The sequence below is a fragment of the Rhizobium sp. CF080 genome (assembly GCF_000282095.2).
Lineage (GTDB): Bacteria > Pseudomonadota > Alphaproteobacteria > Rhizobiales > Rhizobiaceae > Neorhizobium.
Genome location: NZ_AKKC02000008.1, coordinates 629036 through 671395, shown reverse-complemented (window position 1 = coordinate 671395; position 42360 = coordinate 629036). Strand labels below are relative to the sequence as shown.

The 42360-nt window shown below is 62.4% G+C and carries 38 protein-coding genes (1 of these 38 running past the window's edge); 12 read left to right on the top strand and 26 right to left on the bottom strand.

Annotated features, from left to right (window positions below; genetic code table 11):
* Both PMI07_RS20240 and PMI07_RS20235 read right to left on the bottom strand, forming a co-directional pair.
* The coding region (locus PMI07_RS20240; RefSeq protein WP_024163972.1) for a carboxylesterase family protein at positions 1-351 on the bottom strand (351 nt) is incomplete at its 3' end.
* Positions 352-862: 511 nt separating this feature from the next.
* A complete protein-coding gene (locus tag PMI07_RS20235) occupies positions 863-2035 on the bottom strand; it encodes a Gfo/Idh/MocA family oxidoreductase (RefSeq protein ID WP_007767789.1) in 1173 nt (390 codons plus the stop codon).
* 198 nt (positions 2036-2233) lie between these two features.
* On the opposite strand from PMI07_RS20235, the gene PMI07_RS20230 reads away from it, so the two are divergent.
* Positions 2234-2866 (top strand): CatB-related O-acetyltransferase, encoded by a 633-nt coding sequence (locus tag PMI07_RS20230; protein ID WP_007767781.1) that lies wholly within the window; start codon positions 2234-2236, stop codon positions 2864-2866.
* Positions 2867-2877: 11 nt separating this feature from the next.
* Here the strand turns inward: PMI07_RS20230 and PMI07_RS20225 are convergent, their stop codons facing one another.
* The 11 genes from PMI07_RS20225 to PMI07_RS20175 all read right to left on the bottom strand — a co-directional run bounded on the left by PMI07_RS20225 (position 2878) and on the right by PMI07_RS20175 (position 15899).
* Entirely contained in the window at positions 2878-3291 is a 414-nt protein-coding gene (locus PMI07_RS20225) for a DUF2442 domain-containing protein (RefSeq protein ID WP_007767779.1), read from the bottom strand.
* Positions 3284-3511, bottom strand: coding sequence for a DUF4160 domain-containing protein (locus PMI07_RS20220; protein WP_007767777.1), 228 nt, complete (start codon positions 3509-3511; stop codon positions 3284-3286). Before PMI07_RS20220 ends, PMI07_RS20225 begins: the two co-directional genes overlap by 8 nt.
* 190 nt (positions 3512-3701) lie before the next feature.
* Entirely contained in the window at positions 3702-4754 is a 1053-nt protein-coding gene (locus PMI07_RS20215) for a sugar phosphate isomerase/epimerase (protein ID WP_007767775.1), read from the bottom strand.
* Positions 4755-4971: 217 nt separating this feature from the next.
* A complete protein-coding gene (locus PMI07_RS20210) occupies positions 4972-5922 on the bottom strand; it encodes a substrate-binding domain-containing protein (RefSeq protein ID WP_007770330.1) in 951 nt (316 codons plus the stop codon).
* A gap of 100 nt (positions 5923-6022) precedes the next feature.
* The gene (locus PMI07_RS20205) at positions 6023-7024 is read right to left on the bottom strand and encodes an ABC transporter permease (protein WP_007770329.1); all 1002 of its coding nucleotides are present in this window, start codon (positions 7022-7024) and stop codon (positions 6023-6025) included.
* A complete protein-coding gene (locus PMI07_RS20200; RefSeq protein ID WP_007770328.1) occupies positions 7024-8547 on the bottom strand; it encodes a sugar ABC transporter ATP-binding protein in 1524 nt (507 codons plus the stop codon). The genes PMI07_RS20205 and PMI07_RS20200 overlap by 1 nt, the downstream gene beginning before the upstream one ends.
* A 389-nt stretch (positions 8548-8936) precedes the next feature.
* Positions 8937-10247, bottom strand: coding sequence for a xylose isomerase (xylA, locus tag PMI07_RS20195; protein ID WP_024163971.1), 1311 nt, complete (start codon positions 10245-10247; stop codon positions 8937-8939).
* A 161-nt stretch (positions 10248-10408) separates the two neighbouring features.
* Positions 10409-11863, bottom strand: a complete 1455-nt coding sequence (xylB, locus tag PMI07_RS20190; RefSeq protein WP_007768356.1) for a xylulokinase — start codon at positions 11861-11863, stop codon at positions 10409-10411.
* Between the two features lie 22 nt (positions 11864-11885).
* Positions 11886-12926 carry a LacI family DNA-binding transcriptional regulator gene (locus tag PMI07_RS20185; RefSeq protein WP_024163970.1) on the bottom strand — a complete coding sequence of 347 codons (1041 nt, stop codon included), beginning with the start codon at positions 12924-12926 and terminating at the stop codon, positions 11886-11888.
* 144 nt (positions 12927-13070) lie between these two features.
* A complete protein-coding gene (locus PMI07_RS20180) occupies positions 13071-14663 on the bottom strand; it encodes a DHA2 family efflux MFS transporter permease subunit (RefSeq protein ID WP_024163969.1) in 1593 nt (530 codons plus the stop codon).
* Positions 14664-14684: 21 nt separating this feature from the next.
* Positions 14685-15899: an HlyD family secretion protein gene (locus tag PMI07_RS20175; protein ID WP_024163968.1), complete on the bottom strand. Its 1215-nt coding sequence runs from the start codon at positions 15897-15899 to the stop codon at positions 14685-14687.
* Positions 15900-16033: 134 nt separating this feature from the next.
* On the opposite strand from PMI07_RS20175, the gene PMI07_RS20170 reads away from it, so the two are divergent.
* Both PMI07_RS20170 and PMI07_RS20165 read left to right on the top strand, forming a co-directional pair.
* The gene (locus PMI07_RS20170) at positions 16034-16735 is read left to right on the top strand and encodes a TetR/AcrR family transcriptional regulator (RefSeq protein ID WP_007773715.1); all 702 of its coding nucleotides are present in this window, start codon (positions 16034-16036) and stop codon (positions 16733-16735) included.
* A gap of 98 nt (positions 16736-16833) precedes the next feature.
* Positions 16834-17601, top strand: a complete 768-nt coding sequence (locus tag PMI07_RS20165; RefSeq protein ID WP_007773713.1) for a TerC family protein — start codon at positions 16834-16836, stop codon at positions 17599-17601.
* A 12-nt stretch (positions 17602-17613) separates the two neighbouring features.
* Here PMI07_RS20165 and PMI07_RS20160 read toward each other — a convergent pair whose 3' ends face one another.
* The 3 genes from PMI07_RS20160 to PMI07_RS20150 are packed head-to-tail and all read right to left on the bottom strand — an operon-like array spanning position 17614 to position 19051.
* Complete coding sequence (locus PMI07_RS20160) at positions 17614-17976, bottom strand: VOC family protein (protein ID WP_007773711.1); 363 nt, start codon at positions 17974-17976, stop codon at positions 17614-17616.
* A 2-nt stretch (positions 17977-17978) separates the two neighbouring features.
* The gene (locus PMI07_RS20155) at positions 17979-18467 is read right to left on the bottom strand and encodes a GNAT family N-acetyltransferase (protein ID WP_037087575.1); all 489 of its coding nucleotides are present in this window, start codon (positions 18465-18467) and stop codon (positions 17979-17981) included.
* Positions 18468-18505: 38 nt separating this feature from the next.
* On the bottom strand, positions 18506-19051 hold the full coding sequence (locus tag PMI07_RS20150) for a glutathione peroxidase (RefSeq protein ID WP_007773707.1): 546 nt from the start codon (positions 19049-19051) through the stop codon (positions 18506-18508).
* 209 nt (positions 19052-19260) lie between these two features.
* On the opposite strand from PMI07_RS20150, the gene PMI07_RS20145 reads away from it, so the two are divergent.
* The 3 genes from PMI07_RS20145 (at position 19261) to lysS (ending at position 24358) form a co-directional block, all read left to right on the top strand.
* A complete protein-coding gene (locus PMI07_RS20145) occupies positions 19261-21033 on the top strand; it encodes an SLC13 family permease (protein ID WP_007773705.1) in 1773 nt (590 codons plus the stop codon).
* Positions 21034-21148: 115 nt separating this feature from the next.
* A complete protein-coding gene (gene gltX / locus PMI07_RS20140; protein ID WP_007773704.1) occupies positions 21149-22606 on the top strand; it encodes a glutamate--tRNA ligase in 1458 nt (485 codons plus the stop codon).
* A 255-nt stretch (positions 22607-22861) separates the two neighbouring features.
* Positions 22862-24358, top strand: a complete 1497-nt coding sequence (gene lysS / locus PMI07_RS20135; RefSeq protein ID WP_007773703.1) for a lysine--tRNA ligase — start codon at positions 22862-22864, stop codon at positions 24356-24358.
* A 125-nt stretch (positions 24359-24483) separates the two neighbouring features.
* On the opposite strand, the gene PMI07_RS20130 is transcribed toward lysS, so the two are convergent.
* Together PMI07_RS20130 and PMI07_RS35385 are read right to left on the bottom strand one after the other, a co-directional pair.
* Complete coding sequence (locus tag PMI07_RS20130; protein ID WP_007773702.1) at positions 24484-24801, bottom strand: antibiotic biosynthesis monooxygenase family protein; 318 nt, start codon at positions 24799-24801, stop codon at positions 24484-24486.
* A 245-nt stretch (positions 24802-25046) separates the two neighbouring features.
* Entirely contained in the window at positions 25047-26414 is a 1368-nt protein-coding gene (locus tag PMI07_RS35385; protein ID WP_024163967.1) for a hypothetical protein, read from the bottom strand.
* Between the two features lie 218 nt (positions 26415-26632).
* Between PMI07_RS35385 and PMI07_RS20120 the strand changes: the two genes are divergently transcribed.
* The 3 genes from PMI07_RS20120 (at position 26633) to PMI07_RS20110 (ending at position 29368) form a co-directional block, all read left to right on the top strand.
* On the top strand, positions 26633-27034 hold the full coding sequence (locus PMI07_RS20120; RefSeq protein ID WP_007767562.1) for a MarR family transcriptional regulator: 402 nt from the start codon (positions 26633-26635) through the stop codon (positions 27032-27034).
* A gap of 76 nt (positions 27035-27110) precedes the next feature.
* Positions 27111-28406 (top strand): MFS transporter, encoded by a 1296-nt coding sequence (locus PMI07_RS20115; RefSeq protein WP_024163966.1) that lies wholly within the window; start codon positions 27111-27113, stop codon positions 28404-28406.
* Between the two features lie 137 nt (positions 28407-28543).
* The gene (locus PMI07_RS20110) at positions 28544-29368 is read left to right on the top strand and encodes a class I SAM-dependent methyltransferase (RefSeq protein ID WP_007755772.1); all 825 of its coding nucleotides are present in this window, start codon (positions 28544-28546) and stop codon (positions 29366-29368) included.
* A 69-nt stretch (positions 29369-29437) separates the two neighbouring features.
* On the opposite strand, the gene PMI07_RS20105 is transcribed toward PMI07_RS20110, so the two are convergent.
* Both PMI07_RS20105 and tal read right to left on the bottom strand, forming a co-directional pair.
* A complete protein-coding gene (locus PMI07_RS20105) occupies positions 29438-31147 on the bottom strand; it encodes a PAS domain-containing methyl-accepting chemotaxis protein (RefSeq protein WP_007755770.1) in 1710 nt (569 codons plus the stop codon).
* 233 nt (positions 31148-31380) lie between these two features.
* Entirely contained in the window at positions 31381-32346 is a 966-nt protein-coding gene (gene tal, locus PMI07_RS20100; RefSeq protein ID WP_007755760.1) for a transaldolase, read from the bottom strand.
* A gap of 182 nt (positions 32347-32528) precedes the next feature.
* Here tal and PMI07_RS20095 point away from each other — a divergent pair, with 182 nt between their 5' ends.
* The gene (locus PMI07_RS20095; protein ID WP_007755757.1) at positions 32529-33512 is read left to right on the top strand and encodes a sugar-binding transcriptional regulator; all 984 of its coding nucleotides are present in this window, start codon (positions 32529-32531) and stop codon (positions 33510-33512) included.
* 35 nt (positions 33513-33547) lie between these two features.
* Here PMI07_RS20095 and PMI07_RS20090 read toward each other — a convergent pair whose 3' ends face one another.
* The gene (locus PMI07_RS20090; RefSeq protein WP_007755754.1) at positions 33548-34429 is read right to left on the bottom strand and encodes a bifunctional helix-turn-helix domain-containing protein/methylated-DNA--[protein]-cysteine S-methyltransferase; all 882 of its coding nucleotides are present in this window, start codon (positions 34427-34429) and stop codon (positions 33548-33550) included.
* A 147-nt stretch (positions 34430-34576) separates the two neighbouring features.
* Positions 34577-35059: a DUF2244 domain-containing protein gene (locus PMI07_RS20085; protein ID WP_007755752.1), complete on the bottom strand. Its 483-nt coding sequence runs from the start codon at positions 35057-35059 to the stop codon at positions 34577-34579.
* 36 nt (positions 35060-35095) lie between these two features.
* Between PMI07_RS20085 and nth the strand changes: the two genes are divergently transcribed.
* On the top strand, positions 35096-35899 hold the full coding sequence (gene nth / locus PMI07_RS20080; RefSeq protein ID WP_007755750.1) for an endonuclease III: 804 nt from the start codon (positions 35096-35098) through the stop codon (positions 35897-35899).
* A 17-nt stretch (positions 35900-35916) separates the two neighbouring features.
* Here nth and PMI07_RS20075 read toward each other — a convergent pair whose 3' ends face one another.
* Complete coding sequence (locus PMI07_RS20075; protein ID WP_007755749.1) at positions 35917-36630, bottom strand: sulfate transporter family protein; 714 nt, start codon at positions 36628-36630, stop codon at positions 35917-35919.
* 321 nt (positions 36631-36951) lie between these two features.
* On the opposite strand from PMI07_RS20075, the gene PMI07_RS20070 reads away from it, so the two are divergent.
* Positions 36952-38706, top strand: a complete 1755-nt coding sequence (locus PMI07_RS20070; protein ID WP_024163965.1) for a penicillin-binding protein 2 — start codon at positions 36952-36954, stop codon at positions 38704-38706.
* Positions 38707-38735: 29 nt separating this feature from the next.
* On the opposite strand, the gene PMI07_RS20065 is transcribed toward PMI07_RS20070, so the two are convergent.
* The 3 genes in view from PMI07_RS20065 to PMI07_RS20055 are tightly spaced (at most 52 nt apart) and all read right to left on the bottom strand, a layout consistent with a single transcriptional unit that may run on beyond the window.
* On the bottom strand, positions 38736-40328 hold the full coding sequence (locus PMI07_RS20065; protein ID WP_007760456.1) for an FGGY-family carbohydrate kinase: 1593 nt from the start codon (positions 40326-40328) through the stop codon (positions 38736-38738).
* A gap of 52 nt (positions 40329-40380) precedes the next feature.
* Positions 40381-41091: an HAD family hydrolase gene (locus PMI07_RS20060; RefSeq protein WP_037087683.1), complete on the bottom strand. Its 711-nt coding sequence runs from the start codon at positions 41089-41091 to the stop codon at positions 40381-40383.
* 12 nt (positions 41092-41103) lie between these two features.
* Positions 41104-42360, bottom strand: the 3' portion of a protein-coding gene (locus tag PMI07_RS20055; protein WP_007760459.1) for a mannitol dehydrogenase family protein. The gene runs 225 nt beyond the window's last position; only the last 1257 of its 1482 coding nucleotides appear in the window; the start codon falls outside the window, past its right edge — the gene reads right to left on this strand; the stop codon is at positions 41104-41106.

Sequence of the window (42360 nt, the reverse complement as noted above, 5' to 3'; positions counted from 1 at the left end):
TTCGTCGCCCGCCACCGTCTTCATGTCCGGGATGAAGCAATTCTCTCCATAGGTAACCGCAGGCTTGGTGCCTTCCCACGGCTCCACCGGCTTCGGCGGCATGAAACGTTCAGCCGTTGCATAACGCACGCCGAGATAGCTGAACACGCCATCATGCTGCGCGCCGACGATCTCGCCGGCTTTTGTATCGACCACGGCCGCGTCGGCGCCTGATACGTAGCTGTCGGCCCGGGCGATCGAGGCCGCACCGACGCTTGCCAGCAGGACCGCGGATGCCAGGGCAAGCCGGCGGACGAGCTTGCCCCGGTCGGAATGGGAGATTTCGGGTGTGAATGACGGTTGGTAGCGCATCTGGTTCTCCTCCAGTCCATGATGACGTTCGGGCGTGATGGAGATCGTCTTTGAAAACGAAACGCTCACACAACCGCAAGCAGCCTCCTCCCAGCGCCGCCCGAAGCCTTCCGAAACCTCCCGGAAGGCGGGCGTAAACTCGTAATGGGGATGATGAAAGTCAAGGTTGCAAAATCGGCATAACTGATAGGCCGAAATGAGAAACTTGACGCCGAGACTTACCCTGCTACCTCATTCGATCGTGCGCGCTATGCAACTATAGAGCGCATAAGCATATCCGCGCCCACTGCACCCGCCGCTATTTTCGGCAAGCGATCGCCTCCGACAGCCTCGGAATTCAATCGATTTAGACGAAGACTCCCTGGTGCAGTTCCATTTGCCTGCGACCATGAATTGATACGCCGCCCGAACGGAGGGTTCGAGCGGCGCAAATGGAAGCAGACGTCGTTCTGGTCGAAAGGCGGTTGGCCATCACGCGATAGTGAACTGCAACCGCGGATCACTCAAGGGCTTACAGTTTCACCCACGCCCCGTTCTTCTTCGAGGACGCAACGCAGGCTTCCACGAACGCCACCCCCTTCACGCCGTCGTCGACGGTCGGATAGATCACCGCCTTGTCGACCGCGACGCCTTGTTTGGCGGCGTTGATGGCGCGGGCGGCTTCCGTATAGATGGTTGCAAACGCTTCGAGATAACCTTCCGGGTGACCGGACGGGATGCGGGAAACGCGGGCGGCGGACGGGCCGGAACCGGCGCCGTTGCGGGTGATCAGGCGCTTCGGCTCGCCGAACGGCGTGAACCACAGATAGTTCGGATCGGCCTGCACCCATTCGATGCCGCCCTTGGTGCCGTAGACGCGGAGCTTCAGGCCGTTCTCATGGCCGGGCGCCACCTGGCTGCACCAGAGCATGCCCTTGGCGCCGCCTTCGTAGCGCAGCATCACATGCGCGTTGTCGTCGAGGCGGCGACCTTCGACAAAACTGTCGAGATCGGCGGCGAGGCTTTCGAGCGTCAGGCCGGTGACGAAGGCGGCGAGGTTATAGGCATGCGTGCCGATATCGCCGGTCGAACCGCCGGCACCCGACTGGGCCGGATCGGTGCGCCAGACGGCCTGCTTGGCGCCGGTCTGCTCGACGGCCTCGGTCAGCCAGTCCTGCGGATACTCCACCTGCACGACGCGGATTTTCCCGAGATCGCCATTGGCGACCATTTCGCGCGCCTGCCGCACCATCGGATAACCGGTGTAATTGTGGGTGAGGATAAAAAGCGCGCCGCTCTCGTCGGCCGCCTTCTTCATCTTCTTGGCGTCCGCAAGGTTGGAGGTCAGCGGCTTGTCGCAGATCACATGGATGCCGCGCTTCAGGAATTCCTTGGCGGCATCGTAATGCACGTGGTTCGGCGTGACGATCGACACCGCCTCGATGCCATCCTTCAGCCGCGCCTCGCGGATCGCCATCTCCTTGTAGCTGCCATAGGTGCGCGACGGATCGAGACCGAGATCGCGGCCCGAGGCGATCGCCTTTTCCGGCGCCGACGACAGCGCGCCGGCGACCAGGTCGAACTGATCGTCCAGCCTTGCCGCCATGCGATGCACCGCCCCGATGAACGCCCCCGCCCCACCGCCGACCATGCCGAGCCGGATGCGCGGCTCCCGCGCCTGTTCGTCCTTGCCTTCAATTGCCATGATGATTCTCCTTATTCGATTTCTTAAAACCCTGTGGTGGATTTCGTCCCGCGATCAGGCTATTTTTTCTGCTGCGAGACAAAAGGGCACTCTGACCGTGAACACCAAGCTCCGCCTCCGCTAAGGCTCCACGTATTTCAAACAGCCGCCCGTCGAACAACAGGGCGCCTCTTGCAAATCCATGGAAAAGGTCCGGTCATGCCCCTTCTCGACGCGAGAGCCACGCATCCCATTACCCTTCCCGACGGCAGGCTTTACCGCGATACGGTTTACCTGAAGAACGTCATCGATCATCCGCGCATGGAGATCGGCGACTTCAGCTACTACACCCATTCCGGAGAACCCGGGGACACCGCCGGCATCCTGGCGCCCTACCTCTTTCGCGGCAGCCGGGAGCGGCTGGTGATCGGCAAGTTCGTGCAGATCGCCAGGGGCAGCTATTTCATCACCAGTTCCGCCAACCATCCGATGACGGGTTTTACCGCTTATCCGTTCCGTATCTTCAAGCCCGAGACATTCGGCTACAAGGATCTGCCAGTCCGGGACACGATCGTCGGACACGACGTCTGGATCGGCCACAACGCCGCGATCATGCCCGGTGTCACGATCGGCGACGGCGCGATCGTCGCCGCAGCCTCGGTGGTCGCGCGAGACGTACCGCCCTATGCGGTTGTCGGCGGAAATCCGGCAGGTCTCATCCGCATGCGGTATCCCGACGAGATCATCGCCGAACTTCTCGAGCTTGCCTGGTGGGATTGGCCGATCGACAAGATAGAGGCAAATCTGCCCGCCTTCGAAAGCGGCGATCTCGCGGCCCTCAAAAGGGCTTGAACCGTTCATGGTCAAGAGCCTTTCGCCGCCTTGCGCGGCCGGCCACCCTTGGTGCCGTTGGCGCGGCTGGCGGCGATCTTCGCCGGTGACTTCGATTGCCCGCCGCGGCGTTGGGCTTCCATGAAGGTCCGGCTGCCGAAGACGCCACTCATGAGACCTGAAATCGAATAGTCCACATCGAGGCTTTCCCAATGCAGGCCGGTTTCCCCGAGCAACTCGACTTCGGCCAGTTGTTCATCCGCGGCCTCCGTCAGGCCTTCGAGCGAACGGGCGGGGACCATGAAAGCGGCCCCATTGGCGAATTCAACGACGATACGGCCGGAGGAATGGTCGAAACGGGCGGAGACCGGCACGGGCCTTTGCGCCCGCTCCGTCTCCCACCGTCGTTTTGCCCGGGTGAGTTCGGCATCCGTGATCTCAACCATGGTACTTTCTCCACGTCTCCCGAAATAACTGCCGGTTGGCCTCGATCACCTCGGCAGCTCGGCGAACGTCTCGGTCGGACATCCCGCCCTGGGTCAGGACCTTTAGTGTCTCGATATCGATCCGCGCTTCCCCGTCGCCATAGACATGCACATGAGGGGGCTCATGGTCCGCAGTATAGATGACGAACCGCAGGCCGTGCTGCCGCAGGACGGTGACCATATATCAATAACCCAACTTGTTAGGTATCTCAAGTTCGTCTCCCGAGAAGACCCTCTCTGGCCTGCCGTCCATCTCCCCCACAGGGGGGGGAATACTCGCGGCTGTCACCAGACCAAAATCGGGCGTCAGCAGTGCGGCAGGCTAAGCCCCTCCCCCTTGTGGGGAGGGGTTGGGGAGGGGAACTGTTTCCTTAAAGCCCCAGCATCCGTCGGTTCGCAGCCTCGTCTGTTCCGCCACTCGCAAAGTCGTCGAACGCCTTTTCGGTGACACGGATGATGTGGGCTTTCACGAATTCGGCGCCTTCGCGGGCTCCGTCCTCGGAGTTCTTCAGCGCGCATTCCCATTCGACCACGGCCCAGCCGTCGAAATCATTGGCGGTCATCTTGGAGAAGACCGAGCCGAAATCGACCTGGCCGTCGCCGAGCGAGCGGAAGCGGCCGGCGCGGCCGACCCAGCCCTGGTAACCGCCATAGACGCCCTGCCGGCCGGTCGGATTGAATTCCGCGTCCTTGACGTGGAACATCTTGATCCGGTCCTTGTAGATGTCGATGTTGTCGAGATAGTCGAGGCACTGCAGCACGTAATGCGACGGATCGTAGAGCATGTTGGCGCGCGGGTGGTTCTTCACCCGCTCCAGGAACATCTCGAAGGTGACGCCGTCATGCAGGTCCTCGCCGGGATGGATTTCGTAACATACGTCGACGCCGCAGAAATCGGCATGGTCGAGGATCGGCGTCCAGCGCTTGGCGAGTTCGTCGAAGGCGGCTTCGACCAGACCGGCCGGGCGCTGCGGCCAGGGGTAGATGAACGGCCAGGCAAGCGCGCCGGAAAAGGTCGCATGCGCCTTGATGCCGAGGTGCTTCGAAGCGGTGATCGCCATCTTGACCTGCTCGACCGCCCAGGCCTGGCGCGCCTTCGGATTGCCGCGCACTTCGGGTGCCGCAAAACCGTCGAAGGCTTCGTCATAGGCCGGGTGCACGGCAACCAGCTGGCCCTGCAGATGGGTCGAAAGCTCGGTCACCTCGACGCCGTTCGCCCGCGCCACGCCGGCGAATTCGTCGCAATAATCCTTGGAGTTGGCGGCCTTCTTCAAATCGATGAGCTGGCCGGCCCAGGTCGGCACCTGCACGCCGACATACCCCTTGTCGGCCGCCCATTTGGTGATCCCGTCCCAGGTGTCGAACGGTGCCGCATCGCCCGCGAACTGGCCGAGAAAGATGGCCGGGCCCTTGATCGTCTTCATGATGTTTCCTCTTCAGAAATTGGCATGCCTGGACTGCTTCTCCTCCCTCATTCCTGTGCTTGCCACAGGAATCCAGTGCGTCCAAGTCCTTGGGCGCGAAAGAGCCTCTTCACGGCGCAGACGCGCCGTGGCTGGATTCCTGTGACAAGCACGGAAATGAGGGTGAGGTTGTGGCCGTGCCCGCCAAAAATAAAGGCGGGCACGGCCGTGTTAGCTATCAGAACGGAGAATCCGGGAAGTAGAAATTCTTGGCGTTGTCCTTCGTTACCAGCGTGGCGTCGAGGATGTAGGTGCCGCTGACCGGTACCTTGTCGTAGAAGTTACCGGCGGTGAGTTCCATGGCAGTCGCCACCATTGCCGGCGGATAGAGAACGTCGACCGGGATCATCTTGTCGCCGTCCATGACCTTCTTCACCATGTCCTTGGAGCCCGCGCCGCCGACCACATACTTGATGTCGGTGCGCTTGGCCTGGGAGATGGCTTCGAGAACGCCGACGGCCATGTCGTCGTCCTGGCACCAGACGACGTCGATCTTCGGGTACTTGGTCAGATAGTCCTGCATGACCTTGAACGCGTCGTCCCGGCTCCAGTTGCCGAACTGGCGATCGAGAACCTTGACCTTGGAGCCGGCAATGCCCTTGTCGAAACCGTCCTGGCGCTGCTGGTCGATCGGGATCGGCAGGCCGCGAATGACGACGACCTGTGCCTCCGGCGTGGTCTTCTTGATATATTCGCCGGCGACCTGGCCGAGCGCCGGATTGTTGCCGGCGACATAGAGGTCACGGATGGTGCTGTCGTTGACGGAGGGCGCGCGGTCGACGAGCGCCACGAACGTACCCTTGTCCTTGACCTGCTGGATGGCGTTGACGAGCGGATCCGGATCGGACGGCAGGATGACCAGCGCGTCGAGCCCCTGGACCGCAAGGTCCTGCACGGCGTTCGCCTGGCTTGCCGCATCCGGCGAGGTCTTGACGATGACGTTGAGGCCCGGATGTTCCTTCATCAAGAGCTTGGCGACGCGTTCGGCATGGAACACGACGCCGGCGGTCCAGCCGTGGTCGGCAGCCGGAATGGAAACGCCGATCGTCACCTTCTTGTCCTGGGCGAAGGCGGTGCCGGCCAAAAGTGCCAGCGACGCCACGGCCAGTCCCAAAATCTGTTTGCGCATTGTTTCTCTCTCCCACGATATCAGGGTCTTTAATATTTCAGGACCGGGCGCGACCCATCAGCCCGGTCAATCCTCCGTGGCTTATATCCGCGTCAGCGGCCTACTTCCGCATCAACGACCTTTGAACCAGCATGGCGATGATGATGATCGCTCCCTGGATGGCGCCGATCAGGTATTCGCTGACGAAGTTGGACAACAGCATGATGTTGCCGACGATTTCCAGAATGAAGGCGCCGCAGATCGTGCCCCAGATACGGCCGACCCCACCCCGGAGCGCGGTGCCGCCGACGACGACGGCGGTGATCGCCTGCAGTTCCCAGAAGCTGCCGGTTGTGGCCGACGTCGAGCCGAGGCGCGGTACGTAGAGCAGCACCGCGACCGCGACACAGAGCCCCTGGATGACATAGGTGACGGTGCGCACCCGGTTGATCGAAATGCCGGAATAGCGCGCCACGTCCTCGTTCGAACCGACCGCGGTGACATGCCGGCCGTAACGGGTGCGGTACAGCACGAAGGCGGCGATGGCGGCGGTGATGAAGATGACGATGATCGGGATCGGCACGCCGATGACCGAGCCGGAATAGACCGGCCGGTAAAGCGCCAGAATATCGCGGTCGCGCACGGTGATCGCCCCGCCCTGGCTGAGCCAGGTGGTGAGGCCGCGATAGATGCCCATCGTGCCGAGAGTGGCGATGAAGGGTTCGATCCGGCCGATCGTGGTGATCAGGCCATTGGCGAGCCCGCAGGCGGCGCCGATCGCAATCGCCAGCGCCATGCCGGCGGTGAGCGCCAGCGCCGGATCGGCAATCGTTCCCGAGTTCAGGAACAGGATCATCAGGCTGGCGACGAAGGCGAGCATCGCGCCGACCGAAAGGTCGAGCCCGCCCGAAGTGATCACATAGGTGGCGCCGAGCGCGATGACGGCGATGAAGGAACTGCGCGTCACGACGTTCAGAAGATTGGCGGACGTCATGAAGTTCGGGTTGGCGAAATAGCCGAGCACCAGAAGCAGGGCGAGTGCGATGAACGGCGCGATCGCCGCCATGTCCCAGTCCTTGGAGGTCTTCGGCGCCTTGGCCGTTTCGGTCGCGACATTCGCCATCACGCGGCCTCCCCTTTAGTGACGCCCGTGGCGAGCACGACGATCTCGTTTTCGTTCATATGGTCCCCCGTCACTTCGCCGACGATCCGGCCGGAGCGCATGACGAGGATGCGGTCGCAGATGCCGATCAGCTCCGGCATTTCGGAGGAAACGACGATGATCGAACGCCCCTCCTCGGCCAGGTTGGCGATGAATTTGTAGATCTGTTCCTTGTTGCCGATATCGATGCCGCGCGTCGGCTCGTCGATGATGACGATAGACGGATCGAGCAGCATCATCTTGGCGAGCAGCAGTTTCTGCTGGTTGCCGCCCGAAAGCTGGCCCGCGAGGATATCCTTTCGGCCGGTGCGAATATCGAAATCGCGGATCGCCTTGTCGAGTGCTGCACTCTCCCGCTTGCGGTCGATCTGCAGGGCGCCCGCGAACTTGCCGAGCGAGGCGAGCGTCAGGTTGACGATCAGGTCCTTGGTAAGCAGCAGGCCCTTGCCCTTGCGGTCTTCGGAGAGGTAGACGATGCCGGCCTTGAGGCTTGCATGCACGTCCCTGAAATTGACGGGCTTGCCGAGATGGCGGACCGTGCCGCGGCTCGGGCGAAGACCAACCATGCCCTCCATCAGCTCGGTGCGCCCAGCCCCGACGAGGCCGGCAAAACCGAGGATCTCGCCCTTTTTAAGCTGGAACGAAGCGTCCTGCGCATAGCCTGGGACGTTGAGGTGCTCGACTTCGAGCACCGTCTCGCGCGCCTGCGCCGCATGACGGTCCGGATAGAGCTTCGCGACGTCGCGACCGACCATCAGCCGCGCCATGTCGGCGGGCTGGAGTTCGCTCGTATTATGAGAGGCGACAAGCCTTCCGTCGCGCAGCACCGTCACCCGGTCGGCGATCTCCTTCACCTCCGGCAGGCGGTGGGAAATGTAGAGCACGCCGACGCCCTTGGCGCGGATCTGCCGGATGACCTTGAGCAGCGCCTCGGTCTCGTGCGGCGTCAGCGACGCGGTCGGCTCGTCGAAGATGACGATGCGGTGCGGCACCAGCAGCACACGGGCGATCTGCACCAGCTGGCGCTGGGCGATCGACAGGCGGCTGACGATGGTGTTCGGGTCGATGTCGCTGCCGAGGCCGCGGACCGCCTTGGCGGAGCCCTCGTTCATGGCGCGGTCGTCGATGAAGACGCCCTTGTGCAGCTCGCGTCCGAGATAGATGTTCTGGGCGACGGTCAGATCCGGCGCCAGCAGGATTTCCTGGTGCACCAGCACGATGCCGCGATGTTCCGCATCGACCGGGCCGGAAAAGGTGACCACTTCGCCGTCGATCTTCATCTCGCCGCGGGTCGGCGGCTGATTGCCGGCGATGATCTTCATCAGCGTCGACTTGCCGGCGCCGTTTTCGCCTATGATGGCGTGAACCTCGCCGGCGCGGAGGTTGATATTGATGTCCTTCAGCACCTCGACGATGCCGAATGTCTTGGAAAGGCCGGCCGCTTCGAAGAGCGGCGCGACGGGGGTCGTCTCCGCAGAGCTCATCGCGCAGCACCCATGACCATTGGGCAATGCACGGCCGGACAGCGGACCGCTGCGTTACCGACAGCACGCCTGTAGATGATAATCTGCACCCAAGCTCCTCCCTATCAGAACGCTAGCCCAGATTCTGAGGTACGTAAAGCAGATTTGCCAAGCTCACACGCGAACGTGGGGACACTTTGCGCAAACCTCCTGCTGGTTGTCGTTTGTCGCGCTGTCGCCTTCTCCGACGGCAGCGTCCGCCCCTCATCCGGCTGCGTCCTGCGGACCCTTCTCCCCGCCTGCGGGGAGAAGGGATATGCCGCGCCCGTCTCCCTCAACCGTAGCGTTGCGTGTGGCAAGTCCCCTCTCCCCGTTTTACGGGGAGAGGGCTAGGGTGAGGGGCAATGCGCTCAAACGTAGCGATTGACGACGTTTTCCAGGTATTCCTGGCGGCCGGACTTCGGTTCCGGGTTGATGTTCTGTTTTTCGACCCAGGAGGCGATGTCGTCGAGCTTGTATTCGCCGCGCAGCATTTTCTGGTATTCGGGGCTGTCCCACTTCTCGTAGCGGGCATCGAGCGGGGCCTTCAGCGCGCCGTCGTCGAGCATTTTCGCGGCCGCCTTGATGCCGCGGGCGCAGCAATCCATGCCGCCGATATGGCCGATCAGCAGATCCTCGGGATCGAGCGACTGGCGGCGCAGTTTCGCGTCGAAATTGGTGCCGCCGTTCTGGAAGCCGCCGCCGGCCAGGACATGGTAATAGGCGAGCGCCATTTCCGGCACGTTGTTCGGGAACTGGTCGGTATCCCAGCCGGACTGCATGTCGTTGCGGTTCATGTCGATCGAGCCGAAAATGCCGAAGGCGTTGGCCATGGCGATTTCATGTTCGAAGGAATGGCCGGCGAGGATCGCATGGCCCTGCTCGATATTGACCTTCACTTCCTTCTCCAACCCGTTCTTCTGCAGGAAGGCATAGACGGTCGAGACGTCGTAGTCGTACTGATGCTTGGTCGGCTCCTGCGGCTTCGGCTCGATCAGGATCGTGCCCTCAAAGCCAATCTTGTACTTGTATTCGACCACCAGATTGAGAAAACGGCCCATCTGGTCGAGCTCGCGCGAGAAGTCGGTGTTGAGCAGCGTCTCGTAACCTTCGCGGCCGCCCCACAGCACGTAGTTGGACCCGCCAAGTTTTTTGGTGGCGTCGAGGCAGGTCTTCACCGTTGCCGCGGCGAAGGCGAAGACGTCCGGATCCGGATTGGTGGCGGCACCCGACATATAGCGGCGGTTGGAGAAGAGGTTCGCCGTGCCCCAGAGAAGCTTGACGCCGGTCTCGGCTTGCTTCTTCTCGAAATAGTCGACGATCTCGTTGAGGTTCTTCGTGTTCTCGGCGAAATTATTGCCTTCCGGGCGCACGTCGGCATCGTGGAAGCAATAGAAGGGTGCACCGAGCAGCTGGAAGAATTCGAAGGCGACATCCGCCTTCATCTTGGCCGCTTCCATCGTGTCGGAGAACCACGGGCGCTGGAAAGTCTGGCCCCCGAAGGGATCGCCGCCCGGCCAGGTGAAGGTATGCCAATAGGCGACGGCGAACCGGAGGTGATCCTCCATGCGCTTGCCGGCGACGATCTCATCGGGGTTGTAGTGCCGGAAGGCGAGCGGATTGGTGCTATCCGGGCCTTCGTATTTGATCTTCTGGATGTCTCCGAAAAAGCCTGTGCTCATGGGGTGTTTCTCCTTGTGGTTCAAATTGTTGTTTGGCGGGTGGGAAGCCCCCTCATCCGCCTGCCGGCACCTTCTCCCCAATGGGGAGAAGAGGTTTGCGGCTAACTCGGAGCCCCTCCTCTCCTCTCGGGGAGAGGGCAGGGTGAGGGGGTGCCTCGATTTCAATGCGCCTGCGATTTGATCGCCGGATAAAGCGCCCGGTAGCGCCCATAGGCGGCCTCATAAGCCTCCGACAGCCCGGAGACCGGCTCAATTGTCTCGTCGGTCTTCGGCGCCGAGCAGACGGCGAGCGGGTCCGCCCCCGTTGCCGCGATCAGTCCCAATCGCGCAGCACCGAAGGCGGCTCCGAAATCGCCGTCCGCCGGAATATCGACCGGCACACCAAGCGACGTGGCGATCGACTGCAGCCAGTAGCGCGAACGCGAGCCGCCGCCGATCGCGGTGACGCGGGAGATCGAGGTGCCGGCGGATTTCAGCGCCTCGAGATTGTCGCGGATCGCAAAGGTGACGCCTTCGAGCACCGCCTGGGTCAGCACCGCGCGGTTGCTCTCGTGTCCGAGGCCGATGAAGGCGCCGCGGATGGCCGCATCATTGTGCGGCGTGCGCTCGCCGGAGAGATAGGGCAGGAAGGTGACGCCCGATGGGGCCTTCAGTGTATCGCCGAGTTCCTGGGTGAGTTCGGCAGCGGTCTTGGCCGTGATGTTTGAATACCAGTTGAGCGCGTCTGTCGCCGACAGGATGACGCCCATCTGGTGCCAGGTTTTCGGCAGCGCGTGGCAGAAGGCATGTACCGCGCTTTCCGGTTTCGGCAGATAGGAGGCGTTGGCGGCAAACAGCACGCCGGACGTGCCGAGCGAGACGAAGGCGTGGCCTTCGGCAACCGTGCCCATGCCGCAGGCCGACGCCGCATTGTCCCCTGCCCCGCCGGCGATCACGACGCCTTCGGCCATGCCCCATTTATAGGAAAGTTCGCCGCGCAGCTTGCCGGCTTGTTCGGTGCCCTCGACCAGCGATGGCATCTGTTTTTCGTCAAGGCCCGTCGCCGCAAGCAATTCGGACGACCATTTGCGGGCGCCGGTATCGAGCCAGGCCGTGCCGGCCGAATCCGACATTTCGGAAATATGCTCGCCGGTCAGCCACAGGCGCAGATAGTCCTTGGGCAGCAGGACCTTCGCGACCTTCGCGAAAATTTCCGGCTCGTTTTTCGCGACCCAGACCAGCTTCGGGGCGGTGAAGCCCGGGAAGACGATATTGCCGGTGAGCTTGCGGAAGATCGGGTTCGCATCGAGGGCTGCTGCTTCCACATGGGAACGGGTGTCGTTCCAGAGGATGCAGGGACGCAGCACCTTGTCTTCGGCGTCGAGCAGGGTCGCGCCGTGCATCTGGCCGGAAAGGCCGATGCCCTTCACGGCGGAAAGCTCCTTCGGGAACTTCGCCTTGAGGCCGGAGACGGCCTCTTCGGTGGCGCGGATCCAGTGAGCCGGATCCTGCTCCGACCAGCCGGAATGCGGACGCGAGACGTCGAGCGAGCCGCTGGCCGAGCCGATGATCTTCTGATCGCCGTCGATCAGCATCGCCTTCACGCCGGACGTACCGAGATCGAGACCGAGATACATGGTGCTACTCCCTATTCCGCCTTCAGGGCAGATTGTCTTTCAGAAAAATGTCGATGCGGATGCGTTCCTGCGCAGCAAGCACCGGCAGTCCGTCGGCCTTGGCCTTCAGCACGCGGATGGCGCTGCGGACTTCGTGGCCCGCATCCTGGTTCAGCACCGCGTCGATGACACCGTCGGCAAGTGCCGCACGGGTCGAGGCGGTCAGTTCGTGGGCGATGACGAGCGGCCGGCGGGCCACTCGCACCTTGTGCAGCGCGCGGATGAGGCCCCGATTGCCGGCGCCGAGACTGTAGATGCCGGCAATGTCGGCATTGCGGCGCAGCGCATCCGCGATCATCGTCTCAGTGAGCGCCGGATCGTCGCGGCCTTCGAGGACGGGCAGGATGTGAACGTTCGGATAGGCTTGGTCGATGACCGTCGAAAAACCTTCCAGCCGCTCGCGATGGTCGCGCACCAGCATGGAACCGGCCAGCACCGCGACGGTCGCGCCGCGTTCGGCAAGGAAAGGGCCGCTGAGGAAACGGCCCATCAGGCTGCCAGCCGTGCGGCCGGCTGCGATATTATCGATGCCTGCATAGTGGTCGCGGGAGGAATCCGGCAGGTCGGAGACCAAAGTCACCATCGGGATGCCGGCCTGCCGCAGGCGCTCGGCGGCGGCACGAATCTCCGGCGCGTCGATGGCGACGAAGGCGACGCCGGCCGGCTTTTCGGCAAGCACGGTTTCAAGCGCCACGACCAGCGCGCCGGCATCGAAGGGCGGCACGTCGACGATGCGGATATCGGTACGCTCGGAACTGGAACGGGCGACCGCGCCGCGCACTTCCTCATGCAGGCCGATCATGAACGAGTTGTCGTTGGCCGGCAGGATGAAGACGAAGGAATAGGTGCGGCTCTTGGCGAGATTGGCGGCGGCGAGATCGCGCACATACCCGAGCGACGTGATCGCCTGCTCCACCCTGCCGCGGGTGACGGAGCGCACGCCCGGCCGGCCGTTGAGAACCCGGTCGACTGTCGCAAGGCTGACGCCCGCAATCTTCGCGATGTCGTGGACAGTGGGCTTCATGAACTCCTCCGCCGACCGTGTTAGCGGAAAATCTGAGGTACGTAAATCAAAATTTGAGGTACGTGTTTCAGCAACGCCGATCCCCCAAAAGAAAAAGGCCGTCACCTGCGTGGCGGCCCCTTTCCCGGCGGTGGAATGCTGGAATCAATGCCCGCCGCCACCGGCGCCCGCGGGGCGGGCCGGCTTGGCGATCAGGAAGACGAAGAAAATCAGGCTGCCGAACAGTCCGGTCAGGATGTAGAAGACATCCATGAAGGAAAGCAGCGTCGCCTGCTGTGTGATGATGCCCGAGATCTTCTGAAGCGCGACGGCGCTGCCGTCGAGGCCGAAGGAATTGTAGTTGGCGCCGACGCTGTCGAGCCAGTTCATCGCAGCCGGATTGCTGTAGTTGACGTGTTCGGAAAGCCGGGCGTAGTGCTCGTCGGAACGCTGGGTCAACGCTGTGTTGATGACGGCGAGGCCGACCGCGCCGCCAAGGTTGCGGGTCAGGTTGAAAAGGCCCGACGCGCCCTGGATACGTTGCGGCGAAAGCGTCCCGAGCGCGATATTGCTGATCGGCACCATGCACATCATCATCCCGAACCCGCGCAGGACCTGCGGCAGCAGCAGCTCGTAGAAATCCCAGTCGGCAGTGAGGCCCGTCATCAGGTAGGTGCCGATCGCAAACGAGCCGAAGCCGATCGCCATCAGAATGCGCAGGTCGACGATGTTCGACAGCCGCCCGACAATCGGCGCGGAAACGAACATGGCGATGCCCGAGACGAACATGGTCTCGCCGATCATCAGCGAGTCGTAGTGGCGGATACGGCCGAGATAGAGCGGATAGAGATAGGTGAGCCCGTAGAGCCCGACCCCCATGATGAAGGAGAACAGCGAGCCGAAGGCGAAGTTGGCATTTGTGAAGGCCCTGAGATCAACGATCGGGAACTCGACCTTGAAGGCACGCCAGAAGAAAACCACCGCCCCGACGGCGACCAGGACCGAGCCGATGACGATCTTGTCGTCGCTGAACCAGTCCTTGTTGTTGCCCTCTTCCAGTACGTATTCCAGCGCGCCGAGGAAGACCGCCATGGAGGCGAGGCCCCACCAGTCGAACTTCTTCATCAGCTGCAGCTGCGGCTTGTCGAAATCGATCATCGTGAAGGTGACGGCGGTCACGATGATGCCCGGGATGACGTTGACCAGGAACAGCCAGTGCCAGGAGAAGGAATTGGAAAGATAGCCGCCGACAGTCGGGCCGATGGTCGGCGCAAGTGTGGCGACGAGGCCGATGATCGGCGAGACGATGCTGCGCTTCGATGGCGGGAAAATGGTGAAGGCCGCCGCGAAGACAGAGGGGATCATGCCGCCACCGATGAAGCCCTGGATGGCTCGGTAGATGATCATCTGGTCGATATTCGTCGCGGTCGCGCACAGGATGCTGGCCAGCGTAAAGCCCGCCGCGCACATCGAGAACAGGATGCGCGTCGACATGATGCGCGCCAGCGTTCCCGACAGCGGGATCATGATCACTTCGGCGATCAGGTAGGAGGTCTGCACCCAGGCGATCTCGTCCGAGCCGGCGGAAAGGCCGGCCTGGATTTCCGCAAGCGAGGCCGAGACGATCTGGATGTCCAGGATCGACATGAACATGCCGAAGACCATCGCGAAGAAGGCGATGAGCTTGCGTCTGTCCATTGGCTGGTCGGCGGGCATCGCCAGAGGGCGCGCGTCCGCCGTGGCCGTTGCTCCTGCCATGGCCGCTCTCCTTGGTTCTCTTTACTTGGCAGCGACAGCGCTGGTGCCGGGCGCAGTGCGGGTATCGACATCGACCACGACACTCAGGCCTGCACGAAGATGCTGGCGTTCCAGGTCTTCCTTCGGGATCGAGATGCGCACCGGAACGCGCTGCACGACCTTGGTGAAATTGCCCGTGGCATTTTCCGGCGGCAGCATCGAAAAGACGGCACCGGAAGCCGGCGCGATCGACACCACCGTGCCGGTGATGTTGTGATCATCATAGGCATCCACATGCACGCGGACCTTGGAGCCCGGCTGCAGGTGCCCCAGCTGAGTTTCCTTGAAATTCGCCTCGATATAGAGCTCGGTGAGCGGCACCAGCGAAGCGAGCCGCTTGCCAGTCGACACGAGGTCGCCCGTCTGGACGGCGAGGTTGCCGATGACGCCGTCATAGGGCGCCTTCAGGATCGTGAAGTTCACGTCGCGCTGAGCCTGGTCGCGAGCAAGTTCCTGGGTGCGGATCGTATTGACCGCTTCGTCACGCTGCGCATGCAGGAGGCCGATATTGGCCTGGGCAGAGGCGACCGCCGCCTGGCCGGCCACGAGATTGGCGCGGGCCTGTTCGAGCGTGATCTGCGCGGTGTCGAGAGAGGCTGCCGTGCCGACCGCGCTTTGCTGCAGGCTGCTGGCCCGCTTCTGGTTGATCTCGGCGCCGCGAACGGCCGCCTCGAGAGCGCCCTGCTGGGCCTGAGCCTGCTTGACCGAAGCTTCGCCGCCGATGATCTGCGCATCGATGCGGGAGACTGCGAGATTGGCGGATTCGATGGCAGCCTGCGCCTTGCGCAGCGCCAGCTGATAATCGCCGTCATCCAGCGTCACGAGCGGATCGCCTGCCCTGACGGACTGGTTCTCGACGACGTTGACCTTGGCGACGTAACCGGAAACCTTCGGCGAGATGACCGCGATATCGCCTTCGACATAGGCATCATCGGTCGAAACCAGGAACCGACCGTCGATCCACCAGTTGTAGCCATACCAGCCGGCGCCACCAAGGAGGGCAAGCGCGATGACAGGCAACAGGAGACCGCGGCGCTTCTTCTTTTCAGGCGCCTTGGCGGCGGCCGGAGCCGCAATCGCTTCGGCAGCCGCAGGCTGTTCCGCAGCCGGCGAGTTCCTGCGGGCTTCGGCCTGCGAAAGGTCAGCGTTTTCGATCGTCACAGCGCGCAGGGCGCCGGTATTCTGGGAGGCCGTCATCTTTATCTACCGTCTTGGGAGCGTCTTATTTCATCGAACCGATCGGTTCAGTGAGCTTGACATAGACCCTTCGATGACACATATCAAGAGCAATCGAACCGCTCGGTTCGAAAAGGTTAAAAAAGGGCATCGAAATGGCCAGGCAGACAAGGAAACTGGAAAGATCCGATCCGGTTCCCGCCGGACGTTTCGCAGCGGGTGAGGACCCGGCGAAACGGGAACAGATTATCGACGGCGCCAAACGCGTCTTTATGAAGCTCGGCTTCGACGCCGCGAGCATGAACGACATCACCCGCGAAGCAGGCGTCTCGAAAGGGACGATCTACGTCTACTTCCAGGATAAGGAAGACCTCTTCGGCGCGATCGTCGCACGTGAGCGCGAACGGATCACGCTGCGCATGCGCGACATCCTCGCCGGCAGTGAGGAAGTCGAGGACGGCCTCTACCGCTTCGGCATGGGTTTTGCGACGCATATCACAGCATCGCAGGTGATCGAGGCGATGCGCACCGTGATCGGGGTCGTGGATCGGATGCCAAGCCTCTGTCGGCATTTCTTCAACTCGCCGTCCCAAAACGTCCGCACCGTGCTTGACGATTTCATCAAGCGTCACGTCGAACTCGGCAATCTCAAGGTAGAGGATACGGATCTTGCAGCCCGTCAGTTCATCGACATGGCGAGCGGCACCTTCTTTAAGCTCCGTCTTTTCGGCGACCTCGACGACGTCCCGCCGTTCAGCGAGATCGACCGCGTCGTGACGGGTGCGATGCGGGTGTTCATGGCGGCCTACGGCGTCCATAACGTTTCCGTGACCACAAAAACCAAAGAACATGCCTGATTTCAGGAGGTTGTAACGCAACCTCCTCTTGTCTTTGCATCTCCAGTCCTTAAATCGGGGCGGCAATTACGCCTTGCGATTGAAAGAAGGGAATGTTGATGCAGGATATCGTCACGCTGGTTCAGGATCCGGCCGCCTGGGTGGCGCTCGTCACTCTCGTCGTCATGGAAGTCGTGCTCGGCATCGACAACCTGATCTTCATCTCGATCCTCACCAACAAGCTGCCGCCGGAAAGCCGCGAACGCGCCCGCAAGATCGGCATCGGTCTGGCGCTCGTCATGCGGCTCGCCCTGCTCGGCACCGTCGCCTGGATCGTCCAGCTCACCAACCCGATCTTCGAAGCCTTCGGCCACGGCTTCTCCTGGAAGGACCTGATCCTGATCGCCGGCGGTCTCTTCCTCGTCTGGAAGGCGACCAAGGAAATCCACCACTCCGTCGACGTCGACGATCACAAGGAAGATCTGGTCGGTGCCGGCAAGGACGTGATCAAGATGAGCTTCGCCTCGGCAATCGGCCAGATCCTGCTGCTCGACCTCGTCTTCTCGATCGACAGCATCATCACCGCCGTCGGCATGACCCCGCATCTGCCGATCATGGTGGTCGCCGTCGTCGCCGCCGTCACCGTGATGCTGATCGCCGCCACGCCGCTTGCCAATTTCATCGAGAAGAACCCGACCATCGTCATGTTGGCCCTCGCCTTCCTGCTGATGATCGGCGGCACCCTGATCGTCGAAGGTTTTGGCGTGCATGTGCCCAAGGGCTACATCTACGCCGCCATGGCCTTCTCGGCGGCGGTGGAAGCGCTCAACATGTTCGCCAAGAACGCCCGCAAGAAGAAGACGGGCGGCGGAACGACGCTGCATTGAGTTGAGGAGAGCTTACTTCGTTCTGCGGAAGGCTCGGCTGGAGACCGCGATCGAGTTCTGGCCCGGGTCTTTGGCATTCGCGAACTCGTAGCCATCGGCCTTGTGGATCGGGCCGAATTGCAGCCCTCGTTCCGCGGCGCGGCGGCAGAACGCTTCGACATCCTCCACGTCGAACACCAGTTTGACGATCACCTGGCCGATCTTCTGCGATTTGGCGGCCGGGTGAAACATCAGGTTGGCGCCGCCATCCTTGCTGACCAGTTCGACGATGCGATCACCGGGCAATCGCAAGGCTTCGAACTCGAAATGCGTCTCGTAAAAACGCACCATCGCTTCGACATCCTTCGCATAGATCGTCACACGGTTGAGCGGCATGATTATCTCCCTGCGGATCCGTTCGTGCTGGGAAGAGAGAAGATATTGAGATTACCGACACCCGTTTCCACGCGCCGCCAGCCCATCCTCTCGTAGAACGGCGAATTGGCAGGCGAGGCGCATAGATAGACGATTTCGATACCTTGTCCGATTGCCGCCTGGGCTGCGGCGGCGACCAGAGCTGATCCCACACCTTCGCCGCGACATTCCGGTTCCACCCAAACCGCAGCAACCCACGGGCTGTATTGGGGACGTTCGTCCATGTCGCTCGTGATCAGCGACGCAGTTCCCAGAAACCGATCTCCGTGATGCGCCACGATGGCCAAGGGTATCCCGGTCGAGACCAGGTTTTCCTGCACTCGACCGGTTATGTATTCCAGCGGAACACCCTTGCTCCGCCACCAGGCATTCCAGACGCGGTCGGCCACGTCCCCGACAAAGCCGGGCCGCGCACGCAGGTCGGAGATCGAGAAACCATCAGCCGTCTTCACGGATTGATCCCCTTTCCCGGTCCACACGTTCGCAGGCCTCAGTTCTTCGCCAGTTCCCGCTCGACCGCCTCGACCAGCCGGCTGTCCTGCCCGTCGACATCAGGCGCGAAACGAGCCTTGATCTCACCATCGCGGCCGATCAGGAATTTTTCGAAATTCCAGAGGATCTCGCTGTCATCCTCGACGGACATGCCGTAACCGCGCAGCTTTTCCTTCATCGGGCCGTCGCCGGTGGTCGGCACGCCGGAGGTGGTAAGCGTCTGATAGAGCGGGTGCTTGTCCTCGCCCTTGACGGAGATCTTCGAGAAGATCGGGAATTTCACGTCATAGGTGAGCTGGCAGAATTCGACGATCTCGGCGTCCGTGCCCGGCTCCTGGCCCTTGAAATTGTTGGCCGGGAAGGCGGTGATCACGAAACCGCTCTCGTGCTTGTCCTCGTAAAGCTTTTCGAGGCCTTCATACTGCTTGGTCAGGCCGCATTTCGACGCGACGTTGACGACCAGCATCACCTTGCCCTTGTATTCGGAAAGCGTGGTCTCGCGGCCGTCGGCCAGCTTCACCGGCACGTTCAAAACAGTTGTCATCGACAAATCTCCATTCAAAACAAATTGGTCTCTTTGCCGCGACACCCTATCGAAGCGGTTCCCGTTGTCCAGTGGACAGGCGCGCGCCCTGGCCCTCGGCGCGCCGGAACTTTGGACCCATCCCCGCATTGACGGGCGGCGCGGCAGCGCCACGTTATCCTCCTGCCGGCGGTGATCCTTCCGCCGGTCCTCTCGACATCAAGGGCGGCATGACCACTCAGCAGATCCTCGCGTTTTCCGTCATCGCCATCATGATGGTGGTCTTCATCTGGGACCGGTTTCGCTACGACGTGGTCGCCTGCTGCGCGCTGGTGCTGGCCGTCGCACTCGGCGTCGTACCGGTCGACAAGGCGTTCTCCGGCTTTTCGGACGATATCGTCATCATCGTCGGCAGCGCGCTGGTGGTCAGCGCCGGCGTGGCGCGGTCGGGCATCGTCGATATCGCCATCAAGAAGTTCTTCCCGAACCTCAACACGCTGAACACCCAGTTGGCGCTGCTGATGATCGTCGTGGCGGTGCTTTCCGCCTTCATCAAGAACATCGGGGCGCTGGCAATCATGATGCCGGTCGCTTTCCAGTTCGCCCGGAAATCCGGCGCCTCGCCATCGAAATACCTGATGCCCATGGCTTTCGCCGCCCTGCTCGGCGGGTTGATGACACAGATCGGCACCTCGCCCAATATCGTGGTCTCGCGGCTGCGCGAAGAGCTGACCGGCACATCCTTCACGATGTTCGACTTCACGCCGATAGGGGCGATCCTGACCGTCGTCGGCATCGCCTTCCTGCTCTTCTTCCATTGGCTGGTGCCGAGCCGCACCCGGGAGAACAGCTCGATCGAAGAGGCGGTGGAGATCAGGAACTACACGTCGGAAGTCTCCGTGACGTCCGATTCCACGCTCCTCGGAAAATCGATCGGCGATCTCCTGAAGCTCGGCGACGGCGAGGTACTGGCCACCGCCGTACTGCGCGGAACGGCCCGCATGTCACCCTTCCCGGATCTCGTCTTGCGCGAAGGCGATGCCGTTCTCCTCGAAGGCCCGTCGGTTGCACTGGACAGGATCGTCTCCGGCGGCAAACTGAAACTGTCCGGCAAGCCGCTGAGGGAAAACGGCCAGGCACAGGCGGACGTGATCTCGGTCGAGGCGATCATCACCCAGGAATCGCCGCTCAAGGGCCTGTCCGCCAAGGAACTGGCGCTCTCCTATACGCGCGGCATCAATCTTCTGGCGATCAGCCGGCGCGGCGAACGGCTGAAGCAGCGGCTGAGCGAGCTGACGCTGATGGCCGGCGACGTGCTGGTGCTGCAGGGCAGCCGCAAGAACCTGCCCGCGGTGTTGCAAGACTTTTCCCTGCTGCCACTGGCGCAGCGGGAAATCCTGCTCGGGACACAGCGGCGCGCTTTCATTCCGCTGGTCATCCTGGTGCTGGCCATGGCCGCGACCGCCATCGGCATCGCTCCGGTTCCGGTTGCCTTCTTCACGGCCGCCCTCGGCATGGTCGTCTTCCGGGCGATCCCACTCAACGACTTCTACAAATCGGTCGACGGCCCGATCCTGGTGATGCTGGCCGCGCTGATCCCGGTTTCCGATTCACTCCGGACCACCGGCGGCAGCGAGCTGATCGCCGGCTGGCTCGGTCATGCGGCTGCAAGCCTGCCGGCCTGGGGCGCGATCGGGCTGATCCTCGTCACGGCCATGGCGGTGACGCCCTTTTTGAACAATGCCGCGACGGTCCTCGTCATGGGGCCGATCGCCGCAAGTTTTGCCACCAGTCTCGGTTTCCGGCCGGAAGCCTTCCTGATGGCGGTGGCGATCGGCGCCGGCTGCGATTTCCTGACCCCCGTCGGCCACCAGTGCAATACGCTGGTCTTCGGTCCCGGCGGCTACAAGTTCTCCGACTACCCGAGGCTCGGCCTGCCGCTTTCCTTCCTGATCATCCTCGTCAGCGTGCCGGCACTGCTCTATGTCTGGCCGGTAACGTAGGGTTCAGGGCCAAAAACCTTGACGCTTGCGGCTGAATATGGCCTAAGCCTGCGCCAATCCGAATTTCAAAAACAGGCTTGGCGCCCAATCGCGCGCCACAGATAGAGCATTCTTCATGATCGCCACGAAGCCCCGCGTCCGCATCGCCCCCTCGCCGACCGGCGAGCCGCATGTCGGCACCGCCTATATCGCGCTCTTCAACTACCTCTTCGCCAAGAAACATGGCGGCGAATTCATCCTGCGCATCGAGGATACCGATGCGACGCGTTCGACGCTGGAATTCGAGCAGAAGGTGCTGGATGCGCTTCGCTGGACGGGCCTGACCTGGGCCGAAGGCCCGGATGTCGGAGGTCCCTACGGCCCCTATCGCCAGTCCGACCGCAAGGACATGTACCAGCCCTATGCCCAGCAGCTGCTCGACAAGGGCCATGCCTTCCGCTGTTTCTGCACGCCGGAACGGCTGGAGCAGATGCGCGAAGGCCAGCGCGCCGCCGGCAAGCCGCCGAAATATGACGGCCTCTGCCTGAGCTATACCGCCGAGGAAGTCACCTCGAAGATGGCGGCTGGCGAAGGCTCGGTCATCCGCATGAAGATCCCGACCGAAGGCTCCTGCGATTTCCATGACGGCGTCTACGGCGACGTGTCGATCCCCTGGGATTCGGTCGATATGCAGGTGCTGATCAAGGGCGACGGCATGCCGACCTATCACATGGCCAACGTCATCGACGACCATCTGATGAAGATCACCCATGTGGCGCGCGGCGAGGAGTGGCTGGCCTCGGTGCCTAAACACATCCTGCTCTACCGCTATTTCGAGTGGGAACAGCCGGTGTTCATGCACCTGTCGCTGATGAGGAACGCCGACAAGTCGAAGCTGTCGAAGCGCAAGAACCCGACCTCGATCTCCTATTATTCCGCGCTCGGCTACCTGCCGGAAGCGCTGATGAACTTTTTGGGCCTGTTCTTCATCCAGATCGCCGAAGGCGAAGAGATGCTGACCATGGACGAGCTGATTGAAAAGTTCGATCCGGACAACCTGTCCAAGGCCGGCGCGATCTTCGACATCCAGAAACTCGACTGGCTGAACGGCCGCTGGCTGCGCGAAAAGCTGTCGCCGGACGAATTCGTCGCGCGCGTGCTGGAATGGGCGATGGAGAACAGCCGTCTGACGGAGGGCCTCAAGCACTCGCAGAGCCGCATTTCCAAGCTCGGCGAACTGCCGAACCTCGCCGGCTTCCTGCTGTCCTCCGATGTCGGCCTGACGCCGGCCTCGTTCGCGGGCCTCAAGACCAGCCCGGCGGAAACGCTGGAAATTTTAAACACCGTTCAGACGGATCTCGAAAAGATCCTCGAATGGAATGTCGAGACGATCGACTCGGAACTGCGCGCCGTGGCCGACAAGCTCGGCAAAAAGCTGCGTGTCGTCACCCCGCCGCTGTTCGTTGCGGTGTCGGGTTCGTCGCGCTCGCTGCCGCTGTTCGATAGCATGGCGCTGCTCGGTCGCTCGGTCGTCAGGCAGCGGTTGAAGATTGCCGCAACGGTTGTGGCGTCCATGGTGGGCGACGGAAAGTAACAGCCTACATGCCTTCATATTGAAGGTGGATATACAGAGCATACCCCCCTCTGCCCTGCCGGGCATCTCCCCCTCAAGGGGGGAGATCAACCAGAGGCACCACCTTTGCCCTGACCAGCGTCGGATGCTGAGCATGCGATGGCAGAGAGAGGGCGATGAGCAGGCTCCATCCAATCTCCCCCCTTGAGGGGGAGATGCCCGGCAGGGCAGAGGGGGGTAACCGCAACGAAGACAGCCCGAAAAAGGCGAGACACGATGACCGATACGACCAACGAAACCGCCCTCTCCTCCGACGCCACGCAGGTGCGCGCGCAAAAACTCGCCATCCTTCGCGAAAAGATCGGCGACGTCTATCCGGCGCATTTCCACCGCACCATGACCAATGCGGAACTGGCCGAGAAATACAAGAACCTGGAAGCGGACGTCGAGACGCAGGACATCGTCACCGTCGCCGGCCGGGTCTATTCCTCGCGCAATTCCGGCATGTTCATGGACATCCATGACGCGTCGGGCAAGGTGCAGATCTTCTCCCATAAGGACACCACCCCGCAGGAAGCGCGCGACCTGCTGCCGATGGTCGACATCGGCGACATTATCGGCGTCACCGGCGTCGTGCGCCGCACCAAGCGCGGCGAGCTGACGATCAATGCGCAGGGCATCACCATGCTCACCAAGTCGCTGCTTCCGATGCCGGAAAAGTGGCACGGCCTCTCGGATGTCGAACTGCGCTACCGCAAGCGCCACCTCGACATCATGACCAACGAGGAATCCAAGCTCCGCTTCCAGCAGCGTTCGAGGATCGTCTCCGGCATCCGCCGCTTCATGGAAAACGACGGCTTCATGGAAGTCGAGACGCCGATGCTGCATTCGGTCTATGGCGGCGCCACGGCGGAACCCTTCAAGACGCACCACAACACGCTGAAGCTCGACATGTACCTGCGCATCGCGCCGGAACTGTTCTTGAAGCGCACCCTGGTTTCGGGCCTCACCGACAAGGTGTTCGAGATCAACCGCAATTTTCGTAACGAAGGCGTCTCCACAAGGCACAATCCCGAATTCACGATGATGGAGTGCTACTGGGCCTATGCCGATTACGAGGACATCATGGACCTCGTGGAACGCATGTTCTCGACGCTCGCCATGACCATCCACGGCACGACCGAAGTGAAGTTCGGCGACAAGGAACTGTCCTTCAAGGGCCCGTTCAAGCGCGTGCCGATGCCCGACGCCGTCAAGGAAGCGACCGGCATCGACTTCCTCGCGATGAAGACCGATGAGGAAGCCCGCACCGCCGCCAAGGCCGCCGGTTTCGCGGTCGAGAAGGACTGGACCTGGGGCGAATGCCTCGCCTTCATCTTCGAGGAAAAGGTCGAGGCCACGCTGATCCAGCCAAGCCACGTCACCCACTTCCCGAAGGACATCTCGCCCTTCGCCAAAGAAGTCCCGGGCGAACCGCGCCTCGTCGAGCGCTTCGAGACCTATTGCAACGCCTGGGAACTGGGCAACGCATTCTCCGAACTCAACGACCCGGAAGAGCAGCGCAAGCGCATGGTAGAACAGCTCGAACAGGCGCATGCCCGCGGCGAGAAGGACAAGCAGCTCGACGAGGAATTCCTGGACGCCATCGACCAGGGCATGCCCCCCGCTGGCGGCCTCGGCATTGGCGTCGACCGGCTGGTCATGCTGCTGACGGATTCGCCGTCGATCCGCGACGTGATCCTGTTCCCGGCACGGCGCGCCAAGGCGGATTGAGCGGCACGCACTCAGTTCCACAAGGTCGTCATCCTCGGGCTCGACCCGAGGATCCACCGACTGGACACTGCGGATGCTGGATCCTCGGGTCGAGCCCGAGGATGACGAGGGAGAGTTTGCCCCCCTCACCGTTCCAGTGTGAACACAACCTCATAAAGTCCGGGGCTTGCCTCGCCATAGGCCTTGTTGCCATCGATCATGCCGGCGGCAGCCAGGCGGTCGAAGACCCTTCTTGCCGCCGCCCCGTCTGCACTCTGGGCGTAATTGACGACCCTCGTCCCGTCGAGGCTCTTGTGGAGGCTGGCGGAAAGCCATCCCGGCACCTCGCTTGCGACCCTTGCTGCTTCGCCAAGATAAGCAATCAACGCCTGCTGCCCGCCCTCGGGGACGGTAAAGACGTTGATCTGGGTAATGATGCCGGTATGGGCACGAATAATAGGCATTGCAGTCTCCTTCTTTTGAGAAGACGCAAGCGCATGGCGGCAGGAACGCTTCAAGAAAAGACGCGCCAAGCCGCCGGCACCTTGCGCCGGTTGCTTGCCGCGGGTCCGTCGGATGACGGTACGGAGCTTCCTGTTGGGAAGGAAACGGGCTTACCTCTGCCGTTTCAGGTCCTTTTCGACGGGGGAATTTTAGCGCCATTTGCAGACGGCGCAAGGTCGGGTGCACCGGCCTGCGCTTCTGCCATTCAATGCACGACCTTGGCAGCCGGAGCCTTCGCATCCGAAGCCGAAACCGCCTGGGCGGGTTTTGCGGGCGCGGCCGGAGCCGGTTGGCCGCGCAGCTTGGCCAGCCACTCGGCGCCGGCGGCGTCGGCTTCGGTGCTGCCGTTTGTCTTGGCCGGGGCCGCTTCGGCATGCGTCGCTTCCGGCGGCTTGGCATCGGAACGGACCGCATCGGCATCGGTCTGTTTGGACCAGCGCTTGCCGCCTTCCGCAGACGTGCGAGGCTCGGGCGCGGGCTCGGATGCCTTGGCCGCAACTGGGGATGCCTTCGGCGTCTCCTGCTCGCCGCTGCCGAAGAACATGCCGGTCAGGGAAGCGAGGAAACCGCCCTCTTCCTTTTTCGGTTCGGCGGATGCGACCTGGGTCGGGGCGGCAGGCTTCTGATGGTCCTGCGCAGCGGCGGCCTTGTTCTGTGCTGCCGGTGCCGGATGCGTGTCGGCTGCCGGAGCAGCTGCATGGGTTTCAGCCGCGTGGGCGTCACCTTCGGGCGCATGGGCGGCCTCGGCCGGCGCTTCCGGCTTCGAGCCGAAGATCATGCCGGTGATGGAACTGAAGAAACCACCGCCTTCCTTGGCGGCGACTTCGTCGCCATGACCCTCGGCGGGAGCACCATGGGCGTCGGCAGGAGCGCCGTGGGCATCGGCTGCGGGTGCCCCGTGGCCGGCAGGCTCGCCATGGCCGCTCGGCGCGCCGTGACCGTCAGCCTTCGGTTTTTCGCCATGGCCGGCGGGAGCACCATGTGCGCCTTCCGGCGTGGCGACGACCGGCTCGACACAATCGGCGTGGTCGGTCAGCCGGGCGGTGAGCGTCTCGACATCCTCAAGCGGCAGATCGATGCGCATGCCGTAATATTCGCCGTTCGAATTGGCCGTGCCATCGAGGTAATAGGCGGAATAGGGCTGTACCGAGGTGCCCTCGGGCGCCTTCTTGGGGTCGGGAATATAGACAACCTGGGCGCCGATCGCGCGGCCGCGCATCTGGGCGCGGTCTCTTGGACCTGCCTTGTCGATCACCGCCACCTGGACGAGATCGGCCTTTTCCTTTTCCTGCACCGCCTTGGCGACGCGCAAGGCCGTGCGGATGCGCGCCAGACCGTCGCCGGTTCCGTCGCTCACCACGTATTTGCGGATCCAGTAACGCTGGTCCCGCTTGATCTTGACCGTTTCCAGCGCGGTGCATTCCAGCCCGTTGATCTCCAGATAGGAGGGGCCGAGGATCTTGTCCGCGCCGATGAGCACCGCAGCCGCGCCGCTGCCACCGCCGAGCACGACGATGCTGCCCATGAGGATGAAGACGAGCTTCTTGGAAAACCGGAACTTCAGACCCTTCACTTGCCGAGCTCCGGCATGGTCAACTCCATATCTACGCAAAACAACAGGATGGAATAGTGCCGGGATAGTCGCCTATTCTTGTTGAGGAAGCTTTAAGCCCGGGGATTCTTTTCGGCCCAAGAGGATCTTTCCTGCCAACGTCCTGCGCCATTCCGAAACGGTCCGGCTTTTGATGCGCCCCTCTTGCGCAAATCGAACCGCGGGTATATACCCGCACAATGCCGAACGACACCTGCCACTGCATCCTGCTGCGCAAAGCCTCCCGAAAGGTCTCGTCCTATTACGACGAGGCCCTGGCGCCGCTTGGCGTCAACATCGGACAGTTCAGCCTGTTGCGCAACATCAACCGGCTGGCGCCGATTTCGCTGACCGATCTCGCCGTGCAGGTGGAACTGGACCGCTCGACGGTCGGCCGCAATGCCAAGGTGCTGGAGCGCATGGGCCTGGTGGCGATCGGCCATGGCGAGGACCAGCGCGAAGCCATGCTGACGATCGCGCCGAAGGGTGCGGCCATCCTGAAGCAGGGCGCGCCCCTCTGGGACAGCGTCCAGGACGATATCGAGGCCCGGCTCGGGGCCGAGAAAACCAGACAATTGCAGGAGCTGCTGGCAGCTCTCTGATTTTTATTCAAAAGCGGGCATATACCCGAAAATTACACGCTGCCGGTGCGGCATTGACCACGAAAGGGACAGAACCATGATTTCCAATCGCGCCGCCCAATGGATGGCCGCCAGAAACCTGCACTATGGGTGGGTGGTGGCCATCACCACATTCCTGACCATGCTCTCGACCGCCGGCGCCATGGGCTCGGCGGGCGTGATGATCCAGCCGCTGCATCAGGAATTCGGCTGGGATATCGCCGACATCTCCTCGGCCATGGCCGTGCGCCTCGTTCTTTTCGGCCTGCTCGGGCCTTTCGCCGCCGCCTTCATGAACCATTTCGGCGTCCGCCAGGTGGTCACCTTTGCGCTCGCGCTGATCATGAGCGGCATTGTCGTCTCGCTGTTTATGACCGAAGTCTGGCAGCTCGTGGCGCTCTGGGGCGTGGTGATCGGCGTCGGCACCGGCATGACGGCGCTGGTTCTCGGCGCCACCGTCGCGACCCGCTGGTTTTCCAAGCGCCGCGGCCTCGTCGTCGGCCTGATGACCGCCAGCAACGCCACCGGCCAGCTCGTTTTCCTCCCGCTTCTGGCCGCGATGACGGAAGCCTATGGCTGGCGCACGGCGCTCACCTTCACTGTCGTCGTCATCGCCGCCGCGATGCTGCTGGTCCTGCTCTTGATGCGCGACTACCCCGCCGATGTCGGCCTGCCTGCCTATGGCGAGACGGCGGTTACGCCCGCGCCCAAGCAGGACCACAAGTTCCTGGCAACGCTCTATTCGCCGATCGGCGCGCTCCGCCATGCCTCGACAAGCCCCACCTTCTGGGTCCTGTTCGGCACGTTCTTCGTCTGCGGCCTTTCCACCAACGGCCTGATCCAGACCCACTGGATCTCGATTTGCGGCGATTTCGGCATGGCTGCCGTGACGGCCGCCAGCACGCTTGCGGTGATCGGCATCTTCGACTTCTTCGGCACCATCTTCGCCGGCTGGCTGTCGGACCGTTACGACAATCGCTGGCTGCTGTTCTGGTTCTACGGCCTGCGCGGCCTGTCGCTGGTCTACCTGTCCCTCTCGGGCTTCAGTTTCGTCGAACTCTCGGTCTTCGCGATCTTCTACGGGCTCGACTGGGTGGCGACCGTGCCTCCGACCGTGAAGCTTGCCGCCGCCGAATTCGGCCGCGAGCGGGCCGGCCTGATCTTCGGCTGGGTATTTGCCGGCCATCAACTCGGTGCGGCCACGGCCGCCTTCGGTGCGGGGTTCCTCAAGAGCGACTTCAACACCTATATGCCCGCCCTGCAGATCGCCGGCGTGATGTGCATGATCGCCGCCCTTTCGGTCCTGCTGCTGCGCAAGCCGGGCACTGCCAAGCTGGTGCCGCAGCCGGCGTGATCACGCCAAACTCTTCCGGCGGCCGTTATTGGCCGCCGGAAATGTTACTTGCCGTTGCAAAACTGTGAGATTCGATGGATACGACGTAGTCCGATACTTGATCGCATTAGGCGGGCTGCCGCCACGCGGGAAAAGCCATGTCATCGATAACTTCGGGCAACGCCGTTCAATATGCCGACAGCCGAAAGCTGGCGGCCCGTGGGCGCCTCAACAGGGAATATACAATTGCCGAAACCGGCTGGTTTCCCTGGGTGGCGCGGCAACTGCCCCTTCGTCCGGGTGACCGCGTGCTCGATATCGGCTGCGGCCCGGCCTGGTTCTGGGCATCCGTGATCAAGGATGTACCCGAAAATCTCGACCTGACGCTCGCCGATCAGTCTGCCGGAATGGTGGAGGAGGCCGTTGCGCGTTGCACGCAGCTCCCTTTCGGATCGTTGACGGGCCGCCAAGCGGAAGCCGCCGCCATGCCATTCGAGAACGATAGCTTCGATATGGTCATCGCCATGCACATGCTCTACCACCTGCCCGATCCGGCGGCCGGCATCGCGGAAATGTTCCGTGTGCTGAAGCCCAGAGGCTTTCTCGCCGTCACCACCAACGGCGCCGGCAACATGCTCGGGATCTACGAGTTCACCACCGTGTTCGGCAGCGAGCCGTTCGATCCGAGCGCGGCCGTCTTCGGATACGACAAGGCCAAGGAGCTGATGCGCGCCCGGTTCGGCAACGTCACCTTCTCCCAGCATCCCGCGCACATGCGGATCACCGACCCGGACGACGTGTTTCTGGCGCTGACCTCCTACCCACCCGGTGACGGCGCCAGCGAAGCTGAACTTGACGCGTTCCGCAAAGCGATTGCCGCCGCCTTCGAGCGCGGCAAGGGCGTGCTCCAGGTGGAGAAGGAAACCGGTCTGTTCGTCAGCAGAAAGCCAGGCACTGCCAAGCTGGTGCCGCAGCCGGCATAAAAAAGAGAGCCGCGGCGCCTCTTTCGAAAGCCATCCGGTCACGGAGTACCGCCAACCAGGGGGCTTATATCAAGCGGCCCTGACCGGCCTTGCGGTGGCCGCGGCCGACCCTGGCTCGCGGATGGCGGAGCGCCGGTTCAATTTGAAGTGGTTGACGAGCTCGACGAGGCTTGCAGCTCCCGTGGCGAGTTGCTCGCTGATGTAAGTCGTATGGTCAACCATGCCGGCGTTTTGCTGTGTCATGCGGTCGATCTGGGATACCGCGTTGTTGATCTCCGACAAGCCGATCGATTGTTCCGAGGCGGCGGTCGCCAGCGACTGGACGTTCTTGTCGATCGACGCGACGAACTGCTCGATTTCGCGAAGGGCGTCACCCGTGGCATCGACGAGGCGAACTCCTTCGGTGACTTCCCGGCCGGAATTCCCGATAAGCTCCTTGATCTCCTTGGCGGCCTTGGCGGAGCGCTGCGCAAGCTCGCGCACTTCCTGCGCGACGACCGCGAAGCCCTTGCCGGCTTCGCCCGCCCGGGCAGCCTCGACCCCGGCGTTGAGTGCCAGGAGGTTGGTCTGGAAAGCGATCTCGTCGATCACGCCGATGATCTGGCTGATCTCGGCGGAGGCGGATTCGATGCGCTTCATGGCGGTGATGGTTTCTTCCACGACCGATGACGAGGCCGATGCGGATTGCAGCGCGTTCTTGACGAGTTTCCGCGTATCTTCCGTGCTGATCGTCGAGGACCGGACGGTCGTGGTGACTTGTTCCAGCGCGGCCGAGGTCTGCTCGAGCGAAGCGGCCTGTTCCTTGGTGCGCATCGAGAGCTGATCGGCCGCCTCGTGCATTTCCTGGCTGTTGCCGTTCAGGCTGTTGGTCTGCTTCAGCACATTGACGAGGGTTTCCTGGAATGCGCTGATCGAGGCGTTGAAATCGCGCCGCAGGGGCTCGAACTCCTCGATGAAGGGCACGTCGATCGTCTGCCGGATGTTGCAGTCCGAAAGGCGTGCGAGGCCGGCGCCGAGTTCCTTCACCACCGTCACCCGCTCGCTGACGTCGGTCGCGAACTTGACGACCTTGATAACCCGCCCGCTGTCGTCGAGGATCGGATTGTAGGAGGCCTGGATATAGACCTTCTGCCCGCCCTTGGCTACGCGGGTAAACTGATCGGCGGCGAACCGGCCGGAGGAGAGATTCTGCCAGAAGGTCCGATAAGCTGCGGACTGCGCATAGTCCAGCTCGCAGAACATGGAATGGTGCTTGCCGACGATTTCGGTGAGCGAATAGCCGAGCGTCTTCAGGAAGTTCTCGTTGGCGGTGAGTATTTCGCCACTGGGTGTGAACTCGATGATGGCCTGGGCGCGCGACAAGGCCTGGAGCTTTCCCTTGTCTTCTGCCGCACTTTGCTTCGCAGCCGTGATATCGGTCGCCAGCTTGACGATCTTGAAGGGCTTCTTACCCCGGAACAACGGATTGTAGGTGGCCTGGATCCAGATCTCGCGGCCGCCTTTCGCCAGGCGCTTGTATTGCCGCTGGTCGTATTGGCCGCTGATGAGCTGTTTCCAGAAGTCTTCATAGGCCTTCGATCCCGCCTCGGCCGGATCGACGAAGATACGGTGATGCTTGCCGACGATTTCGGCGAGCGTGTATCCCATCGTCTTGCAGAAGTTCTCGTTGGCATGAAGGATCATGCCCTTGAGGTCGAATTCGATGATCGCCTGCGATTTGTTCAGCGCCTCCAATAGGGCGGCGTTGGATAATATGTGGCCAAACGGCACACCAGCCATAGTCCCACTCCGTGCTCCAAGCGATATCGCTTCTGACAAGTGGGATAAGCCTAACCGATCCGGTTGAAATTTCAGTTAAACCAAAAGTTGACTATATTCAATTTTTCCCGCTTTTATAGCCTCCGGACCGGTGCTCTTGGCGCAAAATTATAGCTCCACGCCTATCTTCACGGTATCGGGAAAGCAAAAAGGCCCGCCATGGGCGGGCCTTGCATCTGTCGCAGGCGGCCTGATCAGGCAGCAGCCAGCGTCAGTTCCTTCTTGACCATCTGGCGCAGGGCGCCAAGGTCCTTGGCGAAGGCGCGGATGCCTTCCGACAGCTTTTCGGTCGCCATGGCGTCCTCGTTCATCATCCAGCGGAAGGCCTTCTCGTCGAGCGACTGGAGAGGCTCGGCCTTGAAGGTTTCCGGCGAGAGCTTGCGAGCGAGCGTGCCCGTATCCTTGTCGAGTTCGTCGAGCAGAGCCGGGCTGATCGTCAGGCGGTCGCAGCCGGCCAGCGCTTCGATTTCGCCGGCATTGCGGAAGGAGGCGCCCATGACGATCGTCTTGATGCCATTCGACTTGTAGTAATTGTAGATGGCGCGGACGGACACGACGCCCGGATCGGTCTCGGCTGTGTAGTCCTGGCCGGTCGACTTCTTGTACCAGTCGAGAATGCGGCCGACGAAGGGGGAGATCAGGAACACTTTTGCTTCGGCGCAGGCGATCGCCTGGGCCTGGCTGAAGAGAAGCGTCAGGTTGCAGTCGATGCCTTCCGTCTGCAGCACTTCGGCGGCGCGGATGCCTTCCCAGGTGGAGGCGAGCTTGATCAGGATGCGGTCACGCTCGATGCCGCGCTCCTTGTAGGCGGCGATGATCTGGCGGGCCTTGGCGATCGATGCTTCCGTGTCGAAGGAAAGGTCGGCATCGACTTCGGTCGAAACGCGGCCCGGCACCAGTTCGGAGAGCGAGGCACCGACGGTGATCGCCAGGCGGTCGGCCACGGCGGACACGACGGCATCCGGGTTGCCGGACTGCTTCCGGCCCCAGGCGATCGCTTCCTGAACCTTGTCGGCGAAGACAGGCGTGCCGAGCGCTTTCAGGACGATGGTCGGGTTGGTGGTGCAATCCACGGGCTTCAGGCGGGCGACCGCCTCGATGTCGCCGGTATCGGCAACGACCGTGGTCATGGAACGAAGCTGCTCTAGTTTAGACGTCATCCGAATATTCCTCGATATGGAGAACTAAACGCCTGTCGCGCGATTTGGCTCCTCCGGCGCGTTGGCAAGACTATCCCCCACCGATGGTTAAAAAGTCAAGACATTTGTTCTTCTGAATTGACATATGTGTCAGTTGGAACAAATATCATTCCGCTTGTCCACCATCGTCCCCGGGAGGCCCGTTGGCTAGGCTCAGACGCGAGACCCATACCGCCTATTCCGAAGCCGCCTCCATGCGGCTGCGCGCGGCATGGCTTTATTATAACCAGGGATTGACGCAAAAAGATGTCGCCGAACGGCTGGGCTTGAGCCGTTCGACGGTGATCCGCCTGCTCGACGAGGCGATGAAGCGCTCCGAAGTGCAGATCTGGATCAGCGAAGGGATCGACACCTGCGTCGAGCTGGCGATCCGGCTGGAAAAGGCCTACGGGCTGGACGAGGCCGTGGTCGTGCCGGCCCCGCGCGACAACAGCGCAGCAGCCCTTGCAAGCTCGGTCGGGCTGGCGCTCGGGCAGTTCCTCTCCGAAGTGGTGCAGGACGACATGACCATCGGGGTCGGCTGGGGCCGCACCATGACCGCCTCGCTCGGCAGCTTTCGCCCTCCGCGGCGGGAAAACTGCAAGGTCGTGTCGCTGCTCGGCGGCATCGTCGCCGTGCACCAGACCAACCCGATCGATTACACCTGGCGCTTCGCCGGCCAACTCGGCGCCGAATGCTACATGTTCCTGGCGCCGCTCTTGGTCGACTCGGTCAAGACCAAGCGGGCGCTGATCGAGCAATGCGGGCTCAACACGATCTACGATCTCGCCGAAAACCTCGACCTGGCGGTGGTGAGCTGTGGAGATATCGGTCCGCATTCCACCTCGCTGTCGGAAGGCTTCATCTCCAAGGCGGAGCTCGACCGGCTGATCGCCGCGGGCTGCGTCTGCGACACGATGTTCAATTTTCTGGACGAGGATGGCCGCTCGGTGGATCAAAAGCTGAACGAGCGGGTGATGTCGGTGGATCTGGATACGCTGAGGAAGGCCAGGCACATCGTGCTGTCGTCGGGCGGCGCCCACCGGGCAGTGGCGATCCGCGCTACGATCCGCAGGGTCGGGTGCAATACGCTGATTACCGATGAGACGGCGGCAAAGGAATTGCTGAGACTGGCGGAAGAAGTATAGGCGGGTGTGAGGCAAACCACACCCAAAGAAACACCTCAAGCATTCCCCGCTTCCCACCCCAGAATAGCCCGCTTGCGCGTCAGCCCCCAGTGATACCCCGTCAGCGCCCCGCTCTTGCCAAGCGCCCGGTGACACGGCACCACGAACGAGATCGGGTTGGCGCCAACCGCCGCCCCCACCGCGCGGCTGGCGGTCGGCTGGCCGATGTCGTTGGCGACGTCGGAATAGGTGACGGCCTTGCCGAACGGGATCTTGAGCAGGCTCTGCCAGACGCGCACCTGGAAGTCGGTGCCGATGAGCACAACTTTCAGCGGCTGGTCGCAAGACCAGTTCGCACGGTCGAAGACGCGGCTGACATAGGGCGCGGTCATCTCCTGGTCGGAAACGTATTCGGCGTTCGGCCAGCGGCGCATCATGTCGTCGAGCGCCGCCTGTTCATGGCCGTGATCGGCAAAGGCGAGGCCCGAGAGGCCCCGATCCGTCGCCATGACCAGCGCCTCGCCGAAGGGCGACGGGTGAAAGCCGTAGCGGATCGTCAGCCCGCCGCCCCGCGCCTTCCATTCGCCGGGCGACATCGCCTCATGGGTGACGAACAGGTCGTGAAGGCGGCCGGGGCCGGAGAGGCCGAGCTCATAGGAAGCTTCCAGCAGCGGCAGCTCTTCCTTGCCGAGCAGGCGCTTGGCATGGTCGAGGGTGACGGCTTGAAGGAAGGCCTTCGGCGACAGGCCGGCCCAACGGGTGAACACTTTCTGGAGCTGGGTCGGCGACTGACCGAGTTCGGAAGCGATCGCTTCGAGCGACGGCTGGTCGCGGTAGTCGAGCGTGATCATCTCGATGACGCGGCGGACGGTTTCGTAGTCGGAACCATCGGGCGTCACGTCGACGGGCGGCGAACTGATCTGGGCGAGAGCATTCATGGCGTGTCTCCTCTGCAGCGGGCGCACCGGCCAAACCGGACCTTGGGCGCGCAACGATCGCTGTGCAACTGGTATGCTGCTTAAATGCCCCTTCGGCTTCGCCGAAACCACCCGTTTCTTGCCCTTTCGCGCGTTTCTTCGCCGGGCTCAGATCCTTTGCTTGACCGTCGCGAGCGCGCGCTTGAAGGCCTTGGCAAAACTCTCCCGGTCGTCCGGATTGAGGAAGGAACCGATATCGGTGCCGCGCCCCTCGCCCGTCACGGACATCGACGTGATGCCGAATTCCTCGTGGCGGCGGACGTTGAAACGCGCCCAGAACGGGTTGAAGCAATGCTCCACCATCCGCCCCGCCGGCGAGAATTTTCGGATCGACAGGTTGCTGCGCGACACGGTGACTTCCTCGCGGGCCTGCCCCGACCGGTAGCTCATTTTCAGCGCGATATAGAGGCCAAGGAAATCCAGCCCGAAGAACAGGCCGATCGGGTAAGCGCCGGTGATCAGGAAGAAGCCGCCATAGAGGAGGCAGACCGCGCCCGACAACAGCAGAACGATGCGAAAGCCGGTCTTGCCGAGCGAACGGTAGGGCGTCAGTTCGGCTGCAAAAACAGGCTGATCCTCGGAAACGTCCACGTTGATTTCCCTCCTGCGGGATGCCTATACAGGCATATGGCGACTCCAAAGATCAAATCCAAAACCAGCACCCCGCAAAAGTCAAATCACGCCGGCGAACGTCCAGTGGCACCAAAGGCCGCACCCAAGCCCAAGCGCTTCAAATCCGCCTATTCGAAAGCGGAGATGGAGGAGATTTTCCGCCGCTTCTCGGTGCAGCGCCCGGAGCCGAAGGGCGAGCTGGAACACGTGAACCCGTTCACGCTGGTCGTGGCGGTGGCATTATCCGCCCAGGCGACCGATGCCGGCGTCAACAAGGCAACGAGGGCGCTGTTCAAGATTGCCGACACGCCTGAAAAAATGCTGGCTCTCGGCGAAGAGGGAGTCACCCAATATATCAAGACGATCGGCCTCTATCGCAACAAGGCAAAGAACGTCATCGCCCTCTGTCGCATGCTGATCGACGAGTTCGGTTCCGAAGTGCCGAAGACGCGCGAGGAGCTGATCCGCCTGCCGGGCGTCGGCCGCAAGACCGCGAATGTGGTGATGTCGATGGCCTTCGGGGTGCCCACGCTGGCGGTCGACACGCATGTCTTCCGCATCGCCAACCGGCTCTTGATGGCGCCGGGCAAGACGCCCGACGAAGTCGAGGAAAACCTCTTGAAGGTGATCCCCGACCAGTATCTCTTCCACGCCCACCACTGGCTGATCCTGCACGGGCGCTATTGCTGCAAGGCACGAAAACCGGAATGCGAGCGCTGCGTGATCGCCGATCTCTGTCGCTCGCCGGAAAAAACCGTCGACGTGCCGGCGCCATTGGTGGAACTGCCGCAGCAGCTCATCGGCGAGGCCGTCGAGTAAGGCCGCAACGCCCCTGCTTAAAGCTTGAAGCCAGGATCGCGTTTCGAGACCGCCTTGTGGAGATGGACCATCAGGCCGGCGGCGAACAGCGGCGTCAGAAGGTTGACGATCGGGACCGCCAGGAAACAGGCGATCAAAAGGCCAGCCATGAACACGGTGGAGGAATGTTTGGCGCGGAAGGCACGCGCTTCCGCAGGCGTCCTGAACCGCGTCGCCGCGAACTCGAAAAACTCCCGGCCGAGCAGATAGCCGTTCACCATGAAGAAGGCGATCAGGTTGATGCCGGGTATGAACAGCAGGAAGAGCGCGATGATATTGCCGACGATGACGACGCCCAGGAACTGGATCGAGCCGATAATCGCCTGGGCGAGCGGCATCGCCTTGCCGGGCGGGTCGTTGGGATAATCGCGCTTTTCGACGACTTCCGCGACATCGTCGAGGAACAGGCCGGCGATGAGAGCGGTGATCGGCGCGATCAGCAACGCGAGCGCCAACGCCAGCCCGATGCCGGCAAAGATCGCCGCAAACAAGGTCAGCCAACCCGCCCAATCCGGAAGGTCCGGAAAAAAGGCGGCGAACCATGGCCAGGCATAGAGGATGAAGATCTCCCGCAAGCCGAACCAGATGCCGATCAGCACGAGGGCGGTAAGGCCCAGTGTCTTCCAGAAGACGGAACGGGTCTCGGGTGCGAAGAGGTTGGTGAGCGAAAGACGTGCGGCGTCGAAAATCATCGGCGTCTCCAGGTTGGCGGGAGACATGTAGGTTTGAGGGGGCGGGGGAGCAAGGAGCACGGGTGGCAAGGCGGGGCGGTATCTCTATAATGCGTTGTGCAAGTTGGCGACGACCCATCTACAGCCCGACAAGCAGCAGTTAACGGTTCGTCAAACGACCAAGTACAACTTTAATTGTATATTAATGCAACTTTAAACATGTCGGCCCGCCCGGTAGCTCAGCTGTTGGCTTCCGGCCCGACCGCGTGCAGGTTGCAAACCAGCGGCGACTGACCGCCCGAGCTTTGCCTTCGGCTGACATATTTTGTGGATTTGTTCGGAATGATCTCTTTTGTCGTCCGGCTCAGAAGCCGTGCACATTTCATCGTTAAGAGCAATGTCATCGCCAAAAATGCGACCTTCCTGGGTGCACGCACAAGCCGCAGAAGGGAGGCCAGGCAACGGCTCGGAATTCTGATCGCCGGGTTTCTTGCCGTCTATTTCGTCATCGGCGCGCGCCTTGTCCAATACGGTCTTGCCGAACCGGCCGTGACGGGAACGATCGGCAGCAACCCCGTCGCCTCCAGGCCGGACATCGTCGATCGCAACGGAGCACTGCTGGCCACCGACCTCAACATGATCTCGCTCTATGCCGATCCGCGCAGGATCGTCGATGCGGACGAGGTCGTCGAGAAGCTTGCCTTCGTCATCCCGAACCTCGACTGGAGCGAAACCCACAAGAAGCTGCGATCGCAGACCGCCTTCCAATGGCTGAAACGGCAGCTCACCCCGAAACAGCAGGCGGATATCCTGACGCTCGGCATTCCCGGCATCGGCTTCAGACCGGAAAAACGCCGGTTCTATCCAGGCGGCGCGACCGCCTCTCACATCGTCGGCCATGTGAATGTCGACAATCAGGGCCTTGCGGGAATGGAGCGCTATCTGGACCAGCAGGGTCTCGGCGATCTTCGCCTGGCCGGGCTCACCGGCGGCGCCCCGCTTGAGCCGGTCAGACTGTCCATCGATCTCCGCGTCCAGAATATCGTCCGCCAGGTCGTCGCCAACGCGATGACCGCCTATAAGGCCGAGGCTGCGGGCGCCGTGGTTCTCGACGTCGATACCGGCGAGATCCTGGCGATGGCATCAGTGCCCGACTACGACCTCAATGAACCCTCCCGGACGCTGCCCGACGGCAGCGTGGACAAGGACTATGAAAAGGGCTGGTTCAACCGGATGAGCAACGCCACATTCGAGATGGGCTCGACATTCAAGAGCTTCACTCTGGCGATGGGGCTGGACGAAGGCAAGATCACCCTGAACTCCGTCGTCGATGCTTCCCGGCCCATACGCATGGGCGGCTTCACCATCAAGGACTTCCGCGGAAAGAACCGACCGCTGACGATCTCGGAAGTCTTCCAGTATTCATCGAATATCGGCACCGCGGCGGTGGCGGACAGGGTCGGGATCGAGGGTCATCAGCAGTTCCTCACGAAGCTCGGGCTTCTTTCCAGGATGGAAACCGAGATGCCGGGCGTGGCGACGCCAACCCAGCCGAAGACATGGAAGAAGATCAACTCGGTCACCATCTCGTTCGGCCACGGGGTCGCAACCACTCCGCTGCAGACCGCGGTTGCCGCCGCCGCTCTGATCAATGGCGGCACCCTTGTTCCTCCCACTTTTCTTCCCCGTTCCCGGGAAGAGGCCGAGCGGGTTTCCCGCCCGGTGATAAAGCGGGGCACCAGCGGCGACATGCGCTACCTGTTCACCTGGAACGGCGTGAAAGGCTCGGGACGCGGCGCGCAGGTCGAAGGTTTCCAGGTCGGCGGCAAGACGGGCACGGCCGACAAGGTGATCAACGGACGTTATGCCAAGGACATCAATTTCAATGCCTTCGTCGCTGCCTTCCCCATGGACAGGCCCAAATACATCGTACTTTCGATCATCGATGCCCCGCAGACAGGGGAACACGGCGGGCGGACCGCCGCATCCACCGCCGCACCGATGATCAAGGAGATTATCGGTCGATCAGCGCCTTTGCTCGGCGTGCAGCCCCGTTTCGGGTCTCCTGACGCGCCGCATCTGCTGGAGAACTATTAGAACTGCGGGATAACTCGCCGCGCAGCCGCCTACGCCATCCCCCGCAATTCCTCCCGGTGCCTGACCATCGCCAGGAACCGTCGGTAGTCCCGCCCGTACTGCTCGGCCCGCGCTGGGTCCGGCAGCATTTCTGTCCCGCCGCCGTCCATCGCCTGCCCCGCTTCGAACAGCGAGCCATGCACCCCGCCGGCCACCGCAGCCGCCATTGCCGTCCCGAGCAGCACGGCATCGCGGTTTTCCGGGATCACCACCTTGCGGCCGGTAACGTCGGCGTAGAGTTCGATCAAGAGCGGGTTGTTGACGTGGCCGCCGGTGACGTGGAGGGTTTCGAACCGATAACCGTAGTCCGAGAGCGCGTCGAGAATGTGCCTTATGCCGAGCGCGATCGAGACGCAGGTGCGCCAGTAGAGCCGGCAGAGGCCGTCGAAGGACGTGTCGAGCGTCAGGCCGCTGATGACGCCGGTCGCGTGCGGGTCGGCAAGCGGCGAGCGGTTACCGTGGAAATCCGGCAGAATGTGCAGGTTCGGGGCGATATCGTCCTCGGATTCCGTGCGCAACTCGCCGACGCGGGCGATGATGCGGCCGTGGAGTTCCGTTGTCGGTTCGCCGCCGGCGGCGTGCATTATCACGATATGATCGAGCAGCGCCCCCGCCGCCGACTGTCCGCCTTCGACCAGCCAGTGGCCGGGGAGGATCGCCTCGTAATAGGGCCCCCAGAGGCTGCGGCCGGGCTTGGCATCCCTGGTGAAGGCGACGATGCAGCTCGACGTGCCGCCGATCAACGCCACGCTGGTTTCGAGTTTGGAGCCTTCGGAGGCGCCGCCGGAAACCCCACCGAGGACGCCAAAGGCGCCGGCATAGGCATCGATCATGCCGGGCGCCACCTGCACTTTCGCGTCGAGGCCGAGCTCTTCGGCTGCCCGACGGCTGAGGCCGCCGACGCTTGTCCCGACGCCGATCGTATCATCCGGCAAGCCGCCCTTTTCGAGAAGGTCTTCGAGGCCGGCGAGCGCCAGGTAATCGGCGCTCCAGCCGGGATTTTCGTGGGCGAGATAGTTCCATTTGGCGGTCAGCGTGCAGCGCGAGCGGGCGGGCGAGCCGGTCGCCTTCCAGGTGAGGAAATCGGCGAGATCGAAGAAATAGCCCGCCTTCGCCCAGCTTTGCGGCAGATGCTGTTTCAGCCACATCAGCTTCGGCATTTCCATCTCGGGCGACAGCGAGCCACCGGAGAATTCGAGCACCTTGTGCCCAGTGGCGGAAAGCTGCTCGGCGTGTCTGATCGCCCGATGGTCGAGCCAGACGATGGTGTCCTGGTTGGTCTTGCCGGTCGTCGAAACGCTGAGCGGTCGGCCTTCGCGGTCGCGGGCAACAAGAGAACAGGTGGCATCGAAGCCGATTGCGGCGATGCGGTCCGCCGCAATACTCGCCTCGGCCATCGCCTCTTTCACCGCGCGGCAGGTGGCGGCCCATATATCTTCGGAATCGTGCTCGGCGTGATTCTGCTTCGGGCGGAACATCAGGATGGGGTGCTTGGCCTTGGCGAGCAGGCGCCCGGCGCGATCAAAGACGCCGGCGCGGGCGCTGCCCGTGCCGATATCGACCGCAACGAGATGATCACGCATCCGGATTTGTTTCCTGTCCCTTGTGGTCGCTCAGGTATTCCGCAAGCAACAGCTAAACTGCCGACTGCGAAACGGGGCCGTTGCGACCCTCTATGTGTTTCTGGACAAGGTGGATCAAATCCGGCATCGCGTCAAACACGACTTCCGGTGAAAGCGCATCGATCCGCTCCCGGTAGCCGGGAACCGAGGCGTGCGAACCGCCGACGAAGGCAAACACCGACATGCCGGCGCTGTGGCCCGCCTGGATGCCGGCGGGGCTGTCCTCGATGACGATGCAGTTTTTGGGATCGGCGCCCATTTCGCTTGCCGCATGCAGGAAGAGATCCGGCGCCGGCTTGCCCTTTTCCACCATCGTGGCGGAAAAAATGTTCGGCTCCAGCTTGTCGATCAGGCCGGTCAGCGACAGGGACAGGCGGATGCGCTCCGGCTGGCTCGAAGACGCCACGCAGCGGCGGAAACCTAACGTATCCAGGGTCTCGGCAATTCCCGGCATCGGCTGCAGCTCTGCACGGAAGCGGGCGTAGAGATCGTGGCGCATGTCCTCCAGAAAACCGTCGTCAGCCTCGACGCCGAATTCCTCGCGCATGGTTTTCGTCACGGTGCCGAGGCTGCGGCCGAGGAAGCGGCGATAGGCCTCCGCCGCATCCATCTCGACCCCCTTGCGGCGCAGCGCATCGACGAGCACGCGCACGGAAACGGGCTCGCTGTCGACGAGGACCCCGTCGCAATCGAAGATCACCAATGGTCCCGCCGACTGTTGCACGTCCGTCACCCGCTATTTGACCAGCTTGCCGCCGAGATAAAGCTCGAGCGTCCTTGCCGTCCCTTCAGCCCAGAGCGTCTTCAGCGCATGCGCAAAGCGGGTGCGGAACAGCTCGGACTTCGCAACGTCACCAAAAATGTCGCCAAGCGCAAGGAAGGCGTCCGGGTTATCCTTGGCTTTCAGCGCCGCGGCGTTCAGGCGATCGGCGCTGGCGTCGTTGAAGACGATCTCCTTGCCGCTGTCCGACGTGCCGGCGAAGTAGCGGCACCACAGCGCCGAGACCAGCGAGAGGCCGACAATGTCCTGGCCCTTGGCCAGCCGGTCGGCGGTCGAGGGCAGGATGAATTTCGGCTGGCGATTGGACCCGTCCTGCGCGAGACGCGGGATCGTGTCGCCGATCTTGGGGTTGGAGAAGCGCCGCTCGATCAGCTTGTAGTAATCAATGAGGTTGGTGTTCGGCACCGGTGGGATGACCGAGATGATCTCGTCCTTTTCCAGCTTTTCGAGGAAGGCGCGGATCAGCTTGTGCTCCATCGCCTCATGCACGAAATGGATGTCGAGAAGGGCTGCCGGATAGGCGATCGCCGCATGGCCGCCGTTCAAAATGCGGATCTTCATCAACTCGTAGGGCGCCACGTCGGGCACGAACTGGACGCCCACCTCTTCCAGCCGCGGACGGCCGGAGGGGAACTTGTCCTCCATCACCCACTGCTTGAATTCCTCGCAGAACACAGGCCAGTTGTCGTCGATGCCGAAATCGTTCTTGAGGATGTCGATCTCGCGGCCCCCCGTGGCGGGCGTGATGCGATCGACCATCGAGTTCGGAAAGGCGACGTTCTTGTGGATCCAGTGGGCGAAATCCGGGTCGGAAAGCTTGGCAAGCCCGATGACGGCGTTCTCCGTCACCTCGCCGTTTCCGGGAATGTTGTCGCAGGACATGATGGTGAACGGGGCGATCCTGCGTGCCTTGCGCTCCTTGAGGCCGGCGAGGATCAGGCCGAATACGGTCTTCGGGTTCGCGGGGTTCTTACCATCTTCGGCGATCGCCGGATGGGCCGGGTTGAACGCACCCGATGCATCGATGAAATAGCCGCCTTCGGTAATCGTCATCGAAACGATGCGGATGTTCGGGTCGGCCAGCGTCTCGATCAGGGTCGCGACGTCGCCGGGGGCGATGATGTCGATCATCGGCGCGGTGATGCGGGCGGCGGTCCGGTTGTTGTCCTGCTCGACGACGGTGGTCAGAAAATCCTGGGCCTTCAGCTTGTC

What these genes read in the sequence shown, in the direction of transcription:
- PMI07_RS20225 (WP_007767779.1), bottom strand. Translation starts at nt 3,291, where the DNA reads ATGGTTGAGATCACGGATGCCGAACTCACCCGGGCAAAACGACGGTGG.
- PMI07_RS20170 (WP_007773715.1), top strand. Translation starts at nt 16,034, where the DNA reads ATGGCCAGGCAGACAAGGAAACTGGAAAGATCCGATCCGGTTCCCGCC.
- lysS (WP_007773703.1), top strand. Translation starts at nt 22,862, where the DNA reads ATGACCGATACGACCAACGAAACCGCCCTCTCCTCCGACGCCACGCAG.
- PMI07_RS20150 (WP_007773707.1), bottom strand. Translation starts at nt 19,051, where the DNA reads ATGACAACTGTTTTGAACGTGCCGGTGAAGCTGGCCGACGGCCGCGAG.
- PMI07_RS20110 (WP_007755772.1), top strand. Translation starts at nt 28,544, where the DNA reads ATGTCATCGATAACTTCGGGCAACGCCGTTCAATATGCCGACAGCCGA.
- PMI07_RS20200 (WP_007770328.1), bottom strand. Translation starts at nt 8,547, where the DNA reads ATGAGCTCTGCGGAGACGACCCCCGTCGCGCCGCTCTTCGAAGCGGCC.
- PMI07_RS20215 (WP_007767775.1), bottom strand. Translation starts at nt 4,754, where the DNA reads ATGAAGACGATCAAGGGCCCGGCCATCTTTCTCGGCCAGTTCGCGGGC.
- PMI07_RS20130 (WP_007773702.1), bottom strand. Translation starts at nt 24,801, where the DNA reads ATGCCTATTATTCGTGCCCATACCGGCATCATTACCCAGATCAACGTC.
- tal (WP_007755760.1), bottom strand. Translation starts at nt 32,346, where the DNA reads ATGACGTCTAAACTAGAGCAGCTTCGTTCCATGACCACGGTCGTTGCC.
- nth (WP_007755750.1), top strand. Translation starts at nt 35,096, where the DNA reads ATGGCGACTCCAAAGATCAAATCCAAAACCAGCACCCCGCAAAAGTCA.
- PMI07_RS20090 (WP_007755754.1), bottom strand. Translation starts at nt 34,429, where the DNA reads ATGAATGCTCTCGCCCAGATCAGTTCGCCGCCCGTCGACGTGACGCCC.
- xylA (WP_024163971.1), bottom strand. Translation starts at nt 10,247, where the DNA reads ATGAGCACAGGCTTTTTCGGAGACATCCAGAAGATCAAATACGAAGGC.
- PMI07_RS20220 (WP_007767777.1), bottom strand. Translation starts at nt 3,511, where the DNA reads ATGGTCACCGTCCTGCGGCAGCACGGCCTGCGGTTCGTCATCTATACT.
- PMI07_RS20075 (WP_007755749.1), bottom strand. Translation starts at nt 36,630, where the DNA reads ATGATTTTCGACGCCGCACGTCTTTCGCTCACCAACCTCTTCGCACCC.
- PMI07_RS20185 (WP_024163970.1), bottom strand. Translation starts at nt 12,926, where the DNA reads ATGAAGCCCACTGTCCACGACATCGCGAAGATTGCGGGCGTCAGCCTT.
- PMI07_RS20160 (WP_007773711.1), bottom strand. Translation starts at nt 17,976, where the DNA reads ATGCCGCTCAACCGTGTGACGATCTATGCGAAGGATGTCGAAGCGATG.
- PMI07_RS20120 (WP_007767562.1), top strand. Translation starts at nt 26,633, where the DNA reads ATGCCGAACGACACCTGCCACTGCATCCTGCTGCGCAAAGCCTCCCGA.
- PMI07_RS20145 (WP_007773705.1), top strand. Translation starts at nt 19,261, where the DNA reads ATGACCACTCAGCAGATCCTCGCGTTTTCCGTCATCGCCATCATGATG.
- PMI07_RS20065 (WP_007760456.1), bottom strand. Translation starts at nt 40,328, where the DNA reads ATGCGTGATCATCTCGTTGCGGTCGATATCGGCACGGGCAGCGCCCGC.
- PMI07_RS20205 (WP_007770329.1), bottom strand. Translation starts at nt 7,024, where the DNA reads ATGGCGAATGTCGCGACCGAAACGGCCAAGGCGCCGAAGACCTCCAAG.
- PMI07_RS20070 (WP_024163965.1), top strand. Translation starts at nt 36,952, where the DNA reads ATGATCTCTTTTGTCGTCCGGCTCAGAAGCCGTGCACATTTCATCGTT.
- gltX (WP_007773704.1), top strand. Translation starts at nt 21,149, where the DNA reads ATGATCGCCACGAAGCCCCGCGTCCGCATCGCCCCCTCGCCGACCGGC.
- PMI07_RS20115 (WP_024163966.1), top strand. Translation starts at nt 27,111, where the DNA reads ATGATTTCCAATCGCGCCGCCCAATGGATGGCCGCCAGAAACCTGCAC.
- PMI07_RS20105 (WP_007755770.1), bottom strand. Translation starts at nt 31,147, where the DNA reads ATGGCTGGTGTGCCGTTTGGCCACATATTATCCAACGCCGCCCTATTG.
- PMI07_RS20210 (WP_007770330.1), bottom strand. Translation starts at nt 5,922, where the DNA reads ATGCGCAAACAGATTTTGGGACTGGCCGTGGCGTCGCTGGCACTTTTG.
- PMI07_RS20175 (WP_024163968.1), bottom strand. Translation starts at nt 15,899, where the DNA reads ATGACGGCCTCCCAGAATACCGGCGCCCTGCGCGCTGTGACGATCGAA.
- xylB (WP_007768356.1), bottom strand. Translation starts at nt 11,863, where the DNA reads ATGTATCTCGGTCTCGATCTCGGTACGTCCGGCGTGAAGGCGATGCTG.
- PMI07_RS20180 (WP_024163969.1), bottom strand. Translation starts at nt 14,663, where the DNA reads ATGGCAGGAGCAACGGCCACGGCGGACGCGCGCCCTCTGGCGATGCCC.
- PMI07_RS20165 (WP_007773713.1), top strand. Translation starts at nt 16,834, where the DNA reads ATGCAGGATATCGTCACGCTGGTTCAGGATCCGGCCGCCTGGGTGGCG.
- PMI07_RS20230 (WP_007767781.1), top strand. Translation starts at nt 2,234, where the DNA reads ATGCCCCTTCTCGACGCGAGAGCCACGCATCCCATTACCCTTCCCGAC.
- PMI07_RS20235 (WP_007767789.1), bottom strand. Translation starts at nt 2,035, where the DNA reads ATGGCAATTGAAGGCAAGGACGAACAGGCGCGGGAGCCGCGCATCCGG.